Annotated in this window: 55 protein-coding genes (2 of these 55 running past the window's edge); 30 read left to right on the top strand and 25 right to left on the bottom strand. The window is 69.6% G+C overall.

Annotated elements, in window-relative coordinates; all coding sequences use genetic code 11:
* Both SD37_RS16410 and SD37_RS16405 read right to left on the bottom strand, forming a co-directional pair.
* Positions 1–1,371: the 5' portion of a KGGVGR-motif variant AAA ATPase gene (locus SD37_RS16410; RefSeq protein WP_044850675.1), read on the bottom strand. 258 nt of this gene lie to the left of the window's left edge; only the first 1,371 of its 1,629 coding nucleotides appear in the window; it begins with the start codon at positions 1,369–1,371; its stop codon lies off the left edge, out of view.
* 3 nt (positions 1,372–1,374) lie between these two features.
* On the bottom strand, positions 1,375–1,959 hold the full coding sequence (locus tag SD37_RS16405) for a TIR domain-containing protein (protein WP_044850676.1): 585 nt from the start codon (positions 1,957–1,959) through the stop codon (positions 1,375–1,377).
* 246 nt (positions 1,960–2,205) lie between these two features.
* On the opposite strand from SD37_RS16405, the gene SD37_RS16400 reads away from it, so the two are divergent.
* Positions 2,206–3,141: an SEFIR domain-containing protein gene (locus SD37_RS16400; protein ID WP_065912847.1), complete on the top strand. Its 936-nt coding sequence runs from the start codon at positions 2,206–2,208 to the stop codon at positions 3,139–3,141.
* A 74-nt stretch (positions 3,142–3,215) separates the two neighbouring features.
* On the opposite strand, the gene shbA is transcribed toward SD37_RS16400, so the two are convergent.
* The 3 genes from shbA to SD37_RS43120 are packed head-to-tail and all read right to left on the bottom strand — an operon-like array spanning position 3,216 to position 4,531.
* Positions 3,216–3,866, bottom strand: coding sequence for an RNA polymerase sigma factor ShbA (shbA, locus tag SD37_RS16395; protein ID WP_044850677.1), 651 nt, complete (start codon positions 3,864–3,866; stop codon positions 3,216–3,218).
* Positions 3,867–3,870: 4 nt separating this feature from the next.
* Positions 3,871–4,305, bottom strand: a complete 435-nt coding sequence (locus SD37_RS43125) for a hypothetical protein (RefSeq protein WP_044850678.1) — start codon at positions 4,303–4,305, stop codon at positions 3,871–3,873.
* 16 nt (positions 4,306–4,321) lie between these two features.
* Positions 4,322–4,531, bottom strand: a complete 210-nt coding sequence (locus tag SD37_RS43120; protein WP_167369643.1) for a hypothetical protein — start codon at positions 4,529–4,531, stop codon at positions 4,322–4,324.
* A gap of 29 nt (positions 4,532–4,560) precedes the next feature.
* Here SD37_RS43120 and SD37_RS42655 point away from each other — a divergent pair, with 29 nt between their 5' ends.
* Both SD37_RS42655 and SD37_RS16380 read left to right on the top strand, forming a co-directional pair.
* On the top strand, positions 4,561–7,377 hold the full coding sequence (locus SD37_RS42655; protein ID WP_052674851.1) for a tetratricopeptide repeat protein: 2,817 nt from the start codon (positions 4,561–4,563) through the stop codon (positions 7,375–7,377).
* A gap of 3 nt (positions 7,378–7,380) precedes the next feature.
* Positions 7,381–8,973 carry a protein kinase domain-containing protein gene (locus tag SD37_RS16380; protein ID WP_044850679.1) on the top strand — a complete coding sequence of 531 codons (1,593 nt, stop codon included), beginning with the start codon at positions 7,381–7,383 and terminating at the stop codon, positions 8,971–8,973.
* A gap of 22 nt (positions 8,974–8,995) precedes the next feature.
* Here the strand turns inward: SD37_RS16380 and SD37_RS16375 are convergent, their stop codons facing one another.
* Positions 8,996–9,985 (bottom strand): hypothetical protein, encoded by a 990-nt coding sequence (locus tag SD37_RS16375; RefSeq protein WP_145926637.1) that lies wholly within the window; start codon positions 9,983–9,985, stop codon positions 8,996–8,998.
* A 263-nt stretch (positions 9,986–10,248) separates the two neighbouring features.
* On the opposite strand from SD37_RS16375, the gene SD37_RS43115 reads away from it, so the two are divergent.
* The 4 genes from SD37_RS43115 to SD37_RS16360 all read left to right on the top strand — a co-directional run bounded on the left by SD37_RS43115 (position 10,249) and on the right by SD37_RS16360 (position 14,796).
* Entirely contained in the window at positions 10,249–10,407 is a 159-nt protein-coding gene (locus SD37_RS43115) for a hypothetical protein (protein WP_167369642.1), read from the top strand.
* 202 nt (positions 10,408–10,609) lie between these two features.
* Positions 10,610–12,790 (top strand): helix-turn-helix domain-containing protein, encoded by a 2,181-nt coding sequence (locus SD37_RS16370; protein WP_044850768.1) that lies wholly within the window; start codon positions 10,610–10,612, stop codon positions 12,788–12,790.
* 261 nt (positions 12,791–13,051) lie between these two features.
* Positions 13,052–13,453, top strand: coding sequence for an STAS domain-containing protein (locus tag SD37_RS16365; protein WP_052674852.1), 402 nt, complete (start codon positions 13,052–13,054; stop codon positions 13,451–13,453).
* 98 nt (positions 13,454–13,551) lie between these two features.
* Positions 13,552–14,796 (top strand): PucR family transcriptional regulator, encoded by a 1,245-nt coding sequence (locus SD37_RS16360; protein WP_044850769.1) that lies wholly within the window; start codon positions 13,552–13,554, stop codon positions 14,794–14,796.
* A gap of 1 nt (position 14,797) precedes the next feature.
* On the opposite strand, the gene SD37_RS16355 is transcribed toward SD37_RS16360, so the two are convergent.
* Positions 14,798–15,073, bottom strand: coding sequence for an STAS domain-containing protein (locus SD37_RS16355; protein WP_236725384.1), 276 nt, complete (start codon positions 15,071–15,073; stop codon positions 14,798–14,800).
* Positions 15,074–15,273: 200 nt separating this feature from the next.
* On the opposite strand from SD37_RS16355, the gene SD37_RS16350 reads away from it, so the two are divergent.
* Positions 15,274–16,200: a universal stress protein gene (locus tag SD37_RS16350; RefSeq protein WP_044850682.1), complete on the top strand. Its 927-nt coding sequence runs from the start codon at positions 15,274–15,276 to the stop codon at positions 16,198–16,200.
* Positions 16,201–16,384: 184 nt separating this feature from the next.
* Here the strand turns inward: SD37_RS16350 and SD37_RS16345 are convergent, their stop codons facing one another.
* A complete protein-coding gene (locus SD37_RS16345; RefSeq protein WP_044850683.1) occupies positions 16,385–16,744 on the bottom strand; it encodes a hypothetical protein in 360 nt (119 codons plus the stop codon).
* A 71-nt stretch (positions 16,745–16,815) separates the two neighbouring features.
* Here SD37_RS16345 and SD37_RS16340 point away from each other — a divergent pair, with 71 nt between their 5' ends.
* The gene (locus tag SD37_RS16340; RefSeq protein ID WP_044850684.1) at positions 16,816–17,898 is read left to right on the top strand and encodes a carboxylate-amine ligase; all 1,083 of its coding nucleotides are present in this window, start codon (positions 16,816–16,818) and stop codon (positions 17,896–17,898) included.
* 10 nt (positions 17,899–17,908) lie between these two features.
* Here SD37_RS16340 and SD37_RS16335 read toward each other — a convergent pair whose 3' ends face one another.
* The 4 genes from SD37_RS16335 to SD37_RS16320 all read right to left on the bottom strand — a co-directional run bounded on the left by SD37_RS16335 (position 17,909) and on the right by SD37_RS16320 (position 22,733).
* Positions 17,909–18,355, bottom strand: coding sequence for a DUF6098 family protein (locus SD37_RS16335; protein ID WP_044850685.1), 447 nt, complete (start codon positions 18,353–18,355; stop codon positions 17,909–17,911).
* A 156-nt stretch (positions 18,356–18,511) separates the two neighbouring features.
* Positions 18,512–19,420, bottom strand: coding sequence for an alpha/beta hydrolase fold domain-containing protein (locus SD37_RS16330; protein WP_044850686.1), 909 nt, complete (start codon positions 19,418–19,420; stop codon positions 18,512–18,514).
* On the bottom strand, positions 19,407–21,431 hold the full coding sequence (locus tag SD37_RS16325; RefSeq protein WP_044850687.1) for a CocE/NonD family hydrolase: 2,025 nt from the start codon (positions 21,429–21,431) through the stop codon (positions 19,407–19,409). The genes SD37_RS16330 and SD37_RS16325 overlap by 14 nt, the downstream gene beginning before the upstream one ends.
* Positions 21,432–21,434: 3 nt before the next feature.
* On the bottom strand, positions 21,435–22,733 hold the full coding sequence (locus SD37_RS16320; protein ID WP_044850688.1) for an ATP-grasp domain-containing protein: 1,299 nt from the start codon (positions 22,731–22,733) through the stop codon (positions 21,435–21,437).
* Positions 22,734–22,816: 83 nt separating this feature from the next.
* Between SD37_RS16320 and SD37_RS16315 the strand changes: the two genes are divergently transcribed.
* From SD37_RS16315 to SD37_RS16305, 3 genes are read left to right on the top strand one after another with little or no spacing between them, the layout of a single operon-like run.
* Entirely contained in the window at positions 22,817–24,331 is a 1,515-nt protein-coding gene (locus SD37_RS16315) for an FAD-dependent oxidoreductase (RefSeq protein WP_044850770.1), read from the top strand.
* Positions 24,331–25,428: a carboxylate-amine ligase gene (locus SD37_RS16310; protein ID WP_044850689.1), complete on the top strand. Its 1,098-nt coding sequence runs from the start codon at positions 24,331–24,333 to the stop codon at positions 25,426–25,428. Before SD37_RS16315 ends, SD37_RS16310 begins: the two co-directional genes overlap by 1 nt.
* 18 nt (positions 25,429–25,446) lie before the next feature.
* Positions 25,447–26,457 carry an iron-containing redox enzyme family protein gene (locus tag SD37_RS16305; protein ID WP_044850690.1) on the top strand — a complete coding sequence of 337 codons (1,011 nt, stop codon included), beginning with the start codon at positions 25,447–25,449 and terminating at the stop codon, positions 26,455–26,457.
* On the opposite strand, the gene SD37_RS16300 is transcribed toward SD37_RS16305, so the two are convergent.
* Together SD37_RS16300 and SD37_RS16295 are read right to left on the bottom strand one after the other, a co-directional pair.
* Positions 26,425–26,640 (bottom strand): CDGSH iron-sulfur domain-containing protein, encoded by a 216-nt coding sequence (locus tag SD37_RS16300; RefSeq protein ID WP_044850691.1) that lies wholly within the window; start codon positions 26,638–26,640, stop codon positions 26,425–26,427. The genes SD37_RS16305 and SD37_RS16300 overlap by 33 nt on opposite strands.
* Entirely contained in the window at positions 26,624–27,313 is a 690-nt protein-coding gene (locus tag SD37_RS16295) for a HemK2/MTQ2 family protein methyltransferase (protein ID WP_044850692.1), read from the bottom strand. Before SD37_RS16295 ends, SD37_RS16300 begins: the two co-directional genes overlap by 17 nt.
* Before the next feature lie 154 nt (positions 27,314–27,467).
* On the opposite strand from SD37_RS16295, the gene SD37_RS43110 reads away from it, so the two are divergent.
* The 4 genes from SD37_RS43110 (at position 27,468) to SD37_RS16280 (ending at position 30,388) form a co-directional block, all read left to right on the top strand.
* The gene (locus SD37_RS43110) at positions 27,468–27,608 is read left to right on the top strand and encodes a hypothetical protein (RefSeq protein WP_167369641.1); all 141 of its coding nucleotides are present in this window, start codon (positions 27,468–27,470) and stop codon (positions 27,606–27,608) included.
* A 104-nt stretch (positions 27,609–27,712) separates the two neighbouring features.
* Positions 27,713–28,132, top strand: a complete 420-nt coding sequence (locus tag SD37_RS16290; RefSeq protein WP_044850693.1) for a DUF4383 domain-containing protein — start codon at positions 27,713–27,715, stop codon at positions 28,130–28,132.
* A gap of 40 nt (positions 28,133–28,172) precedes the next feature.
* Positions 28,173–29,138, top strand: coding sequence for a glycosyltransferase (locus tag SD37_RS16285; protein WP_044850694.1), 966 nt, complete (start codon positions 28,173–28,175; stop codon positions 29,136–29,138).
* Between the two features lie 29 nt (positions 29,139–29,167).
* Positions 29,168–30,388, top strand: a complete 1,221-nt coding sequence (locus SD37_RS16280; protein ID WP_044850695.1) for a glycosyltransferase — start codon at positions 29,168–29,170, stop codon at positions 30,386–30,388.
* 266 nt (positions 30,389–30,654) lie between these two features.
* On the opposite strand, the gene SD37_RS16275 is transcribed toward SD37_RS16280, so the two are convergent.
* Genes SD37_RS16275 through SD37_RS16265 form a run of 3 tightly spaced genes read right to left on the bottom strand, consistent with a single transcriptional unit; the run spans position 30,655 to position 33,307 of the window.
* Positions 30,655–31,524, bottom strand: a complete 870-nt coding sequence (locus SD37_RS16275) for a glycosyltransferase family 2 protein (RefSeq protein ID WP_044850771.1) — start codon at positions 31,522–31,524, stop codon at positions 30,655–30,657.
* A 26-nt stretch (positions 31,525–31,550) separates the two neighbouring features.
* Complete coding sequence (locus SD37_RS16270; RefSeq protein WP_044850696.1) at positions 31,551–32,423, bottom strand: glycosyltransferase family 2 protein; 873 nt, start codon at positions 32,421–32,423, stop codon at positions 31,551–31,553.
* Positions 32,420–33,307, bottom strand: coding sequence for a polysaccharide pyruvyl transferase family protein (locus tag SD37_RS16265; RefSeq protein WP_044850697.1), 888 nt, complete (start codon positions 33,305–33,307; stop codon positions 32,420–32,422). The genes SD37_RS16270 and SD37_RS16265 overlap by 4 nt, the downstream gene beginning before the upstream one ends.
* A gap of 71 nt (positions 33,308–33,378) precedes the next feature.
* Between SD37_RS16265 and SD37_RS16260 the strand changes: the two genes are divergently transcribed.
* The 11 genes from SD37_RS16260 (at position 33,379) to SD37_RS16210 (ending at position 43,379) form a co-directional block, all read left to right on the top strand.
* Positions 33,379–34,341 (top strand): NAD-dependent epimerase/dehydratase family protein, encoded by a 963-nt coding sequence (locus SD37_RS16260; RefSeq protein ID WP_044850698.1) that lies wholly within the window; start codon positions 33,379–33,381, stop codon positions 34,339–34,341.
* 112 nt (positions 34,342–34,453) lie between these two features.
* A complete protein-coding gene (locus SD37_RS16255; protein ID WP_044850699.1) occupies positions 34,454–36,076 on the top strand; it encodes a carbamoyltransferase family protein in 1,623 nt (540 codons plus the stop codon).
* A 28-nt stretch (positions 36,077–36,104) separates the two neighbouring features.
* Entirely contained in the window at positions 36,105–36,668 is a 564-nt protein-coding gene (locus SD37_RS16250; protein ID WP_044850700.1) for a D-sedoheptulose-7-phosphate isomerase, read from the top strand.
* Positions 36,665–38,023, top strand: coding sequence for a PfkB family carbohydrate kinase (locus SD37_RS16245; protein WP_044850701.1), 1,359 nt, complete (start codon positions 36,665–36,667; stop codon positions 38,021–38,023). Before SD37_RS16250 ends, SD37_RS16245 begins: the two co-directional genes overlap by 4 nt.
* Positions 38,023–38,709, top strand: a complete 687-nt coding sequence (locus SD37_RS16240; RefSeq protein ID WP_044850702.1) for an SDR family oxidoreductase — start codon at positions 38,023–38,025, stop codon at positions 38,707–38,709. Before SD37_RS16245 ends, SD37_RS16240 begins: the two co-directional genes overlap by 1 nt.
* Complete coding sequence (locus SD37_RS16235; protein ID WP_044850703.1) at positions 38,700–39,647, top strand: glycosyltransferase family 9 protein; 948 nt, start codon at positions 38,700–38,702, stop codon at positions 39,645–39,647. The genes SD37_RS16240 and SD37_RS16235 overlap by 10 nt, the downstream gene beginning before the upstream one ends.
* Positions 39,640–40,950, top strand: a complete 1,311-nt coding sequence (locus SD37_RS16230; protein ID WP_044850704.1) for a UDP-glucose dehydrogenase family protein — start codon at positions 39,640–39,642, stop codon at positions 40,948–40,950. Before SD37_RS16235 ends, SD37_RS16230 begins: the two co-directional genes overlap by 8 nt.
* Positions 40,947–41,558, top strand: coding sequence for a flavodoxin family protein (locus SD37_RS16225; RefSeq protein WP_044850705.1), 612 nt, complete (start codon positions 40,947–40,949; stop codon positions 41,556–41,558). The genes SD37_RS16230 and SD37_RS16225 overlap by 4 nt, the downstream gene beginning before the upstream one ends.
* A gap of 46 nt (positions 41,559–41,604) precedes the next feature.
* Positions 41,605–41,985 (top strand): hypothetical protein, encoded by a 381-nt coding sequence (locus tag SD37_RS16220; protein ID WP_052674853.1) that lies wholly within the window; start codon positions 41,605–41,607, stop codon positions 41,983–41,985.
* A gap of 95 nt (positions 41,986–42,080) precedes the next feature.
* Positions 42,081–42,758 (top strand): DUF6766 family protein, encoded by a 678-nt coding sequence (locus SD37_RS16215; protein WP_145926636.1) that lies wholly within the window; start codon positions 42,081–42,083, stop codon positions 42,756–42,758.
* 60 nt (positions 42,759–42,818) lie between these two features.
* Positions 42,819–43,379: a hemerythrin domain-containing protein gene (locus SD37_RS16210; protein WP_065912846.1), complete on the top strand. Its 561-nt coding sequence runs from the start codon at positions 42,819–42,821 to the stop codon at positions 43,377–43,379.
* A 66-nt stretch (positions 43,380–43,445) separates the two neighbouring features.
* Here SD37_RS16210 and SD37_RS16205 read toward each other — a convergent pair whose 3' ends face one another.
* From SD37_RS16205 to SD37_RS16180, 6 genes are read right to left on the bottom strand one after another with little or no spacing between them, the layout of a single operon-like run.
* Positions 43,446–44,126: a phosphate signaling complex PhoU family protein gene (locus tag SD37_RS16205; RefSeq protein WP_044850707.1), complete on the bottom strand. Its 681-nt coding sequence runs from the start codon at positions 44,124–44,126 to the stop codon at positions 43,446–43,448.
* Positions 44,123–44,860: a metallophosphoesterase family protein gene (locus tag SD37_RS16200; protein WP_174567838.1), complete on the bottom strand. Its 738-nt coding sequence runs from the start codon at positions 44,858–44,860 to the stop codon at positions 44,123–44,125. Before SD37_RS16200 ends, SD37_RS16205 begins: the two co-directional genes overlap by 4 nt.
* Positions 44,857–45,666, bottom strand: a complete 810-nt coding sequence (locus tag SD37_RS16195) for a nucleotidyltransferase family protein (protein ID WP_044850708.1) — start codon at positions 45,664–45,666, stop codon at positions 44,857–44,859. The genes SD37_RS16200 and SD37_RS16195 overlap by 4 nt, the downstream gene beginning before the upstream one ends.
* Positions 45,663–46,718: an NAD-dependent epimerase/dehydratase family protein gene (locus tag SD37_RS16190; protein WP_044850709.1), complete on the bottom strand. Its 1,056-nt coding sequence runs from the start codon at positions 46,716–46,718 to the stop codon at positions 45,663–45,665. The genes SD37_RS16195 and SD37_RS16190 overlap by 4 nt, the downstream gene beginning before the upstream one ends.
* A 28-nt stretch (positions 46,719–46,746) precedes the next feature.
* Positions 46,747–47,802: an FUSC family protein gene (locus SD37_RS16185; protein ID WP_044850710.1), complete on the bottom strand. Its 1,056-nt coding sequence runs from the start codon at positions 47,800–47,802 to the stop codon at positions 46,747–46,749.
* Positions 47,802–49,166: an aldehyde dehydrogenase family protein gene (locus tag SD37_RS16180; RefSeq protein ID WP_044850711.1), complete on the bottom strand. Its 1,365-nt coding sequence runs from the start codon at positions 49,164–49,166 to the stop codon at positions 47,802–47,804. The genes SD37_RS16185 and SD37_RS16180 overlap by 1 nt, the downstream gene beginning before the upstream one ends.
* A 129-nt stretch (positions 49,167–49,295) precedes the next feature.
* On the opposite strand from SD37_RS16180, the gene SD37_RS16175 reads away from it, so the two are divergent.
* From SD37_RS16175 to SD37_RS16165, 3 genes are all read left to right on the top strand, one after another.
* The gene (locus SD37_RS16175) at positions 49,296–51,401 is read left to right on the top strand and encodes a catalase (RefSeq protein WP_044850712.1); all 2,106 of its coding nucleotides are present in this window, start codon (positions 49,296–49,298) and stop codon (positions 51,399–51,401) included.
* 905 nt (positions 51,402–52,306) lie between these two features.
* Entirely contained in the window at positions 52,307–53,794 is a 1,488-nt protein-coding gene (locus tag SD37_RS16170; protein WP_044850713.1) for an HAD-IIIA family hydrolase, read from the top strand.
* Complete coding sequence (locus tag SD37_RS16165; RefSeq protein WP_044850714.1) at positions 53,791–54,834, top strand: glycosyltransferase family 9 protein; 1,044 nt, start codon at positions 53,791–53,793, stop codon at positions 54,832–54,834. Before SD37_RS16170 ends, SD37_RS16165 begins: the two co-directional genes overlap by 4 nt.
* Here SD37_RS16165 and SD37_RS16160 read toward each other — a convergent pair.
* Positions 54,797–55,651: an SDR family oxidoreductase gene (locus SD37_RS16160; RefSeq protein WP_044850715.1), complete on the bottom strand. Its 855-nt coding sequence runs from the start codon at positions 55,649–55,651 to the stop codon at positions 54,797–54,799. The genes SD37_RS16165 and SD37_RS16160 overlap by 38 nt on opposite strands.
* A 256-nt stretch (positions 55,652–55,907) precedes the next feature.
* On the bottom strand, positions 55,908–56,812 hold the 3' portion of the coding sequence (locus SD37_RS16155; RefSeq protein WP_044850716.1) for a TauD/TfdA family dioxygenase. The gene runs 109 nt beyond the window's last position; the window shows 905 of its 1,014 coding nt (coding positions 110–1,014); the start codon falls outside the window, past its right edge; it ends in the stop codon at positions 55,908–55,910.

Here is a 56,812-nt window from a genome sequence, read left to right as displayed (position 1 = left end):
TGCCCGCGCGGCCTGCCGGAGCACGCCCGCGACATCGAGATCGCCCGGTTCGATCAGCGCCGTGGTCCCGCCTAGCTGGTCCATGAGGTTCCGGGCGATCTCCACCGGGCCGCGGGAGGGGCCGAGCCGGAGGTGTCTCAGGTTGCCGACGTAGCCCGGCAGGGTGTTCGGATCGGTGTCCTCGGTGAGCACGGGAATCACCCTGCGGTTCTGGCCCAGGGTCCGGTGGAGGAACAGCTCGACCTCGGCCGATTGCCACCGGCTGACTTCGCCGTCGACGAGCAGGCACAGATGCCTCGCGTCGTCCGCCTTCCCGAGCAGGGACCGCTCCCCGGACAACGACAACACCGGCGATGCACCGAGTTCTCCCAGGTACTTCATGAGGTCGTCGGCGAGGTTCTTCGCGGGCCGCGGCGTGCTGATCCGGACGTCATAGGCGAACGTGCTCTTCTCCGCGCGGATCGCGGCGACGTAGGCGTCCCGGTTCTCGGCGAGCAGGTCCGTGCGGTCGAAGTCGTGCGCGACCACCGCCGCGACCGTTTCCAGCGCGAAACTGATCTGATCCGCGGTCGGGTTGAGTTCCTTGACCACCGGGAGCTGCTCGCCGAAGGTCCAGTAGGAGACGTAAGGCAACGTCAGATGACGGGACATCACATCGGGCGAGACATCGCGGTCGAGCCAGTTGCGGAACAGGCCCTTGGTCTCTTCGAGGCAGATGCGCCGCCACTCCTCGGAGCGCGCGTACTCCTCGCGGGCGTCGAATCTCGACAGCACCGGCAGGACGGGCAGCTGTGGCCGGTCATAGGGCATGCGGTCACGAGCGACGTTGGCGCGTTCGGCGATGTCGACCGCGCCCTTCATGCTCTGCACGTTCGCCGTGAACAGGACGACGAGCCGGTCCGGGAGGTGGGCGGTGCAGATGCCCCCGATGTCGGAGATCCCCGTCCGGCTGTCGATGAGGATGTAGTCGTACTCGGCCGTCCACTGTTCACGGCACCGTTCGAGATAGTCTCCGAAGCCCTGCTCGTAGAGCGACTCCCAATCGAGCTTCTGCACTCGCCCGGCATAGGCGGCGTCGGCACGGCCCGCGGTGATGACGTCGAGCTTTTCGGCGCCGCGAAGCCGGGTCGTGTGCGCGCCGGGGCGCAGCCTGCCGACGAGGAAGTCGTCGATCAGATCCACGACGCCACCCGACGGGGCCGCGCTCATCATCGGCCGGAAGTAGGCGTCCAGACCGGGCGCCTCGAGATCCCAGTCCAAACACAACACCCGATGCCCCCACCGGGCAAGGAGGACGGCGATGTTGGCCAGCGTGAAACTCCGCCCGACGCCGCCCTTGTAGGAGTAGAAGGTGACCACGGTTCCCGGCATGGGTCAGAACCTCGGCAGCTTCGGCGGCTTGGGCTGGTCGGGCGGCGGTGTCTCGACCGGCCAATCAGGACGCCACTTCGGCGCCTGGTCGATGATCTCCACCAGCTCCTGGACCATCCGCTCCATCTCACGGTTGAAGTCGAGGTACTCATCGGTGTTCTGGTACTGAGGATGCGGCTGATTCCAGCTCCGGAAACTGCGCATCCGCCGTTCGTGGGCATAGTTCGGAAAGTTTTCGGAGTCGCTGAAGATCACTGGGTAGATCAGCCTGCCCGCCTTCACCGAGCCGTCCCGCACGACGAGTTCCTCCCGTTTCGCCATCGTGTGCCATTCGGCGAGACACCACTCGTCGCGGAAGTACTTCGGCGAACAAACGGGGATCAGTATCCGAGTGCGCTGCAACGCGTCTCGAACCTCCTGTGGCCATTTGCCGCCGATGGGAACACTGTCGTCCAGAAATATCTTGACGTCATAGTCGACATTGTCGTCCAGAAGTCTCTGCAGCCGTGGGTGGAAGTGATTCCGCACCCAGTCCGGGGCGTCACCTCCGCCACGGCGGTAACTGATGAACAGGTGGTACTCGTACACGAGCGCCCTTGCTCCTTCACACCCCGACCTGCTGGACAGCCCTGATCGTAGGGGTCGACGACGCCGTCGAAAAAGGTACAAAAACACGACAAAAACTGGACACGGCCGCGCCGCGAAGACCGTCCTGGACACCCGCGTACCCGGAAAAGACAGAAAGGTGACAAGCGAACGACAAAGGGTGCGCCCGCGCGCGCGATCGTCAACAATGCGACCCACCCGCGTTCCCTTCTCAAGCCAGGAGTGCCGATGGCCGACAACGAGGCGCCGCACGTGTTCGTCACTTACGCACACGATTCACCGGAACACAAGGAGCGGGTCCGCCTCTTCGCGGATTTCCTGCACAGCAGGATCGGCCTGGAAGTACACCTCGACCAATGGGACGACGGTGAACGTCGGGACTGGTCTTTGTGGGCGTTGGAGCACCTCGACACGGCGAATTTCGTAGTGGTCGTCGCTTCTCCGGAATACAAACGCCGTGCCGAGGGAACGGCGGCGCCCGACGAAGGGCGGGGGTCCCAGTTCGAGGCCGCGCGGATCCGTGACCGGCTGACCCGGGACCTCGGCCGCGAGATCAAGCGGGTGCTCCCGGTCGTGTTCCCCCAGCAGTCCATCGAGGACATCCCGAACTTCCTCAACCCCTACTCCACCACGAGATACCCCATCGAGGCGTTCACCGAGGAGGGCGTGGAGGACCTGCTGGCCGCGATCACCGGCAGGGCCCGGCATCAACGGCCCGAGCGCGGGCCATGGCGCGGCGGCTCGGTGAGCGCGGCCGGCCCCCGCCGGTGTTCGCTCGCGACCGGCGTGCCCTGGCGGGCCTGCAGCCCGCAGGTCAGGACGGAGGGGGCGCGGATCAACGATGTGCACTACACGGACAGCATCGTCTTGCGGGCGGCGGAGCGACTCGCCTTCGTCGAGGTCGACCTCGGAATGGCCTACCGAAGGCTGACCGCGGTGGCCGGCGTCCTCGACGACGCCGTCGAACCCTTCCAGGTAGGACACTTCCGCGTTCTCCTCGACGGAAGACCTTCGCCCGAGATCAAGGTGGCACTGGGGAAACCGGCGACGATCGACGTCGACGTCACCGGCGTGCTGACACTGCGGCTGGAGTTCCACCGCCAGGGCACCACCGACGCCAAGTGGCTGCCGGAACTGGCCTGGGGCGATCCCACCTTGGAATAGCCCACAGCTGGTCGTGAGTGGTAAGTGTCGTTAGAACGACACTTACCACTCACGACCAGCTGTACCGACCAGCCTCAGAAGTCCTCCTCCCGCTGTGCCAGTTCGCGGAGCTTCACCAGCGCCCGGTGCTGCTTGACCCGCACGTTCCCCGGGCTGAGCCCGAGGGCGGCCGCGGTCTCGGTGGCCGTCATGCCGACGACGATCCGCAGGGTGAGCACTTCCTGCTGCAGTCGCGGAAGCGTGGCGACCAGCTTGCCGAGCCGGACGCCGAGGTCGACGCCGAGCAGGTGGCTCTCCGGTTCGTTGCTGACCGGGCCTGCCTCCGGCAGTTCCGGTACGGGATCGGACCGGTCACGGGACACGGCGCGGAAGGCGTCGGCGACCTTGTTCGCCGCGATCGCCCGGACGAGGTAGATGAACGAGCCGCCCCGGTCTTCGTACGACGGCAGCATCTTGAACACCGCGAGGCAGACTTCCTGCGCGACGTCGTCGGCCGACAGATACGAAAGATCGCGGCCGCCCATGCGCGCGCGGCAGTAGCGCACCAGCGCCGGCTTCACGACGGCCAGCAACGCGTGGACCGCAGCCGGATCCCCGGTCTTCGCCGCGACGACGAGCGGATCGAGGACCTCCTTGGTCATCCGGCCCGACGGGCGCGGCGCGGTCCGCAAGGTGGTGTAGCCCTTGACGTCGTCGGCGACCGGGCGGGTGTCGATGGTCGTCATCGGGTCAGCCCATCACTTTCGCACTGGAATCGAGCCGCCGGACCTGCGCGATGAAGGCGTTCATCCGCCATCGCAGGGTGTATGCCTTCGCAGTGCCACCGAAAGCCTTCTTCTCGTGGAGGATCGCGGCCACTTCACCGATCGTGCGCCCATTCGCCTCGGAAATCCGCAGGGAGATCTGCTGCCGGATTCCGGCGGGCATGGCGGACTCGGCGATCATCGGATTTCCGTCGTCCGCGATCGACCAGCCGTTCCTCGCGACCTTTTTCTTGAAGACGTGCCGCAGCTGCTGCCCGCTCAACGTCGTTTCCACGCGCCGCGGCCGGAAACCGTGTCTCTTGAAGGCGGAGTAGCCGAGGTACACGACGATGATCACGGCGACGATCAGGGCGCTGGTCGCGCTGTTCCCCTCACTCGCGGCTCCAGTGGCGATTCCCATGCTCTCTCCCGGGCGTTCACGGTTCGAATACCCGGTAATCGAGCGACCCGGCCATCATGTTGCGGATCGCGATTCCTTGTCCTCGTTTTGTCCGTTGCCGAAATTCCCGCCATGCCGACTTCTCGGCGGAATCCACCGAAAGACCGGCCAAAACAAGGACAGTTCTTCGTATCGGCGCGATCGCCGGTAGCGAAATCGCGTCCGCGGTCGATCCTTGCGCAGGCATACCGACACGATCACTGGGAGAGAGAGCAGATGACGGATCCCGACCCTGGCCTGTCCGATGCCCGAAGCTCGGATCGTTTCGACGTCTTCCTGTGTTTCACCAGAGCCGATCCCGACGGCGCGGCGCGGGTCGTCGAGCTCGAAGCGGCGCTTCGTGACGCGGGGCTCCGTGTCTTCCGGGACACCGTCATCGACGAGTTCGCACCGATCACCCGCGAACTCGCCGACGCGATCGCCGGCTCGCGCGTCCTGCTGGTGTACTACTCCCGGATCCTTCCGACCCGCTATGCCTGTCAATGGGAACTGACCGCGGCCTTCGTCGCCGCCAGGCGCCACGGCGCTCCGGCGGACCGCGTGCTCGCCATCAATCCGGATCCCGACAGCGCTCACCTCGCGCCCGTCGAACTCGCCGACGCCAAGTTCTTCACCGGCCCGGTCACCCGGGAGACCCTGCCCGCCCTGGTCGAGCGGGTCGTGCGCAAGGTGGCCGAGGCCGGCCATCCCCTCGGTGCCCGGAACCGGGCGCCCGGACGGCGGCCCCCGGCCAGGACGGTCGGGAGATACCGGGAACTCTGGGCCGTGCACAGTGGCCTCCACGCCGCCGAATACCCGGGCATGACACCGTATTCCCGGCCGGTGGTGATGGTGCGCGGCCTGCCTGGTGTGGGCAAGACCGCGCTGGCGGAGCAATACGCCTACCTCTTCCACGACGCCTTCGACGGCGGCGTGATCCGGCTGGGCCCGTTCGGGCATCACGCTCCCGAAGAGGTGCTTTCGCAGTTCCACCTCGCTCTGGCCCGGGTCGCCGGTGACCGGCTGGGCACCGACGTGTCCGGTATGGACCTCGACCGGCTGCGCGATCACGTCGCCGAACGGATCGGCAAGGACGGCAAGCGGGTCCTCGTCCTCATCGACGATGTTCCGTCCGGGCTCCCGCCGAACGTCCTCGACCGGTTGCTGCTCCCCACGTCCGAAGTGGCCACGCTGCTCACCAGCCGGGTGCGGCATTCCCCTTGGGACGTCGCGGCGGTCGACCTCACCGGGTTGTCACCGGAGGAAGGACTCCGGCTGTTCAGCGAATACCGTGTGCCCGCAGATGACGCCGAACGGGAAGCGGTGCTACGTCTCGTCGAGCGTTGCGGCGGACATCCGATCACGGTGCGCGCCGACGCGTTGAGCGTCCGGCACCTCCCGGGGCCGCTCGACGACGCCTCCCTCGCCTCTCACCCGGACACCGCCCCGCCCGCGATCCGTGCCCTGCTCGCCGGATTCGGCAGGCTCACCTCCGGCATCGTCCGGCTGGGCGCCTTGCTGGCCCCGGTCCCCTTTCCCCTCGGCTTCGCCCGTGACGTTCTCCGATTCGCCGACGAACGCACTTTCGCGGAGGCCGTCGACGAGCTGGTGACGCGCTGCGCCGCCTCCCGGGTGGAGGGCGGACTGCAACTGCAACCACTCGTGGCGGAGGTGGCCAGGACCGGCCTCGACCCGGGCGATCTGCCGGAGGCCGCGGCGGAAGCCTTGCTACGGCTGCTTTCCGACGAGCGTGCCGAGTATCGGGACTTCCTCCTCCAGCATGCCCGCGCCCTCGCCGAACGCACTTCGGCGGCACTCCGTGTCCGGCTGCTGCGCCCGATCGCGGCCGCTCACGAAAAGCAGGGGGATCCGCTGGCGGCGGGGGAAATCCACGCCATGATCCTGACCACCGAGGATGCGACGAGCACGGATTTCACGACAGCGGCGCGAGTGGAGATCGCCTGCGGGCTCTACCCGGAGGCCACCCGGCACGCCCGGCGCGCGCTGCTGCTGGCGGGCACCGAGGACGAGCGGTACGCGGCCAGGCTGATCGCCGCACAGGCACTCGACTGCCAGGGCGACTACGCCGCCGCCGAACGGACGTTCTGGCAGCAGTACGCCGGACGATTCCCGAGCCGCCGCGAAGACCGGTTGCCCGCGGTCGTGGCGAGCGCCCAGGCGTGGCGCCTGCGTGGCCGCCCCCGGGAGGCCGTCACCGCACTCGAAGCGATCTTGCCGGAGCTCCACGACGCCCCGCCCGGGCCGCTGCGCGACGACCTCCTGCCTTCGGCCTTGCTCGAATACGCCCGCGCTCTGCTGCTCGACGGCCATCCCCGGCGGGCGCGCCAGGTCGCGGCGGAGGTGATCGCTTCCTTTCACCACGCCGGCCGGGAACGGCACTTCCGGTGTACCGAAGCCGAATTGCTGCAGGCGGAGGCGATGGTCACCCTCGATCTGCGCGACCTCCACCCGGAACGCACCGATTGGGAGCGCTCCGCCACCGAGCTGCGTGAACTCGAAAGCACGTACGGAAAACGCTACGGCGCCGAGAATCCGCTGACCCTGACCGTCGCGGTCTTGGCCGATCGCGCGCTTCTGGCGCTGGGGCGGCCGAAACAGGCCTTACGCGTGCTGAGCGCGACCGAGCAGACCGTGGTGCGCGTCCTCGGCGGCGAACACCAGCTGCGGTACCGGATCAGGCACGGCATGGCGCTGGCACACGGGCAGCTGCGCGAGTTCGGGCGCCAGGCCGACCTCCTCGAAGACATCCTCCAACCCCAGATCCGGCTGCTGGGCCTGACCCACCCGGAAACCCTGGAAAGCAGACTCGACCTCGGTATCGCACTGGCCTTCAGCGGCCGCGGCCAGTACCGGCGCGCCACGGAACTGGTCGACGGCGCGGCGGACGACATCGTCGCCGCGCTCGGCATCGCGACCGAACTGTCGACGAAGGCCATCGCGGCGAAACGGGTGATCCGGCTCCCCGGACCCCTCGTCTCCGCGCTGTTCACGGCCGAACGGCTGTTCGGTACGGGTAAGAAGAAGGGCGAATGACTCATGGAAGGTGAACTGGCCGGGCGCTACCGGCTGGGCGAATCGCTGGGCGGCGGCCCGGCGGGAGAGGTCTTCGCCGCCACCGGGCCGGACGGCGAGGACTACGCGATCAAGCTGCTGCCCGTCGGCCCCGCACCGGATTCTTCGCTGCTCGCGGGCTTCCTCCGTGCCCAGTCCCAGCTCGTCGGTCTGCGGCATCCCAACCTGGTGGTCCTGCACGACGTCCTCGTCGAGGACGGGGTCATCGCGCTGGTCCAGGATCGCGTGCCCGGTGGATCGCTGCGGCAGTGGCTCGACACCGCGGGCACCCTGCTCCCGGCGGAGCTGGCCAGGATCGGCGCGGGTATCGCGTCGGCCCTGCACGAGTTGCACTCGCTCGGGATCGTCCACGGGGCCGTCGAACCCGCCAACATCCTCATGGACGACACCGGTTCGGTGCGGATACCCCGCCTGTCGGACACGGCCACGTCGCTGCTCGAACCCCGGGCGCCGGGGAGCACTTCCCTGCTCGCGGCTTCGGCGTACGCGGCACCCGAGGCAGGCGAAAGCGGCACCGCCGCCGACCTCTACGCGCTCGGCGTGCTGCTCTACGAGCTGTACTGCGGGGTCACGCCGTTCGTGCCCGGATTCGTCCGGGCCGCCGACGAAGGACCGGGACGGCCGGGTCAGCTGCCGGAGCCACTGTGGGACCTGATCCGGCTGCTCCTGGCCTTCGATCCGTCATTCCGGCCGACGGCGGACCGAACGGCCGCCGTGCTCCGCGCGATGGCGCCCGACCTCCTCGGCGTGCCGGTCGGGCAGCGGCTCGACCGGCCGCCACGGCCCGAATCGGCGAAAGACCGGCAAGACAGCCTTCCACCCTCGTTCCTGATCGGAGACCAGATGTACGGCGAGCAGTTGTACAGTCCCCCGCCCCGGCGAAGGAGACGGTGGGTGCCGATCGCTCTCGCCACCACCGTGGTCGCCGCCGGGGCCATCACCACCGTGGCCCTGACCGGCACTTCGCCGTCGCCCGGTCCGCAGGCGGCCGCACCGGTGCCCACGACGACGGTGCAGGTCACGGCTCCGCCGTCGTCGGCACCGGGCAGTACCGCCCAGGCGGCGGTGAGCACGTCGACGTCCGCTCCGCCGGGTTCGCCTTCCCTGCCGGCCGAGCGCTACCTGACCGAACTGGCCCCGGTGCGGGGTTCGTTCGACTCCGGCCAGCAGACCGGCGCGATCGCGGGCAAGACCTACCTGCACACCCTGGCCACCCGGGTCTACGAGTGCGACGGCGCCGACTTCGCCGAATACAACCTTTCCAAGGGTTTCCGGCGGCTCGTCGCTTCGGCGGGCCTCGACGACAACTCGCCGGACTCGACGCTCAAAGTGCAACTGGAGATCTTCGGGGACAACCGCAAACTGCTCTCGACCACGCTCGAGCTGAACAAGATGGTGCCGATCGACCTCGACCTCACCGGCGTGCTCCGGCTCAAGATCGGCTGGCAACCGGTGAAATCCGGGGAGTGCGGAGCGTCGGGCAACCATCTCGACCTCGGTGAGGCCAAAGTGCTCGGACTGCCCGAGGAGATGCCGCCGCCCACCACCACGGGCTGACCCGCCCTGGCCTGCCCGGCCGTCAGTTCGCCGAGCCGGGCAAGCCGGGTCCCGGGGATTTCCAGCGCACACCGTAGGCGAATCCCGGCGTGAGGTTCCGGAACTGCACGTGGATCTCTCCGGAAGCGTCCGGCGTCAAGAGGGTCCCCCGCGCCGCGTCGTCACTCGCGTCGTCCTGGAAAACCCGCTCCAGTCGCACGATTTCCCCCGGGATCGGCAGGTCGAACCGGACGTGCAGATCGAACCGGTCGACCGGATGCCGCGGAACGCAGACGAAATGCGGATGCGTGAAGGCCGCTCTGAACCGCATCGCGGTTTCATGCTTGTCGTGCCGCTGAAGCGGTGTGGGTAATTGTAACGACATGCCGACCCGGTCGGTGGACTCCATCACGCGACCGGCGAGACGTCCACCGTGGAACACGTCGACCCGGAGAGCGTCGGCGCCGATCGCTTCACCCTGATAGACCGAGTCGGTCAGGGTGAGCGCGAGATCCAGCTCGGCGATGTCGTCCGCGTCCGCGACGATCCGGCGGAATTCGAAAACCTCGGGCACGGGCTGATCGAGCGCCAGTGTCACCCGCAACTCCTCGGTGTGCCACCGCTTGCTCGGCTGGGCCGATTCGGTCTCGTCGGATTCTCTTGTGGACGCCGCGGCGACCTCCGCGAGCCGTTCCAGGCCTTCGTCGATGCGACGGCGCGCGGTCCGGTCGTCGCGCTCGAGGTATCTGGCCAGCCAGCGCACGCGGTCCTGATAGAAGGGCTTCGTCGCCTCCGGGTGCAGCCCGAACGCGGCCAGCACCGCGGTGCGCAGATCCTCGGGCAGCGAACGCGTCCACTCGGAGAGGCATTCGGTCGTTCTTCTCCTGATCTCCGCGTTTTCGTCGTCATCGGCCATACCGCAGGCCGCGCGCAACGCGGGTCCGGCACGGTCGGCGAGCTGAGGTGCCGAAATTCCCCTGCCCCGCCGGAGCAGCTTCAATTCACCGGCCAGGTCCGCGGCGCTGATGTTCACCAGTCCTCCCCTAGTGGTTCAAGCACGGTGGTCAATAGTCGTCAGCACGGACGCCCGTGTCCAGCCGGTCACGGCGGTATATCGCCGATCGTTATTCAGGGTTTTCCTTTCCCGCTCATACGGGAAACAGGAAACTCCTTGTCGCGCCCAGGTGGGCATCGCATTCTTGGTGAGCCGCCACGATTTCGCGGCGAATAACACCCGAACCAGCGGTTTTCCCGCGTTGTCGAGTGCTGCCCTGGCACGCCCCAGAAGGAGTCGGAATGAAGGTCGAGTGCTCGTTTTCGCTGCTCGTACGGCTGGCTTTCTGGCTGTGGGTGGTGGCGCTCCTCATCGGAGTGGTGCTCGGCGGCGCGTCGGGAACCGCGTCCGCGAACCCGGTCGAACCCGTGGTCGCCATGCACGGAAAGGAGGTGGACTGACCATGCAGACCCACGCCATCGGCCTGATCCTGGCCCTGCTCGGCCTCGTTTTCGGCTGAGGACGACGATGATCCACGACCACGGGCTGTGCGCGCAGCCGCCGGCCGGGTCCGCGGACCCGGCCGGCGCCCCGGTGGAAAAAGGACGGTGCCGGGGCACTGTCCACACGGCCATACTGATCCTCCGACGAGGATGGGTGCTGATGAACGAGAGAGCCACGTTCGGAGCGGAGCTGAGACGCCGCCGCAGAGCGGCGGGCATCTCCCTGACCGAACTCGCCGCTCGCACCCACTACAGCAAGGGCTATCTCAGCAAGGTCGAAACCGGGCTCTCCGCACCGAAACCCGCACTCGCCTCGTTGTGCGAAGCCGAACTCGGCGTGGACGGGGTGCTGACCCCACTGCTGCCCGCCGAACCGCCACGGCGCAGGACACGCCCCGACGTGCGGCCGTCCGGGTTACCACCGGCGACGTCCTCCTTCACCGGCCGGACAACGGAACTGCGGGCGATCCGGGCGGCGCTGGAAACCGACGGCGGCGTCTGCGTCGTGTCCGGCATGGGCGGTGTCGGCAAGACGGCACTCGCGGTCCGGTGCGCGCACCGGCTGGAATCCGGATTCGCCGACGGCTGCCTGTTCATCGACCTGCGCGGCCACGAGTCCGGCGAACCCACCACCGTGCACGACAGACTGTTGCGCCTGCTCGGCGTTCCGGCGGACCGCATCCCCGCCGATCCGGACGACCGCGCGGCGCTGTACCGCTCCCGGCTTCGCGGTCGCAGTCTTCTCCTGGTGCTGGACAACGCGATCAACGCGGCGCAAGTGCGCCCGCTGCTGCCCGCCGAACCGAAGTGCCGTGTGCTGATCACCAGCAGATCCAGGCTGAGCGCGCTCGACGACGCCGAGCACGTCTCGCTGGACATGCTCCCGCTCGCCGCGGCTGTCGACCTTTTCACCACCGTCACCGGGGTTCCCGGCAGCGCCGCCGTCACCCGGGTGGTCCAACGATGCGGCAGGCTCCCGCTCGCGATCCGCATCGCCGCGGCGAGGTTCCGCGCGCATCCGGCCTGGGACGTCGCGGAACTAGAACGGCGCCTGGACGACGAAAGCGCCCGCCTCGGCGAACTGGACGACGGTGAACGCACACTCGCCGCGGCCTTCCAACTGTCGGTACGGCAACTCAGCGCCGCCGAAGCGAGACTCTTCGGTTTGCTCACCGTCCACCCCGGAACCGACGTCGACATCCAGACCGCGAGCGCGCTGAGCGCCCTTTCGCTCCGGGAGACCGATCGTTTACTGGATCGTCTTCACGAAGCCCATCTCATCACCCAGCCCGAACCCGATCGATACGGATTCCACGACTTGCTGCACGCTTTCGCGGCTGAATTCGTACTCACCGACGCGGAGGACGAAATGAAAGCGTTCAGCAGGCTCACCGCTTTCGCGGTACGGAGCGCCGCTCACGCCGACAAGGAACTCACCCCGCACCGCTTCGTCCCGGAGATCACCTTCGACCCGGGACTCCCGGAACCGGCCCGGCTGGACGACAGCGAAATGGCGATGTCCTGGTTCCGCACCGAATGGCCGGGGCTGGTCGCCCTGTGCCGGAAGGCGGGCGAGCGCGGTGAGCACGAGCGGTGCTGGCAGCTGGCCTTCTTCCTGCGCGACTTCTTCTTCGTCGCCAAGCTCTGGGACCCGTGGCTGGAGACCCATCGCTGGGCACGCGCGTCCGCCGAGGCGATCGGGGACACGTGGGCACTGGCCACCACCACGGCCAACCTGGGCGTCGCGTTCGTCGATCGCGGCGACCTCGACGAAGCGTCGGAGTGCTACGGCGAGGCACTCGCCCTCTTCCGGCGTATCGGCGACGGCCACGGGGAGAGCACGGCGCTGGCGCACAGCGGCTGGGCCGACCACTACCGGGGCAAGCACCACGACGCGCTCCGGGATCTCCGGCAGGCGCGGGCGTTCTACCTCCGTGACGGCAACCGCCGCAACGCCGCGATCACCGGCCGTGGGATCGCGCTGGCGCTGACCGCGCTCGGGCGGTCCGCCGAGGCCGCCGAGATGGCCATCGAAACGCTGTCCGTCTTCGACGAGCTCCGGCTGGACCTCGACGCCGCGATGGCCCTCAACTGCGCGGGCTGGGCCTGGTACCACGCGGGGCGCCACGACCTCGCCGCCTCGGCCTATCGCGCCGCCGCGGACCGGGCGGAGGCCTGCGGAAGCTCCTACGAAACCGCGCGCGCCTACCTGGGTCTCGGCAACGTGGCCGCGGCCGAAGGTTCCGCCGCGCTGGCGGCCGACCTGTGGGGCCGGGCCGACGAGATCCACCCCGACCTCGACCGGGTCATGGTCGGCGAGGCCCGGGCACGGCTGCCGTGACCGCCGGTCCTGAGGGAGCCGAAGGGGACTTTCCCCGCATGCGACGCGAGGAAAGCTCCCTTCGCCGCGTGAGATGAGGGGAAGGGGCCCTTCGGCTCCCGCCGACGGGAGCAGCGGGCTGCTCGCTCATCCGGCGGTTCGGGTCGCGGGGCTGCTACGGTTGACTCGTCGCGGTTCAGACACCAGCCGCCGGGTCCCTTCTTTCGGGTCCGGCATGCCCTCTGGGCGTCAGCCGGTCCCCCATACCGGCAAGGAGTCAACTTGACCGACTATCGCGCGCCCGCCGCTTACCCGCCCCGTACAACCCGGAGATTCGTGTCCCCTCTCGACATCTCGGTCACCGCGTCCGACACCGACACGGTTGTCACCGTTTCCGGTGAAATCGATCTCGCCGTCTCCGACAGCCTGCGGCGGAGCCTGGAGGAGGAACTCCGGTTCACCCCGGCGGCGTTGATCGCGGACCTGTCCAAGGTCACCTTCTGTGATTCATCCGGTTTCACCGCTTTTGTCCAGATCAGGGCGAAGGCTGAAGAGGCAGGGGTCCCGTTCATCCTGGTCACCCAGGAAAGGGCCTTGCTGCGCCCGATGTCGCTCCTCGGGCTCGACGCCGTCTTCAACGTGCACCCGACCCTCGATTCGGCCAGGGACTCGCTCACGCACTGACTCCGGATCCCCGAGCCCCCGCTTTCCTGCCAGGTGAGCGGCCTCGGGGAGGCGCGCACCACGCGCTACGACGCCGTCCGGCTGTCATGATGGCCGCTGTGACGGCTGACAAGGATCCCGGATTCCGTATCGGCGGACGGCCATTGGCGGAACGGCTGACCGAGGTCCTGCCGTCGCTCGCGAAGACGGTTCTCGCCGAGATCGTCTCCCGGATCCCGGAATACGGCCACCTGCCCGCCGAGGAACTCAGCGGCGACATCACGCACGTGATCGAGCAGAACCTGCGGTCGTTCATCGACACTCTGCGCACCGGGGCGACGCCCACCCAGCGGGAACTCGACTTCCTCCGCGAATCCGCCGCCCGGCGCGCGGAAGAGGGTATCCCCATCGACATCGTCCTCACCGCGTATCACATCGGCATCCAGGCGGTCTGGGCGTCGCTGACGCCGGACGCGCGCCCCGAGGAGGTCGCCGACGTCCTGGCCGTCAACGCGCTCACGTTGCGCTACCTCGAAGTCGTCACGCCCGCGGTCGGAGCGGGATACCTCGACGAACGCCAGACGATGTTCGACGACGAGCGTTCGGCTCGGCATACGGTGCTTTCCGCCCTGCTCGACGGCGAACCGGCCGACGTCGCCGCGGGACAGGCGGGTCTGCGCCTGCCACCGTGCTACATCGTCCTCGCGGCGTCGATCGGGGCGCATCCCGACGAGGAGGCCAACGGCGTCGATCCGCTGGTCGCGGGGCGCCGGAAACTCCGGCGGCTGCGGGTCGAACTGGAACGGCAGATCCGGGGCACGGTCCTGACCTCGCTCACCCCGGAGGGCGGGATCGCCTTGCTGCCGCACGAAACCGCGGCCGAGGAACTGTCCACGGGCGACTGGTCGCGATTGGAGCGAATACTCGCCGACGTCGCCCGCACGGCGGGCGCGGAAGTCACCGCCGCGGCGGCGGCCGCCGGGCCGTCCCACGTGCCCGCTGCGGCGAAACTGGCGCAGGACGTGCTCGCGGTCGCGACCGGCGCGGGCAGGCCGCCGGGACTCTACCGGCTCGACGACGTCCTGCTCGAATACCAGCTGTCGCGTCCCGGCCCGGCCCTCGACCGGCTGGCCACCCGGCTGGAACCCTTGAACGGCAACGAGGAACTCCTGCAGACGCTGGAGACGTTCCTGCGCCACGGCGGACGCAGGCAGACCGCGGCCGCCGTCGGCGTCCATCCCAACACCGTCGACTACCGGCTGCGCCGGATCGCCGAGCTGACCGGGCTGGACCCCACCCGGCTCGAGCACATCGCCCTGCTGAGCGCGGCGCTCGCCGCCCGTTCGGCCGCCGCCCGGGACTGACTCACGACTTCTCCAGGGTCCGGAGGGTGACGTCGTCACAGAGATCCAGCAGGCGGCGCACCGAACAGCACGCGCCGGGAAAGACATAGAAGCGGGTTCCCGTCTCGTCCCCGAGCAAATGCGCCCGCTGCAGGACCCGGACGCCGGCCGCGCCGAAGAAGCCGACCTCGGACAGATCGACGATCAGTTTCGCGCCGTTGCCGTGCGGCCGTTCGCTGAGCAGTTCCCACAACCGTGGGGCGGTGCCGAGATCGACTTCGCCGCCGACCTCGACCACGGCGGTTCCCCGTGTCGGCCTGCGTACCCGCAGCCGTAGCCGCCCCGGCGCTCCTTCCGCCGTGTGGGTCGTGCACAGGGAGGTCATACCTCGAAATACCCAGGCCCCGCAGGGGATGAACCAGGCGCACGACCGTCGCGGCACCGCTGCTTGGGAACCGCGCGGAACGGGTACCCGGAAGCCATCGGGAGGTGGTGGCGATGTCCGCTGCGCAGACCGGGGCGGGCCCGGTGGTGGTCGGCTTCGACGGTTCGCCCGAGGCGCGCCGGGCCGTCCGGTGGGCGCTCGCCGAGGCGAAGAACCGGCGATGTGGCCTGGTGCTGGGGTATTGCGCGAGGGATCGTCTGCCGCCGCCCGGCGCCGATCCGGTGGCCACGCCGCTCGCGGAAGCCGTTCCGGAAGCCGCCGACGAGGCGGCCGCGGTGGAACCGGCGCGACGGCAGCTCGACGCGATGGCCGAAACGATCCAGCGCACCGACCCGGACGTCGACGTCCGGACGATCGTCCGCGGCGGGACGCCGGAGGCGGTGCTGACCTCGATCGCCGACGAGACGGACGCCGCGATGATCGTCCTGGGCGAGTCCCACGCCGGTGTCTTCACCCGCGCGGTCGTGGGATCGACCGAAGCCGAGGTGACCAAAGCGGCCGGGCGGCCGGTCATCGTCGTCCGCGGGGACGAACCCCTCCCGGGCGGGCCGGTGGTGCTCGGCACCGACGGTTCGGAACAGAGTTCCCCCGCCGCGGGTTTCGCCTTCGACTTCGCGGCCCGTCACGGGCTGGCCGTGCACGCGGTCCATGTGGCGCGGCTTCCGGTCTGGGGCCCGACGAGCGAGCCACTGCTCGGCGGCCCGATCCTCGATCCGGCGCCCGGGGTGCCGCAGGAGGTCTCCGACGAGCTGATCGCCCGCCAGCTGACCCCTTGGCGGGAGCGCTATCCGCAGGTTTCCGTGGAGGTCGTGCACGACATCGGGCCTGCCGGCCAGGCCCTGACCGGGCAATCCACCGACGCTGCCCTGCTGGTGCTCGGCCGGAGCGACCACGGCGCGCTGCGACGGCTGCTGCTCGGCTCGGTCAGCGACGACGCCCTCCACCACGCGCGCTGCCCGGTCGCGGTGGTGCGCGCGTAGAGCACTCCCGCGTTTAGTCCTCTGGATGCGGCCACCCTCGCCCCAGATGGTCACTCGCTGTGGCTGGCGGCGCGTGAATATTACCGCTAGTGAGGGCTGAAGGTAAGCGAGCGTGGATCTGCCCCATCCCGCCGACGCGGAGCTGAAGTCGGTCCGGGTGGTCGCCCGGAAGTGACGCGCGTGTTCACCGGGCGGTGAGTTCGCCGAGCATCCTCTGCGAGGTCCGCAGTTCCTCGGCCATGAGGAGGCCGCCCGCCCGCGCCTGTACCAGCGCACGGCCGACATCGGCCACCTTGTCCCACGCCTCGCCCGCCGCCTCGGCCGAGCCGAGTTCGCCGGACAGCAGCTGTTCCTCCAGCTGGTCCTGCAGGCCCGGGAGCACATGCGCGAGGTCGTCGGTCAGCTGCCTCAGCGCGCCGAGAGTGCGGAAGAGGTCGGCGGGTGAGTCGGCCCCGCCCTCCCGTACGCGCCGGTACAGCCGGCGCACGACGGTTCCGGCCTGCGCGGCCAGCAGATACGGCGGCTCCGCCGACATGGGTTCCATGCCGTCGCATACCCGGTCGCGCGCCGCGGAAAACACGTTTGCCCAGGGCATACCCCGGGTATTTGCGGCGAGTGAAAGACGACGTACTGACGTTCGGTATCGAGGAAGAGTTCTTCGTGGTGGGCCGGGACGGCCACCTGTCCCAGACGGGCGACGTCGTCGTCGACGCGGCGGACGAGGACGAAGGCGAGCTTCAGCACGAACTCACCCGCTCGCAGGCCGAATCGGCCACCGGCATCTGCACCACGCACGAGGAGGCCGTGCGGCAGCTGCGGAACCTGCGCGCGGATCTGGCGAAGGCCGCCGCCCGGCGCGGCTGCCGGCTGCTGCCGTGCGGCAGCAGCCCGCTGGCGGAAAGCGAACTCCCGGCGATCACGCCGAATCCGCGCTACGAACGGATGGCCGAGCATTTCGGTGCCACCGCGCGGACCTCGCACACCTGCGGCTGCCACGTCCATATCGCCATCCCCGACCGCGAGACCGGCATCCGGGTGATCGCCCGCGTCCGCCCGTGGTTGCCCGCCCTCCTGACGGTCACCGCGAACTCCGCCATCTGCGACGGTTACGACACCAGCTACAGCAGCTGGCGGTACCAGCAGTGGAGCCGGTGGCCTTCGGCCGGGCCGCCGCCGGCGTTCACGTCGCTGGACCACTACGAAAGCATCGTGGACGGCTGGCTGCGCGCGGGCGCGATCCTCGATCGCCAGATGATCTATTGGGACGTGAGGCTTTCCGAGAAACAGCCGACGCTGGAGTTCCGGTTCGCCGACGTCGCCGCCACTCCCGAGGAGGCGGGACTGCTCGGAGCGTTGATCCGCGGCGTGGTCGCCACGATCCTCGGCTCGGACGAACGGCCGGCCGACCTGTCCAACGAGGTCCTGCGAGCACACCTTTGGCGTGCTTCACGGGAGGGACTTTCCGGCCGCTGCCCCCATCCCCGGACCGGCGACCTCGCTCCCGCCACGGAGGTGCTCGACGACGTCGTGGCCTTCGCGGCCGGCGCGCTCAAGGAGAACGGCGACCACGACTTCCTCCGGGACGGCTGTGCCCGGCTCGTCGAAGGGGGCTGCGGCGCCGACCGGCAGCGCGCCCGGTTCGCCGAACGGAAACGTGCCGAGGACGTCGTCGATCTGCTGGCCGTCCGGGCGGGGTGACCGGCGGCGTTCAGATCCGGTCGAGTTCCGGCGGGCGGCGCAGCGGACCCCATTCGGCTTCGTCCTTCGCGTGAGCGCGCAGCAGGTTCCGCGCTTCGGTCAACACCGCCGTGGAGATACGGGCGACGGGCTCCGGATCGGTGAGCAACGGCTCGTTGTCCGGTCCGGAGCCGACGACCCTGCCCGCCAGGACCCACGGTTTCGTCCCGCGACGCCGTTCGTGCCGCAAGTGGCAGTAGTCGTAGAGCCTCCTGGCCAGCCACAGTTCCAGCGGCTGATCGCGCCACCACGGTTCAGGATCGAGGGGATTCACCGACAGTCCGGGCAGTTCCGCGCCGGTGAGCTCGTCACGGCTGGTGCCCGGCCGGTGTTCCGGCGACGGCGCCCAGCGCACGTAAAGGTCTTCCCGCCGTCGTACCAGGTCGGCGAGTTCCCCCAAGGAGGTCACTTCCCGCATCGAGCACTCCACAAATGGAAACGGTGACCGGCGCGCCGGCGTCCCTGCTCCGCCGGGGCTGCCCACGCCGGTCCACCTCGCGGCCGGTGGACGCACAACCTCGCTACGCCGGCCGCTCTTCTCCGGATACCCGTTCAGACCGCCGATACACCGGATTCAGCGGCGATCGACGAGATGGGCGATCTCTTCGACGGCGAGTGCCGCCTCCGGGATCGCGGCGATCATCCACGCGTGGATCATCCCTTCGAATTCGCGGTAGCCGAGCCGCACGCCCTGTTCTGTGCAGAGCGTCCGCAGTCGCCGCGCGTCGGTGAGCAGGACGTCGCGGGTCCCGACGTAGGCCGTCAGGTTCCCCAGCCCGGTGAGATCGCCGGAAAGCGGGCTGAGGCGGGGATCCGTCCGTGGCAACGGCCCGCTGTAGAGCCGCGCGGCCTCGTTCAGCCCGGTGAGCGCGAGGTACGGATCGCGCCGGTCCAGCGCGGGCTGCGCCGGATGGCTCATCGTGAGATCCAGCCACGGTGAAAGGAGCACGGTCTCCTTCGGCACGGGACGCCCGCTGTCGCGCAGCGACTTCACGAGTTCGAGCGCGATGCCGGCGCCCGCTGAGTCGCCCATCACGACCTGCTCCTCCGGCTGGAGCCCGGCGGCGAACTTGTCGTAGGCCCGCCTCACGAACTCGACGGTCTCCGGACAGTGGTGGGCCGGCGCCAGCGGGTAGATCGGCACGGTCACCGTACAGCCGGTGCGGGAGATCAGCCGCCCGAAGAACTTCCAGTGATCGTGCTGGATCTGGTGCACGTACGCGCCGCCGTGGAAGTACAGCACCTGCTTGCCGATCCCGGCGTCGTGCGGCCGGACCGTGTAGCACGGCCTTCCATCCACCTCGGACTCACGGACGTCGAACCGGCGGCGGATCGACCGGCTGGGCCCGGTGTGCCCCTCGCGCTGGCTGCGTTCGATGCTCTTCCGGAAGCGGTCGATGTCGGCGTAGGTGCGCTTCCGGTTGGTCAGCCGCAACCAGGCGTACAACGCCTTGGCGCGCAGGCTTGTCTCAGACGTGGTCACGGGGAACCGTCCGATGCCAGTTGCGGGAGAACACCCTTCGTTCGCCCTCGTACCCGTCGAGCTGGGCGTCGATGACGAATTCGGTGGGGGTACAGGAAACCCGGGTGCTGGTCTCGGACCTCGCTTCCCAGTCGCCGCGGGCGAAGGTGATCGACCACGAGGTTTCCGCGACAGGGGAACAGAAGTCGTCCGCCACCCACGAGTAGCGTTCCAGCACGTTCCTCGTGACTTCGAGATCGATGTCGTCGAAGCGGACCTTGCCCTCGTTCTTCACGATGTCGAGCGCGGACCGGTAGTCGATCAGGTCACGGGAGACGGTCCAGCGTTGCTCGCCGGGTTCGAGTTGCGTGGCGGGCAACGGTTCCGTGCCTTCGGGCTCGTCGAACGGACGGGCGGGCACCTCGTCGGCTTCGGCCATCGGCCGGACCGGGAGGGTGAGCGTGCTCTGTCCGGTGTGGACGGTCACCATCGTCGGTTCCGGCGACGGCCAGGCCAGCGGCCAGTACGACGAAGAGAGTGACAGCCGGATCCGGTGCCCGGCGGGGAAGGCCTGCGCGACCGCGTTGAGTTCGATCCGCACCCGGTAGCGTTTCCCGGGCTCCACCGGTTCCGGATCGTCGTGCCCGTCGCGATGGGTCAGGTTCAGCAGGCCGTAGGTCACCCGCGTCGCCCGGCCGTCCGGCGCGACGTCGGACAGGCGGGCGGCGACCATCGCCACCGGCTTGTCCGCGGAGACTTCCAGCTCCACGACCGGTGAACCGAGGATTTCGCACGGTTCGGTGAGTTCGTCGGTGTCGAAGACGAGCGAACCGCCGTCCTCTTCCCGCTGGTCGTACGGCAGGTCGGGCGGCGCGCTGTAGGAAGCCCACTTCCCCGCGAACTGGCCGACCGACAGCGGCGAGGAAACGGACAGCCGCTCCTCCGGCACCTCTTCGCCCGGCCGGGCGATCCGGTGCCGCGCGAGCCGGTGCTCCGACGGGTGGACATGCGGCGACGGCCACGAAGGCTCCCCCACCCAGCGGCCGGGCCGGTCCTCGTAGGACGTGGACGGCGGCACGCTGTCCTGCATCCAGGTCTGGAGCATCGGCCCGTCCATGACGCCGTTCTCGACGTCCTTGAGCCAGTGGTCCCACCAGCGGACCAGTTCCTGCAGGTACCCGATGGCCGGCCCGGGCTGCCCCAGGTGCGGGTACTTGTGCGACCACGGCCCGATCAGCCCGCGGCGCGGGACGTCGAGGTTGGCCAGCAGGCGGGAGACGGCGTTCGAATAGCCGTCGGCCCAGCCGCTGGAGGCGAGCACCGGCACCTGGATGTCGCTGTAGTTCTCGCAGACCGACGCGTGCCGCCAGTAGTCGTCCCGACGCTGGTGGCCCAGCCATTCGCCGATCCACAGGCTGCAGTTCTCCAGCCGTTCGAACCACAGGTCACGCCACCGCTCCCCCGCCAGCGCGGGGTCGGGCGGCAACGTGCTGTAGGCGAACATGGTCGAAGCCTCGGCGACGTTGTCCGAGAGCAGGCAGCCGCCCATGTAGTGAATGTCGTCGGCGTACCGGTCGTCGGTGAAGGACGAGATCGCGATCGCGGCGAGGCCGGGTGGTTTGCGCGCGGCGGTCTGCAGCGCGGCGAACCCGCCCCAGGAGATGCCCATCATCCCCGTCCTGCCGGTGCACCACGGCTGCGCCGCGATCCACTCGAGGACCTCTTCCGCGTCGAGCTGCTCCCGTTCGAGGTACTCGTCGGCGAGCACGCCTTCCGACTCCCCCGAACCACGGATGTCCACGCGGACACAGGCGTACCCGTGGCCCGCCAGATACGGATGGTGGACCGAGTCCCGCACCGACGTCAGATCGCGGTGGCGGTACGGGATGTACTCCAGGATCGCGGGCACCGGCTCGGTGTCCGAGGCGACCGGGCGCCAGATCCTGGCCGACAGCCTGATCCCATCGGACATCGGGATCCAGACATGGTCGTCCTCCGTGATCTCGTACGGCAGCGAAGCCACCGTCCGCATGGGCTATCCCTCCTCGAATTCGAACCGCAGCGCTTCGGTGCACCGGCGGTACTTGTGCTCCATCTCCCGCTCGGTCTGCGCCGCGACGAAGAGATGAGCGAGTTCGTAGCTGTAGCTGTCCTGTGCCGGGAGATCCGAAAGCCGCATGCCCTTCTCCGGCACGATCTCGATCTTCACGCCGGGGATCTCGGCCTCCAGGTCGGCGATTTCGGCGCGGGTGGGGACCCGCGTGACCATCCCGTCCTCGAAGCGGCGGTAGTACCACTTGCCCGCGATCTGGTAGTCCCCTCGATGCCGCCGCTCGCCGGGATCCTCGCCGAGCCCGAGTTTCACCATGATCTGGTGGTTCGCCAAGCCGTCGACGTATTCGAACAGCTCGGCGTGGGACTGCGAATGCCGCGGGTTGATCTCCAGCAGGCAGGCTTGCCCAGATTCGGGATGACAGAAGAACTCGATGCTGAACGTGGCGTTGTCGAAACCGATCTGCTTCATCACCAGTTCCGAGATCTCCTTCATCCGCCGGACGGAGTCGTCGGGCAGCTGCGACGGGTACTGGTGTCTCTGAAAGCACGGCGTGTCGGGATAGTTGATCGAATCGAGCGCGCCGTACACGGTCACCTGTCCGTTGTGGACATACCCTTCGGTCGCGGCCTGGACGCCGCTGAGCGCGCCTTCCGCCAGGCAGGCCGCTCCGCCGGCGTCGGCCACCGCGGCGGGCAGCTCGACCTTGCCGAGGATGTGGTCGAACGGTTTCCCGACGCGGTCGACCCCGGCGCGGATCTCGGCGACGGCCTTGGCGAACTCGGCGTCGTCCGCGACATGGAACGCCAGTTCGGAGGAAAACGACTTCACCGGCTTGAGCCACATGGGGTAATCCACGCCCTCCGGTGGCGCCGGATCCTCGTCGTCCAGATCGACGATGCCGAAGTCGGGCAGCTCGTCGATCACCTTCGCCTGTTCGAGCCTGCTCCAGTACTTGTGTTCGCATTTGAGCACGGCTTCGAGCGGGACACCGGGCAGCCCGTACTTCTCGCACAGCATCGCCACCATCGTCGACGCCGGGAAGTCCCAGTAGCTGACGATGGCGTCGATCGTGCCGTCGAAGGCGTCCAGCTGCCGTTGTGCCTTCTCCATGAGTTCGAGGATCGGGATCTCCCCGTACTGGAGTTCCTCGACCGACAGCAACTGGTGGAAGCGGTACCGGTCCGCGCCCGGAACGCGCCGCAGCACCTCCTCGTTGCTCTCGTCCAGACCGATCACGAAGATGTTCTTTTCCTCGGGGGACCTAGGACCTGTGTTCATGGACGGCGGCTACCCGGATCCCGGAGCCCGAAAACCCCGCGGTCGCTGGTTTGCCCATGTTGTCGCGCGGGAATCCGGGCGCCATGACGGAGTTGCCCGGAACGCGTTCACTGTGGCTCGACACCGCACCCGCCCCCGATCGGACCGGGACCCCGCTGCCCGCCGAAGTCGACGTCGCCGTCCTCGGCGGTGGTATCGCCGGACTGACCACCGCCTACCGGCTGGCCAGGGCGGGACGTTCGGTGCTCGTCCTGGAGGCGGCCCGCCTCGCGGCCGGTGTGTCCGGCCACACCACGGCGAAGATCAGCACCCAGCACGGGCTCAAATACGCCACGCTGGGCAAGACCAAGGGCACCGAAGCCGCCGCGACCTACGCGTACACGCAGGCCGCGGCGCTGGACTGGATCGCCGCGGCTTCGGCCGAACTCGGGATCGACTGCGGGTTCACCCGGGCGGACAGCTTCGTCTACACGACCCGGCCCGAAACCGTGGAGAGCCTCGAACGGGAGGCCGAGGCCGCCGCCGAAGCGGGTCTTCCCGCCTCCTTCGTCACCGACATCGACCTCGACGTGCCGTCCCTCGGCGCGGTGAAGTTCACCGGGCAGGCCCACTTCCATCCTCGCCGCTGGCTGCTCGGGCTGGCGGACCGGATCGAACGCGCGGGCGGCACGATCGTGGAGGGCGTCCGCGCGGAAGGCGTCGACGAACTCGGCGGTACCCGCGTCCGGACCACGGCGGGCGAGGTGCGCGCGGGGGAAGTCGTGGTGGCGACCCACTATCCGGTGTTCGACCGCGGGTTGTTCTTCGCCAGGCTCGACCCGGTGCGCGATCTGGTCGTCGCGGGCCCGGTCGCCGGGAACCGGCGGCCGGAAGGGATGTACCTCGACGCGGACACGCACCATTCCGTCCGCGGTTATCTCAACGACGGCGTCCCGTACGCGGTCGCCGGGGGTGAGCACTATCGCGTCGGGGACTCCGTCGACGTCGAAAGCCGCTACGAACGGCTGGCGAGCTGGGCCGGCGAGCACGCGGGCGTACGTCGCGTGACCCACCGCTGGTCCGCGCACGATCTGTCCACTGTGGACTCGGTACCGTATGTCGGTCGCTATCACCCGGCGAGCCGCCATCTCTGGGTCGCCACCGGCTTCGGCCAGTGGGGGATGACCGGGGGCACCGCGGCGGGGCTGCTGCTCGCGGATCTGATCACCGGCCGGGACAACCCCTCGGCGAGCCTGTACGACCCGAACCGTTTCGACCTCCGCTCCGCGATCACCGCGGTCGAGAACAACGCCACGGTGGCGAAGTTCCTGGTGGGCGACCACTTCAGCGCCTTGCGGAAGCCCGCGGCGCTGGACGAACTGGCCCCGGGCGAGGCCAAGGTCACCCGTGAGGGGGGCGAACTCGTCGCCGCCTACCGCGATCCCGGCGGCGAACTGCACGCCGTCGGCGCGCATTGCACCCACCTCGGTTGCCTGGTCGCGTTCAACAATGCGGAGAAGACCTGGGACTGCCCCTGCCACGGCTCGCGCTTCGCCCTCGACGGCTCGGTGATCCAGGGACCCGCCGTGCACGCGCTGCCGAAGAAGCGGGAGCCGTGATGACCGGCATCGGTGTCGAGGAGGAGTTCCTGCTGGTGGACCCCAGAACCGGGGTGAGCTGCCCGCGTGCGGAGGCGGTGCACGCGCGGCAGCGGGCCTGCTGTCCCCTGCCCGACGGCGCCGCCGTGCACCTGGAACTACGGCCGACGCAGATCGAGGCCGCCACCGGCGTCTGCGAGACCTCCGAGGAGCTGTACCGGCATCTCGTCGCGGGACGGCGCTCCCTCGCCGAAGCGGCCGCCGCCGAGGACTGCGCCATCATCGCCTCGGGCACTCCCCTGTGCGGCTCACCCGATCGCGACCTTCCGGCCGACGGCCGGTTCGGCGAAGTGGACGGCCTGTACGCCGGAGTGGTGAAGTCCTACGAAGCCTGCGGCTGTCACGTCCACATCGGCGTGCCCGACCGCGACCTCGCGGTCGCCGTGGTGAACCATCTGGCCGAATGGCTGCCCACCCTGCTCGCCCTGTCCGGGAACTCCCCGTTCGACGGCGGTCGCGACAGCGGGTACGACAGCTGGCGGATGATCGAGCAGAGCCGGTTCCCCGGCTCCGGGATCGCACCGCACTTCGCCGACATCGAGGACTACGAGATCCAGGTCGACAGGCTGGTGGACTGCGGCGTGCTCGTCGACGCCAAGCAGACGTTCTGGCTCGCCAGGCCCTCGCCGCGCTGGCCGACGGTCGAGGTCAGGGCCGCCGATACGGCGTCCACTGTGGACGAAGCCGTCCTGCAGGCGCTGCTGACCAGGGCGCTGGTGCGCACCGCGCTGGCGGCGCTGGCCAGGGGCGTCGAAGCCGAGCCGCTGGACCCGCAGATCGCGGCGGCCGCCGTCTGGTCGGCCGCGCGGTACGGCCTGTCCGGGACGGCCATCGATCCGGTGGCCGGAAAGCCGGTCCCGGCCACCGGACGGGTCGGCTCGCTGCTGGCGCACACCGGGCACTCGCTGGCGGAGACCGGCGATCTGGAGCTGGTGCGCACCCTGCTCGAAAAGCTGGAGCACGAGGGAACCGGCGCCGAACGGCAGCGCCGGGCCGCCGCCGACGGCGAGATCGCGGTGCTGCGGATGCTGACCGAGGAGACGGTTCCGCACGCGTAGATCGGGTACTCCCCCGGCATGACGACGACGGAACCGCAGGTGGCCGCGAGGTTGCCCGAAATCCGCGGCCCGCTGTCCGCCGCCGTGGTCGACACGCTGGCGGGTGGCCGCACGAACGACTTCGACCTCGACGAGGTACAAAGCGCCGATCCATTCGGTGAGGATCTGCAGTTGGCCTTGCACGTCTGCTACGAACTGCACTACCAGGGGTTCGCCGGGGTCGACTCCGGCTGGGAGTGGGACCCGGGCCTGCTCCGGTTCCGTGCCGCCCTGGAACGCGTCTTCCTCGACGGCATCCGGGCCGCCGTCCCCGGCGGGGACGATGTCGACGGCCTCCTCGACGAACTGCTGGTCGAACCGGCCGACGGGACCGGTGTCTCGCATTTCCTGCGCGACGAAGGCGCCTGGTGGCAGATGGCGGAGTACTTCGCGCAGCGGTCGATCTACCACCTCAAGGAGGCCGATCCGCACGCGTGGGTGATCCCGCGGCTGCGGGGCAAGGCGAAGGCGGCGCTGGTCGCGGTCGAATTCGACGAATTCGGCGGCGGACGGGCGGATCAGGCGCATTCCCGGCTGTTCGCGGACCTGCTGACCGCGGCCGGGCTGTCGGCGGGCTATCTCGCCTACCTGGACCACGTGCCGGGCTGCACGCTGGCGACGGTGAACATGATGTCGCTGTTCGGCCTGCACCGGAGCCTTCGCGGCGCCCTGGTCGGGCATTTCGCGTGCGCCGAGATCACCACGGCCCCGGCGGCGCGGCGGATGGACGAAGCACTGCGGCGGCTCGGCGGCGCGGCGGAGTGCCGGTACTTCTACACCGAGCACATCGAGGCGGACGCCGTGCACGAACAGGTGCTGCGCCACGACGTCATCGGCGATCTGCTGGCGCGGGAACCGGAACTCGCGGCGGACGTCGCGCTGGGCATCCAGGCCACCGAGCTGCTGGAGAGCCGCCTGGCCGACCACCTCCTGAAGGCGTGGTCGGCAGGCGAATCGTCACTCCTGCGGCCGCTGCGTCCCTTGCGGTGAGCGGCGGCGGTGACTGGTGTCGCAGAAGGGGTAGCGCTTGCTGCGACGGCAGGCGCAGAGGGCGACCACGAACCGGTCCGAGGTCACCGTCTCCCCCTCGGGGGTGACGACCTCGACCGGGCCCTCCACCAGCAGGGGGCCGCCGGGTTCGAGGCGCACGCGGGTCCTACGGCCGGTCGGCACGGATCACCACCAGTTCTTCGTGCCGCTGCCCGGCGGTGATCAGGCCGGCGGCCGCGAGGAACTCCGCCCGCTCCCGCATCACCGGGCCGAACGGGATGAACCTGCTGGCCACCACGGCGGCGGTCATCCCGGCGGCCCGGAGCTGGTCCAGCGACTCGCCGACCCCGGACACGGCGGACTGGACCAGCAGGAGATAGCCGCCGGGCGCGACCAGCGACGGTGCTTCCGAGCAGACCGGGCTCAGCACGATCCGCCCGTCCGGCCCGGCGTCCCAGGCTCGTGCCGCGCCGGTCGCCGGGACCGGGCACGGCACGTAGGGCGGATTGGCCAGTACGACGTCGAACGGTCCCCCGCGGGCCGCCTCGGCCAGGCCACCGCGCACCGGCCGGACCGGCAGCCGTCGCAGGCGCGCGTTCGCCCACACCGCGGCCAGGGCGCGACGGGAGATGTCCACGGCGGTCACCGAGCCGGCACCGGCCGCCGCGGCCGTCAGCGCGAGCGCGCCGGTACCCGTGCACAGGTCGAGTACGCGAGCGCCGCCGGGCATGCCCGACGCACGCAACGCCGAGGCCAGCAGCCAGGTGTCGTCCTGCGGGCGGTAGACCCCGGGCGGCCGGAGCAGCCACGGCCGCGCCGGGGTGAGTGGTCTCGCGGAACTGGTGATCGCGGTCATGGGGCCCCTCCGGTTCGCCGATTCGGTGCCTCCGGCTACCCCGGTCGTGCGGTGCCAAACGTCCACAGTGGTCACGCATCCGTGCCGCCGAAAGCGGTTAACCCGGCTCGGATGCGGGTAGCCGTGCGGTAACCCTAAAGATCCGAGGTGCCCGATGAACGGCGATGACCAGAACAAGACCGCGGCCTCCCGGCAGGCGCGGGAGGACAGCGACGAAGAGCGTCAGGAGACACGGGGCGAGCAAGGCACGTCCTCCGGCGACCCGCACGACGACACGGACCCCCAGTCCGGCTGAGCCGTCGGCGCTCTTCACGCGGCAGGGCCAGGTGGAGCCTCGTGGCGTTTCGTGACGGCGCCACGGGGTATCCGTCCGGCCGGTGGTGAACGGAGGCTTTTCCGATGAACGAACGTTCGGCCGAAGCGCCCCTGCGGCCGGTGGTGCTGGTCATCGCACTCGTCCACTTGGTATTGGGCCTGCTCGGTTTCTTCTTTCTTCCCGAAGCCAACGACGCCGGGCGGAACACGCTCTGGATTTTCAGCGCGACGGGGATGCTCAACGTGATCCGTACGGTCATCGGCGTGCTCGGGGTGGCCGCCGTGCTGAAACCTTCCGCGATCCTCGCCTATTGCTGGATCGTTTTCGTCGCCTTCGCCGGTTTGACCGCTTTCGGTGTGCTTTCCGCGGCGACGGATTCCGCGGGCGACGCGGTCAATTTCGGCTGGGCCGACAATGTGCTGCACGCGCTCACTTCGCTGGCCGCATTGACCGTCGCCCTTCTCGTCACGCGGCGGACGCGGCGAACGCGGGTCCGGGCGTGAACGCACGTTTAACCCGGCTTCCAGAGGTAATCAGTCGTGCATGACGAAAATGGCGCCGCTGCGAGTCCTGTTGTGGCACGTTCACGGGTCCTGGACCGAGGCCTTCGTGCGGGGTGAGCACCGGTACTTCCTCCCCACGCTGGCCGAAGGCGGGCCATGGGGACGCGGACTCAGCGGACGCGATTGGCCGGCCGCGGAAGAGGTTCCGGTCGACCGGCTGAAGGATCTCGACTTCGACGTCGTCGTCCTGCAGCGTCCCGACGAGATCGCCTTGGCGGCCCGATGGCTGCACCGGCGTCCCGGCAAGGACATCCCCGCGGTCTTCGTCGAGCACAACGCGCCCCGGCCGCACGCGGCGACGACCCGTCATCCGCTGGCCGACCGCGACGACATCCCGCTCGTCCACGTCACGCATTTCAACGCGCTCATGTGGGACTCGGGCCTCGCCCCCACGGTCGTGATACCGCACGGGATCCCCGATCCCGGCGAGCGGTACACCGGTGAGATCCCCCACGGCGTGGCGATGATCAACGAACCCGTCCGCCGGGGGCGGATCACCGGGACCGATCTGCTCCCCGCGTTCGCGGAGATCGCCCCCGTGGACGTGTTCGGCATGGGTACCGACGAACTCGAGGGCAGGCACCCCGCGCTGCGTCCGGGTGGCGATCTCCCGGCCGGCGAGTTGCACACCGAGGCCGCGAAACGCCGGGTCTACCTGCACACCCCCCGCTGGACGTCACTCGGGCTCTCCTTGCTCGAGGCGATGCACCTGGGTATGCCGATCGTCGCGCTCGCCACCACCGAGGCGACGCTGGCCGTGCCACCCGACGCCGGGGCTGTCTCGACGGATGTCCAGGCACTGGCGAAGGCCTACCGGGAGCTGGTCCACGAACCTGATTTCGCCGCACTGGCAGGGAAGTCGGCGCGAGAACACGTGCTGGCCCACTACGGCCTGGACGCGTTCCTGTCGCGCTGGGACACCCTGCTGACCGAGGTGACCGCTTGAATCCGCCGGGGGCGGACGGAAGGAGACTGATGAGGATCGCGATGGTTTCCGAGCACGCCAGCCCGCTCGCGGCGCTGGGCGGAGCCGACGCGGGCGGCCAGAACGTCCACGTCGCCGAGCTCTCCGCCGCGTTGACCCGGCAGGGGCATGACGTCACCGTCTACACGCGCCGCGAGAACCGCCGCTCTCCCGCCACGGTCGAGACGCCGGACGGCTATCGCGTCGTCCACCTGCCCGCCGGGCCGCCGAAGAAGCTGCCGAAGGACGAACTCCTTCCGTATATGGGAGAGTTCGGCCGGGTGCTCCGCTCCAAGTGGGCCAAGGAGCGTCCCGACGTGGTCCACGCGCACTTCTGGATGTCCGGGCTCGCCTCGGTCCTCGCGGCCAAAGACCTCGAAATCCCGGTGACGCAGACATTCCATGCGCTCGGCGTGGTGAAACGGCGCTACCAGGGCAAGAACGACACCAGCCCGGCGGACCGCGTCCGCCTCGAACGGCTGATCGCCAAGAAGGCCGACCGGGTGATCGCGACCTGTTCGGACGAGGTGTTCGAACTCGTGCGCATGGGCTTGACCCGGTCCCGGGTGTCCGTCATCCCCTGCGGCGTCGACCTGACGACGTTCACCGCGGACGGCGACATCGCCCCGCGTACCGCTCCACATCGGATCGTGAGCGTGGGAAGACTGGTGCCGCGCAAAGGTTTCGACATCGCCATCGCCGCGCTCGGGATGGTGCCCGACACCGAACTGGTGATCGCGGGCGGCCCCGAATCGGGCAAACTCGGGAACGACCCTGAGGCACGGCGGCTGCGCGGGATCGCCGAGCGGGCCGGGGTGAGCGACCGGGTGCACATGCCGGGGCAGGTGTCGCGGGCGGACATGCCCGCCCTCCTGCGGTCCGCCGACGCCGTCGTCTGCACGCCTTGGTACGAACCGTTCGGCATCGTGCCGCTCGAAGCGATGGCGTGCGGGGTCCCCGTGGTCGTCACCGCCGTCGGCGGCCTGATCGACACGGTGGTCCACGGCGTCACCGGGCTGCACGTGCCGCCATGCGATCCCCGGGAACTCGCGGGAGCGCTGCGGCGGCTCATGGCGGACGCGTCCATGCGTGAGGCGTTCGGTGTGGCGGGAGGCGACCGGGTGCGCGCGCGGTACTCCTGGGACCGGGTGGCGGCGGATTCCGTACGGGCTTACCGGCGGGTCCTGACCAACGGGACCGAGTCGGTCGAAGAAGCCGCCTCTCTTTCCTGAGTGGGTCCCTGGGCTCGTGAGTGGTAAGTGACGTTCTAACGACACTTGCCACTCACGAGGTCCTGTACCGGCTGCGTGGGCTGAAGGGCCCTTTCCTCGCGTCAGATGCGGCGAAGGGCGCTTTCGTCGCATGAGATGCGGGGAAAGCGCCCTTCACCTCCTCCATGGCGCGCGCGGTGGCCGCTGGGTCGCGTGGGTCGTGAGTGGCAAGTGACGTTCTAACGACACTTGCCACTCACGAGCCTTTGGAGGGTGCCAGTCCCACCTCAACCGACGTATCGGCGCGCGACCGACTTCCGCTGTGAGTCCTCCAGCAGCACCAGCCCCCGCTCGACCTCCGCCGGAACCACCTCGCGGTTCCGCAGTACCCATGGGAGTCCCCGTACCGCCTCGACGACGGCCGAAGCGGTCGCGCGGTCGAGTGGCGCCGAGCGCAGCACGGTCACCATGCGCCGCAGGACACTCCGGAACGGTCGCCGCAACCACAGGGTCCACAGGGTGTTCCGGATCCCGAGCTGCCGACGGCGCCGCGGATCCCGGACGGTCGAGGGAGCGTGGTGGATCACCATCGTCTCGTCCCAGCACATCCACCAGCCCCGGGCGGCCAGGTCGAGGGCGAACAACTCCTCTTCCCCGCCGAGCCACAGCCGCTCGGAGAATCCGCCGACGTCGGTGAACGCGCGGACCCGGACCGCCGACAGGCCCGCCATCACGCCCAGCAACGCGGGGCCGGGCAGCCAGTCCGGCCCGGGGACGGGCGAATGCCGCAGTTCCGGGGTGATGGGGTCCTCCGCCAGACCGGGTTCCACCAGGCACCGGCCGGTCACCACGCCGAGATCGGGATACCGGTCGAGCTGCTCCGCGGCGCGCGTCAAGGCACCGGGTTGCCAGCAGGTGTCGTCATCGCAGAAGGCGACGTAAGGCGTCTTCACCTCGCGGACGGCGACGTTCCTGGCCACCGCGCCCAGATTCCGGCGCGACCGGAGTACCCGCACCTCCGGAAACCGTCGCTCGACGGCGTCCGCGGTCCCGTCGGTGGAAGCGTTGTCCACCAAGACGATCGGCGCCGCGTCGGGCAGGCTGGTCATCCGTTCGAGCATTTCCAGCAGCTGCTCACGCCGGTTGTGCGTGATCATCACGACCGTGATCCGGTCCGCCACCGCTAACCTCCTTGCACGTGTTCGAGAACGCGGATCTGCCGCTCCACGCGGGCGGGCAGCGGCCGTCGTCCGGCCAGTGCCGACGGCAGCCGGCGGAGCGTCCCGGCGAGCGCGCCCAGTACTCGCGGCTCACGCGGGACGCGGCTGAGCACGCGGAGCCCGTCGGCGACGCATCGCCGCACCGGCCGCCGCATGACCGTGATCAGCAACCGGTTCCGCAGTTCGGTCCGCTCGCGCCGGCCCCGCGACGGCCGCGCCGACGACGGATGATGGTGGGCCCGGACCCGGTCCACGTAACACAACCGCCAGCCATGGGCGGCGAGATCATAGGAGAACAACCGTTCCTCGGCACCGAAATGCAGTACTGGGCTGAAGCCCGCCACCTGCAGATACGCCTCCCGCCGGACGACGGCCGAACAGGCGAGGAAGCCGAGCACCGCGGGGCCGGGAAGACCGTCTGGCGTGCCCAACGGACTCCCGGCCATCAGCTGGACGACCGGGTCCTCACGTTCTTCTTCCCCCACAAGGGTTTTGGCCGCGACCAGGCCGACATCGGAATGGGCGTCCAGGATCCGCTCGGCTTCGGGGAGGGCGTCCTCGGCCCACCAGGAGTCGTCGTCGCTGAACGCGACATACGGGGTCCGCGCCAGCGCGACGCCGACGTTCCGGGCCGTTGCCCCGAGGTTGCGCGGCAGCCGGACCACGCGGACACCGGGGAATCCCGAAACCCGATCCACCGTATCGTCACTGGACGCGTTGTCCACCACGACGATCGGCGGCGGGGGCCGCAAAGCCGTCAGCTCGGTCAAGGTCCGGGTGAGTTCCGTGGCGCGGTTCCGGGTGGCGATCACCACCGTCGTCCGGGCGGCGGTCACCGCATGGGCCCCGTCTTGAGCGCCTTGACCAGGTCTTGGACCAGCCTGTTGTCCGTCGGCAACGCGCGGAGGGCGGCCACCGCCCGGCCCTGGACCGAGGAACACCACCGCCACCACGAGTCGAGGATCTCCGGCCGGACGACCTCCTCGGCCGGGATGAGCGCCGGCCATCCGAGCGCGTCGGCCTGCGCGGTCACCTTTCCGCCACCGGCGACCGGATCGACGGCCAGCACCGGCACACCCGCCCGGAGTCCCAGCACCAGACCGTGCAGCCGCGTCGTGACCACGATGTCCAGATGCGACAGGATGGAAGTGAACTGATCCGGCGTCTCGCACCGTTCCCAGTCCTTCGACGCCAGCCGGGTGTCGAGGGGCACCCTCCCGCAGTCGATCCCGGCTATCCACTCCGTCACCGCGCTGTGGACATCGGCGTGGCGGCCCGCGTCGCCGTACTCGCGCTGTTCCGGAGCGAGGATGATGCCGGTGACGAGCACCTCGTCGGTCGCGGCCTCGGTGGAGAGATCCGGGACGGCGATCCCGCCGTGATCACGGGGCAGCACGTGGTCGAACCCGGTGACCGTGTCGTCGTCCGGATCGATCACCGTGACCCCCACGGCGATCCGCCAGCAGTGCGCGAACCGCCGGTGCACCTCACGTATCTGCCATCCGTGCGCGGGCCCGCAGACGAACACGACATGGCTGTAGCGGGCCGGATCCACCTCCTCGTAGCTCAGCGCGTCCGGGCGGTAGACAGGGCTCCACGCGAGGTCGTGCGGCATCCCGACGGCGGAGAGCGCCTCGTCGATCCGGCGCATACTGAGTACGTCTCCCGCGGTCGCCTCACCGTGACGGAAACTCGCCCAGCCGATCACCAATGTGCGCATATCCGACGCTTACCCTGCTGAGCCCGGTTCACACGGGTTTTTCGCAAGACCATCACGGGTAGCCCGTCGCCATGACCGCAGCCTTCAAACGTGCCCTGGTGACCGGGGGCGCCGGTTTCGTCGGCTCGCACCTGTGCGAGCGGTTGCTGGCGGCGGGGACGGAGGTCGTCGCGGCCGACAACTTCGCCACCGCCCACACCGCCAACGTCGAGCATCTCCTGGATCTGCCCGGTTTCCGGCTGGTGCCCCGGGACGTCACCGCGCCGCTGACCGAACCGGGCCGGTTCGACGTCGTCTTCCATCTGGCGTCCGCCGCCTCGCCGCGTGACTACTTCCGGCTCCCGCTGGAAACGCTGCGCGCGGGGTCGTACGGCACCGAACACGCACTCGACATCGCCGAACGCGACGATGCCCGCTTCGTCCTCGCCTCCACGAGCGAGGTCTACGGCGACCCGAAGGAGCATCCGCAGCGCGAGGACTACTGGGGTCACGTGAACCCGATCGGCCCGCGCAGTGTCTACGACGAGGCCAAGCGGTACGCCGAGGCCCTCACCTCGGCCATGCGCCGGGAGCGCGGCGTGAACACCGCCATCGCCCGGATCTTCAACACCTACGGCCCGCGGATGCGCCCCGACGACGGCCGGATGATCCCGACCTTCATCTGTCAGGCACTGAGCGGGAAGCCCCTCACGGTCGCCGGGACGGGACGGCAGACCCGGTCGCTCTGCTACGTCGACGACACCGTCCGCGGTCTGCTCGCGCTGGCGGCGTCCGAGCTGCCGGGTCCGGTGAACCTGGGGAATCCGCACGAACTCACCGTCCTGCGGATCGCCGAGGAGATCCTCGCGGTCACCGGGAGTTCGTCCAGGATCGACTACATCGACGCTGCCGTCGACGATCCGGTGCGCCGCTGCCCGGACATCTCGCTGGCGCGCCGTGAACTCGGCTGGGCGCCGAAGATCGAGATGGCGGAAGGACTTCCGCGCACCGTCGCCTGGTACACCCGGAACCATCCCCTCGAGCCGCTTCGCTGAGTAGCGACGTCCTGGGCTTTCGCGCCACCTCGTTTATCCACAACTGCACCGGGTAGCGCTAGAGGAGCAAAGGCGGGTCACGGCCCGCATCCCGGAACAGAGAGGTGGCGCGGTGCGTATTCTCGGTGTCAACGCCGTCTTCCACGACCCGGCCGCCGCGCTGGTCGTCGACGGGGAGATCGTGGCCGCGGCGGAGGAAGAACGCTTCAGCCGCCGCAAACACGGCAAACGCCCCGTCCCGTTCTCCGCTTGGGAACAACCCGCCGAAGCGGCCGCGTGGTGCCTCGCCGAAGCGGGCATCTCCCCCCAGGATCTCGATGCCGTGGGCTATTCCTACGATCCCGCGCTGGTCGAGCCCGGTCTCGACGGTCACGACGGGAAGAACGAATGCCTGCGCACCGATTTCGCCCGCCGCGCACCCGCCTTCCTCAAGGCGGCGCTGCCCGGTCTCGACCCCTCGATCGTCCGGTTCGTCCGGCACCATGTCGCGCACGCCGCGTCGGCCGCGCTGGCGGCGCCGTTCGGCGACTGCGCGGTCCTGGTCGCCGACGGCCGGGGCGAGAGCACGTCCTATCTGGCCGGTGAATACCGCGACGGCAAGTTCGGGGAACTCGCGGAACAACGGCTCCCCCATTCCCTCGGGCTGATGTACGAGGACCTCACCGAACACCTCGGGTTCGCCCGCTCCAGCGACGAATACAAGGTGATGGCGCTGGCCTCGTACGGGAAACCGCGGTTTCTCGACCGGATCCGCGAGCACGTCCACACCAACGGCATGGGTTTCCGGACCGACGAGACCGACTGGGCGTCGTTGGCGCCCGCCGTCGAGCCGGGACAAGAGCCGGGACGGGTGCACGCGGACCTGACCGCGAGTGTCCAGCGCTGCCTGGAAGACGTCCTCCTCGAACTGGCGCGGGGGCTCCATGACCACACCGGGCACACCGATCTCGCGCTGGCCGGCGGGATCGCGCTCAACTGCGTCGCGAACACCCGGCTCCACGCGGAAGGCCCCTTCGACCGGATCTGGGTGCAGCCCGCCGCGGGCGACGCGGGCACCGCGCTCGGTGCGGCTCTGCAACTGGCGGCGGATTTCGGTGAGCGGGGTCAGCCGATGTCCGGCGCCGATCTGGGCCGAGGCTGGACGGACGACCAGCTGGAAAGCGCGCTCGTCACCGCGAAGCTGCGGTACGAGCGGCCGGACGACGTCGCCGAAACGGTGGCGGAGGCGCTCGCGGACGACCGGATCGTGGCCTGGTTCCAGGGCCGGTCCGAGTTCGGCCCGCGCGCGCTGGGCCACCGTTCCCTGCTGGCCCATCCCGGGTACAAGGCGAACCTCGAACGGCTCAACGACGTCAAAGGGCGTGAACAGTTCCGGCCGGTCGCGCCGATGGTGCTGGCCGAACGCGCCGGCGAGCTGTTCTCCCGCGGTCCGCTCCCCAGTCCGTACATGCTTTTCGTCCATGATGTCGCTCCACAATGGAGGGACCGGATCCCGGCAGTCACCCACGTCGACGGCACCGCCCGCGTGCAGACCGTCGACGCCGCGCGGGAGCCACTGGTGGCCAGGATGCTGAGCGCCTTCGAGCGGCGCTCCGGGCTGCCCACCGTCGTCAACACCAGCCTCAACACCGCGGGCAGGCCGATGGTCGACTCACCGAGGGACGCCTTGGAGTGTTTCGGCTCGGCGCCCATCGACCTGCTCGCTCTCGGCCCATTCGTGGTCCGCCGCCCATGAATTCCCTGAACGCCTTTGGAGGTGTGTCGTGATCGAAGAACACTTCGCCGCTTTGAGCGAGGCGGCCGGGAGATCTCGTTCCTGGGCACCGAAGCTTCGCGACTGGGGTGAGCATCTGGCCCTCGTCCTGTCTTCCGGTGGACGGCTGCTCGCGTGCGGAAACGGCGGCAGCGCCGCCGAAGCGCAGCATCTCACCGGTGAGCTGGTCGGCCGGTTCCGCAACGACCGGCGGCCGTTCTCGGCGATCGCGCTGCACGCGGACACCTCCGCCGGTACGGCCATCGTCAACGACTACGGCGAACACGAGCTGTTCGCCCGCCAGGTCCGCGCGCACGGCCGTCCCGGCGACATCCTCGTCTGCCTGTCCACCAGCGGGACCAGCCAGAACGTGGTCGCGGCGGCGAAGGCCGCCCACGAACTCGGCATCACGACCTGGGCGTTGACCGGCCCGTCCCCCAATCCGCTCGCCGCGCTGTGCCACGAGGCGATCCCGGTGGAAGCGCCGTCCACGGCGACCGTGCAGGAAGTCCACCTGGCGCTGGTCCACGCCTTGTGCACCGCGCTGGACGACGCGCTCGGGGTGCCCACGTGAGGCCGCTGGTCGTGGTCGGCGACGCCCTGTTGGACGTCGACCTGGACGGCACCTCCGATCGCCTCTGCCCGGACGCGCCGGTCCCCGTGGTCGATCTCGACCGGCACTGGCGGCGGCCGGGTGGCGCCGGGCTCGCGGCGCTGCTCGCGGCGCGGTCCACCGCCCACGTCGTACTGGTCGCTCCCCTGGGCGGCGACCAGGCCGGGCGCGCATTGGCCGGGCTGCTGGAACGCGAGGTCACCCTCGTCCCGATGCCGTTGCGGAGCACCACCGTCACCAAGACGAGGGTGCGGGCCGCCGGCCAGTCGCTCGTCCGTCTCGACAGCGGCGACGGCACGGCGGGGACCGCGCCTTTGTCCCGGGAGGTACGGAACGCGCTGCGCTCGGCGGGAACGATCCTCGTCGCCGACTACGGCAGGGGCGTGACAGCCCACCCGGGCGTCCGCGACCTGCTCGCCGAACTGGCCGGGGAGATCCCGATCGTCTGGGATCCGCATCCCCGCGGCGCCGAACCGGTGGCGGGAGTCCGGCTGGCCACGCCGAACCTCGCCGAGGCCGGGCATTTCACCGAATCCCGGTCCGGCCCCGCGGAGCTGGCCGAGCGGATCCACGCGCTGTGGCCCGTGGACGCGGTCAGCGTCACCACCGGGCAGGACGGCGCCGTGCTGACCGACGGCGAGCGGTGCACGACGTTCCGGCCGCCCACCGGCATCAACGCCAAGGACACCTGCGGCGCCGGTGACCGCTTCGCCTCCGCCGCGGCCGCCGCGCTGCTCGACGGGGCGTCCACCGCCGACGCGGTGGCCACCGCGGTCGCGACCGCGGCCCGCTTCGTCGCCACCGGGGGCGCCGCGACTCTGTCCACTATGGACACCCAACCCGAGCCGGACACCCTGAACCACGGCGCTTCGGCCTTCGACGTGGCCGCGCGGGTGCGCGCGCGGGGCGGCAGGCTGGTCGCCACCGGCGGCTGCTTCGATCTGCTCCACCCCGGGCACGCCAGCCTGCTGCGCCAGGCGCGCGCCCTCGGTGACGCGCTGGTGGTGTGCCTGAACTCGGACGAGTCGGTACGCCGGCTGAAAGGACCGGGACGACCGATCGTGGCCGCCCGTGACCGCGCGCGGCTGCTCACCGAACTCAGTTCCGTCGACGCCGTCGCGATCTTCGACGAACCCGATCCCGCCGCACTGCTGGACCGCCTGCGCCCCGACGTCTGGGTCAAAGGCGGCGACTACGCGGACCGGGAACTCCCCGAAAGCGCCGTGGTGCACCGGCACGGCGGCGAGATCGTCCTGATCCCGACCATCCGCGGCTACTCCACCTCCAGGCTGGTGGCCGCGGCGGAAGGAGCATGATGCGCTCACTCGGCAACATCCTGATCACCGGCGGCGCTTCCGGCCTCGGTGCCGCGACGGTCGAAGCCGTGCGCGAGGCGGGCGGCACCCCGTTGGTCATCGACCGCGCCGAACCCGCCGGCGGCGTCGACTTCGTCCGGGCGGATCTGGCGGACACCGCCGAGGCCGAGAATTCCGTGCGGGTACTCGCCGAACGCGCGGGCGGCCTCGACGGCGTGTTCACCGCGGCGGGAACCGACGCCTGCGGGGCGCTCGACGACGTGCCCACGGCGGACTGGGAACGCGTGATCCGGGTCAACCTGCTCGGCACGGCCGCGGTGGTCCGCGCGGCGCTGCCCTTTCTGCGCCGGAGCCACGGCACGGTCGTCACCTGCGCCTCGACACTCGGGGTCCGGGTCGCGGGCGACGCGAGTGCCTACTGCGCCTCGAAATTCGGCGTCGTCGGCTTCACCAGGGCACTCGCCATGGAACTCGCCGGCCGCGTCGGGGTGACCCTGCTCGTCCCCGGCGGGATGCAGACGGCGTTCTTCGACGACCGGGCCGAGCAGTACAAGCCGCCGCCGGACGCGAAGCTCAACCAGCCCGAGCACGTCGCCGCGAGTGTGGTGTTCGCGCTGTCGCAGCCACCCGGCTGCGAAGTCCGCGAACTCGTGGTCTGCGCGTCGGAAGAAGGGTCGTGGCCGTGAGCGGCGGCATCCTCGTGCTGCGCGCGCTCGGGCTGGGCGATCTGCTCACCGGGATCCCCGCCTTGCGCGCGCTGCGCCGGGCGTTCGACGGCGAACGGCTGGTCCTCGCCGCCCCCGAAGGCCTCCGCGACATCGTCGAACTCATCGACGCGGTCGACGAACTGCTGCCGACGGCAGGCCTCGGCGAACTGTCGTGGCCAGGGGAACCGCCGAGGCTCGCGGTCAACCTGCACGGCCGCGGACCGGAGAGCATCCACGACCTCCTCGCGCAGGATCCGGTCGAGCTGATCACCCATCGCCATCCGGACTTCCCCGGCGTCGACGGCCCGGACTGGCAGGAGGACGTCTACGAGGTCGACCGCTGGTGCCGTCTGCTCGAAGCGGCCCGCATCCCGGCGGAGCGCGATGCCCTCGGGCTTCCCCCGCCGCCGGGGCCGAGTCCGGCACCCGGCGCCGTGGTCATCCATCCCGGTGCCGCGTTCGCGGCCCGCCGCTGGCCTCCGGAGCGGTACGCGCGGGTGGCGCGAGAACTCGCCGGGCGGCACCGGGTGGTCGTCACCGGCAGCGCCGCCGAGGCAGGACTCGCCAGGGAGGTCGCCGAAGGGGCCGGGCTGGCGGAGGACGCCGTTCTGGCCGGGGACGGCGGTCTCGCCGAATTCGCCGCGACGGTCGCCGAAGCGAAACTGGTCATCTGTGGCGACACCGGCGCCGGGCATCTCGCCACCGCTTACGGAACGCCTTCGGTGCTGCTGTTCGGGCCGACCCCGCCGTGCCGCTGGGGCCCGCCGCCCGGGGCGCGGCAGCACGTCGTGCTCTGGGTGGGCGACGTCGGCGACCCGCACGCCGACCGGCCGGATCCGGGTCTGCTGCTGGTGCGCGAGGACCGCGTCCTCGCCGCGGCCGAAGGACTGCTGGAGGAAAGGGCGTCGCATGGCTGAGCGGGTAGGGGTGATCGGCGCCGGGTACGTCGGGCTGACGAGCGCCGCGTGCTTCACGCATCTGGACCACCAGGTGATCTGTGTGGACAATGACCAGTCCAAAGTGGACGCGCTGGACCGCGGCGAGATCACCATCGCCGAACCCGGGCTGGCCGAACTGGTCCACGACGGGCTGAGCTGCCGTCGGCTCCGGTTCTCCACGGCCCCCGAGACACTGTCCGATGTGGACTTCGTCCTGCTGTGCCTGCCCACCCCGAAAGGTGACGGCGGGAACGCCGACGTCCGTATCCTCGAAGAGGTCGTCGCCACCCTGCCCGGCCTGCTGAAGACGGGATGCGTCGTGGTCACGAAGTCCACCGTGCCGGTGGGCACCGGGGCGCGGTTGCCGGAACTGCTGGGCACGCCGGACCTTCCGGTGGTGAGCAACCCCGAATTCCTCCGCGAGGGCCACGCCGTCGAGGACTTCCTGAACCCCGACCGGATCGTGCTGGGCTCGACGGAGGAGAACCGGCGCGCCGCCGAACGGGTGGCCGCGTTGTACGGTGAGACCGACGCTCCGGTGTGGTTCACCGACCCGGCGAGCGCCGAGCTGGCGAAGTACGCCAGCAACGCGTTCCTGGCACTGAAGGTGTCCTATGTGAACATCCTCGCCGAACTCTGCGAGCACTACGATGCCGACATCCGCGAGGTCGGGCGGCTCATGGGACTCGATCCGCGGATCGGCCCCGCATTCCTCTCCCCCGGCCCCGGCTGGGGCGGCTCGTGCCTGCCCAAGGACACCGCCGCGCTGCTGCGGACCGCCGAGCACGCGGGCGTCGACTTCGGCATCCTGCGTGACGCCATGAAGGCCAACGCGCGCCAGCAGGCCGCCGTGACGCGAAAGATCCGGCGAGCGGTCACCGGCACCTCGGACGGCTCGCTCAAGGGCGTCCGCATCGGGCTGCTGGGGCTGGCCTTCAAGGCGGGGACCGGCGACCTGCGCGACTCCCCCGCGCTGGCGATCGCCAGGGAACTCGCCAGGGGCGGCGCGATCCTGACCGCCTATGACCCCGGCGTCGACTCGGCCGGAACCGACCTCGTCCAGGTCGTCGACGATCCGTATCTGGTGGCGAAGGACGCCACCGCGCTGGTGGTACTCACCGAATGGCCCGAGTTCCGTGAACTCGACTGGGACCGGCTCGCCGCCGCCGCCGAACGCGCCATCGTCGTCGACGCCCGGAATCTGCTGGACCCGGCGGCCGTCGCCAGGGCCGGGTTCGCCCACACCGGACTCGGCACCACCCCGAACAGGAGGACACGATGACCCAGCCGCTGAAGGCACTCGCCCTGGTGTGCACGCTCAAACCATCGCCGTCCCCGACGAGCAGCGGGCTGATCGCCCAGCAGGTGCTGGACAAGCTGGCCGAACGCGGCGCGACCGGCGAACTGGTGCGCGTGGTCGATCACGACGTCAAACCCGGCGTCGAGGCCGATATGGGGGAAGGCGACGCCTGGCCCGAGATCCGCCGCAAGATCGCCGCCGCCGACATCCTGCTGATCTCGACACCGACCTGGGTCGGTCACCTGTCCAGTGTGGCCCAACGGGTGCTGGAGCGGCTCGACGCCGAACTGTCCGAAACGGACGACGAGGGCAGGCCGTCGATGTTCGGCAAGGTCGCGGTCACCGCCGTCGTCGGCAACGAGGACGGGGCGCACAAGATCACCGCGGACCTGTTCCAGGCGCTCAACGACATCGGGTTCACCGTGCCGGCGCAGGGCGGGACGTACTGGAACGGCGAGGCCATGAGGGGCGGGGACTACAACGACCTCGACGAAACCCCGGAAGCGGTCGAATCGACCAATTCCACCTTGGCTCGCAACGCCGTCCATCTGGCGAATCTGCTGCGTACGAGCCAATACCCGGCGTCATGACAAAACGCGGTGTGTAATCGCGTACTCCAGGGGGTACCCCTGATCCGTGATCGTCAAGGTGCTGGCGTTCGGAGCGTGCTTGCTCCTCGCCGGTTGCACGGGAGCGAGCGGGCAGGAGCCGGTGAAAGAGGCCACCGGGCGATTCCTCGGCGCGCTCGCCTCGGGTGACCATCGCTCGGCGTGCGCTTTGCTCGCACCCCGGGTCCGGGAATCCTGGGGGCCGGGCGGTTGCGAACACAGTCTCCCCGGGGCGGCTGTCCCGGGCGGCACACCCGGGACGGCGTCGGTCTGGAGCGAAGAAGCCCAGGTCAAGACCGGCGACGACACCCTCTTCCTGCACGAGTTCTCCACCGGGTGGCTGATCACCGGCGCGGGCTGCCACCTCCGCAACGAACAGGTGTACGACTGCGCGGTGGGTGGGCCATGAAGGCACGAGCGGTGTTCAGCGTTTACCTGGTCTTCGTCGTGGCAGGGCTCGGTTACTGCATCCTGCTCGGACTGCTGCACCGGTGACGGAGGCGGATGATGCGGCGCTTCCTTCGTGACAACGGGCTTTCACTGGGCTTCGGATTACTGTTCCTCGCCAGTCTCGCGGGGCAGGCGTTCGCCGGCCTCGCCGACTTCAACGACGGGCGATTACGGCACGCCGTCGAACCCGTCGGCCTGCTCGATTACCTGACCTCCGCCGATTTCGCCGTCGACGTCGCCGAAAACTGGCAATCCGAGTATCTGCAATTCTTCCTGTACGTTTTCGCCACCGTCTGGCTGTTGCAACGCGGTTCGCCCGAATCCAAACCGGCCGATCGGGTCGGCGTGGAGAGCGACGAAGCCCAGCAGATCGGGGCGCACGCCACCAAGGAGTCACCCCGCTGGGTGCGGGCGGGCGGCTGGCGCACCGGCGTCTTCTCGATATCGCTCGGCCTTGTGATGCTGGGCCTGTTCCTGCTTTCCTGGCTGGCCCAGTCGGTGGCCGGGATGAGTGCCTACAACGCCGAGCAGATCGCCGACTTCGGCGACCCCGTGAGCTGGTTCGGCTATCTGGCCTCGCCCGATTTCTGGAACCGGTCCCTGCAGAACTGGCAGTCGGAATTCCTCGCCATCGGCTCGATGGCGGTGTTCAGCGTGTATCTGCGCCAGCGCGGTTCCCCGGAATCGAAACCGGTCGGCGCACCACATCACGCCACCGACGAATCCGGGTGATTCCCGCGCGTATCGGGGTAACCGTGTCGTGTCGGACTGATGCAACGGACAGGAGTGTCCATGACCACCACCAAACACGACCTCGTTTCGGTGATCACCGAGGATCACCGCGCTTTCGAACGGATCTTCAAGGAACTGGAGTCCGGTAAGGGCGGCGACGCGCACCGCAAGGACCTCGCCGATCACCTGATCGCCGAACTGGTGCGGCATTCGGTCGCCGAAGAACAGCACATGTACCCCGCCGCCCGGCGGCATCTGCCCGACGGGGACGAGGTCGCCGACCACGAGATCGAGGAACACTCCCAGGCCGAGCAGATCATGAAGGATCTCGAAGGCCTTGAGCCGAAGGACAATCGCTTCGACGAATTAATGGGGAAGCTGATCGAGGACGTCCGCCACCACATCGAAGAGGAGGAGGGCGAACTGCTGCCGAAACTGCAGGGCGCCTGCTCTGCGGAGGAGTTACGGGACCTGGGCGAGAAGATCCTGCGGGCCAAGAAGATCGCGCCCACCCGGCCGCACCCCGCCGCCCCGGCCCGCCCGCCGGCGAACCGGATCCTCGCCCCGGGTACGGCGTTCATCGACAAGATCCGGGACGCCCTCGAAGACCGCAACACCTGACCTCACCCGGCCTCGTGAGTGGTAATGACGGTTAGAACCGTCATTACCACTCACGAGCCCCCGCAGTTAGTCGACTAACTGCGGCGGGAGGGGGTCTCGGAGTGAGGAAGCGGGCAGCTCCCCGGTAAGTGCGAAATCAACCCGGCGCGCCACGGAGACGACCTGGTCGGCGTACCGTTCGTAGAAGCGGGCCAGCAGCGTGACCGAGATGGCGGGCGCGACGCCTTCGGTCCATTCGGGACCGGTGACCAGCTCCATCAGCTCCTCGTAAAGAGCGTCGACGCGCTGATCGGACCGTGCCAGCGACTGGAACACCTCGGCCGTCGGCCCGTCGATCGCCGCGCCGAGGTCTTCCGCCATCGAGCAGGCCAGTCCGGCCATCTCACCGAACCGGCCGGTGAGCGCGTCGGGGACGGCGAACTCCGGCGCCCGCATGACCTGCTCGGCGATGTGCTGGGCGAGGTCGCCCATCCGCTCCAGCCGGTCGGCGCAGTACACCGCCGCGAGGACCGTCCGCAGATCCCTCGCGACCGGCGCCTGCAGGGCGAGCAGCTTCTGCGCGGTCTCCTCGCATTCGGTCCGCGCCATGTTCAACCGCGCTTCGACCGTCGCGAGCTCGGCGGCTGCCTCGACGTCGTGGTCGAGGAAGACGCGGTTCGCCAGGCGCAGCTCTTCGCACGCCATCCCGCACATGTCCGACAGCCGCTCGCCGAGAACGGTGAGCTGACCATGGAATCGTTCTCTCATGCCAATGCCTTCGCCGGTTCGAGGACGTACGTCGCGTAAGCCGACCGGATCACCGGCTGGGCGACGTTCCGCACCGGCACCCCGCCCGGGCTGACGCCCTGTTCGCTGCCGTAGTGCGCGTGCCCGTGCACCGCGAGAGCGGCCCCGACCTCGTCGATCGGCTCACACAACAGATACGACCCCAGGAACGGGTGGATCTCCGGTGGTTCGCCGTGCAGCGTACCGGGGATCGGCGCGTAATGCGTCAGCGCGACGATCACGTCCGGCTCCTCGTGTTCGAGTCCTTCCAGCGCGGTGCGCAGCCGTTGCGCCGCCGCCATGGTGTGCTCGACGAAATCCTTCATCTCACGTTCGCCGAACCGGCTGGCGCATTTGCCCGCGAAGCCGCCGCCGAACCCCTTCACCCCGGCGACGCCGAGCGTCCCGCCGTCGAGTTGCAGCGTGGTCGCGGAGCCCTCCAGGACGGTGATGCCGCTTTCCTCCAGCAGGCCACTGATCGCTTCCGCCTGGTCGGAGTGGTAGTCGTGGTTGCCGAGCACCGACACCACCGGGACGTCGAGTCCGGCGAACTCGTCGGCCACCACCCTGGCCTCCTCGACGGTGCCGTGTCGCGTGAGGTCCCCCGCGAGCAGCAGTACGTCGGCGTGTTCGCCGACGTGGTCCAGTGCCGGCCGCAGCAGGCCCCGGTTGTCCTCACCGAGGTGGACGTCCCCGACCGCGGCGACCCGGATCACCGGATCTCCTCGGCGCGCGCGGGTTCGCGCACGTCGGCCAGCCGGACGTCGTTGTGCACGAGTTCGGCCGCGATGTGTTCGCAGATGACGGCTTCGAGGTCGGCCTTGCGGTTCTCGCAGGCGACCTCGCCGCTGAGCCGGACCTGGTCGCCGCGCACGGTGACGTGCACGCCGAGTTCGGCCGTCCTCGGATCCTCCGCCAGCGCCTTGGTCAGCCTGGCGACCAGGTACTGGGGTGCTTCCGCGGGCATCGGGAGCTCCTTCCCGTCGATGATGGACAGTGCCGCGAGCAGGGTCAGGAAAGACCACGCGTAGGGCGAAGCGGAGGTCTCCTCGGCCACCCGGTGCCAGTCGACCTGCTCGCGGAGGTCGCGGGCGATCCGCAGCAGCGGCCCGAAATCGCACCGGTGCGGGCTGAGCACGAGGACCTTGTCGACCAGCAGATCCGTCCCGCTGAGCACGGGCGCGGCGGTCGCCCCGATCCGCATCAGCGACGCGCGGTCGAGCATCTCGTCGGTCACCGGCCGGTGGTTGGGCCGGAAGATCAGGTCGACCAGGCAGTCGCCGTCGTAGACCTTGGTGAGCCAGTCTTCCGGCGGGTGCACACGTCTCAGTCCCGCGGCTACCAGGGCCTCCGCCGCTTCCTCGATGTCCTCGTGCTTGAGGAAGAGGTCGACGTCGTGGTCGGACGCCGGACCGCCTCTGGCGTAGACGGCGAGACCGCCGGCGACGGCGAACCGCACCGGCGTACCGTCCAAAGTGGTCACCACCTTGGTCAGGGTGTGCAGGAGTTCCTTCTCTTTCACGGCCGCTCCCCCACTCCGGTCGCCAGTTCGTGAGCCCGGCCGACGTCCGGTTTCAGCGGCTCGGTCGGCAGGCCCTCTCCTTCCCGCAGTCCTTTGAGGAAGGCCTCGATCGCGTCCTCCGACGAGTACCGCGGTGTCCAGCCCAGTTCCTCCCTGGCCCGCGTGCAGTCCATCACGGGCAGGTGCAGGACGGCGTCGAACAGTCCGGGCGTGGCCGGGATCAGGTGCAGGGCCCAAGCCGCGGCGAGCGCGCGCCGGACGAAGACCGCCGGGACCTTCACCGGTTTGGCGCCGAAGATCCGGGCCAGCGACCGGGTGTCCAGCACCGGATCGGCGGCGATGTTGAACGCTCCCTTGACCTCTTGGAGCGCACAGCGGCGGTAGGCGTCGGCCACGTCCTCGGTGTGCGCGGTCTGGATCCTCAGTTGCGGGATGTCCGGCAGCACGGGGATCAGGGACGGGCGCACGAGCCGCTCCGGCACCAGCGGCCCGCCGAAAAGCCGGCGCTGTTCGGGCGCCGCCGCCTTCTGGAACAGGAAGCCCGGGCGCACCCGCACCACCCGCATCCGCGGATGACTCCGGTCGAACGCTTCGAGAACCCTTTCGACGTAAGCCTTTTCACGGGTGTACGCGGCCTTCGGCGAACCGTGGGTCGGCCACTCTTCGGTCACCGGGTGGTCGTCGTCCCGTGGCGAGTACGCCCCGATCGACGACGAGTACACCAGCGCGGGGACCCGCATCGCCTGTGCGGCTTCGAAGACCCGGATCGAGCCGAGCACATTGGACCGCCAGGTCACCTCGGGCCGATGGGTGGGCTGGAACAGCCACGCCAGGTGGATCACCACGTCGGCACCGTCGAAGACGGCACGAAGGTCGTCCCGGGTGACGTCGGCGGTGACGAACTCGGTTTTCGGGCTCTCCCACCGGCTGGGGCGCCTGGCCAACCCGACGATCGACCCGACCTCGGGGTCCGAACCGAGCGCGCGCACCACGGCCGTCCCGACATTGCCCGTGGCACCGGTGACCACGATCCGCTTTCCGCTTCCGGTCATGGGTACGGTTACCCACCGTGGACACGGCTTAATCCGCCTCCAGCCGCTGGACCAGGCGGCGGGCGGGCAGGGCCATCGCGCCGAGCCCGATCGACGTCGTGACCTCGTCCGTGGGCGTGACGAGCAGGTGATCGATCTCCTCGACCAGCGCGCGGCACCGGTCCTGCTTCGCCGGATCGCCCGAACGGGCCACCTCGGCGAGTGTTTCGAGCAGCTCGCCGACCACCCCGCGCGCGTACTCGCCGGGATGCCGGAACGGTTGTTCGCTCTGGGCCGCCTCGCTCACCGCGTCGATCAGCTGGGCGAGCGGCGACCACAGCGAGATGAGGTTCGCCAGCGGCTCGTCCCGCGCCTCCCGCCCTCGGCGGAGGTTCAGGTACCGGCTCTCCCTGGTCCAGCCGATCGCGTCCTCCGCGTCCGAGACCAGGCTGCGGACGTCACGCATCCCCTCGTGCAGGCGGTCGGCCGCTTCGACCGGCTCGCCGCCCCGGACCAGTGCCGCCGTCTCCTCCAGCAGGTCCCCGATCGCCGAAGCGAGCCGGGACGTCGCCTCCCGCAGCCGCTGCCCGTGCAGCGGTGGCAGGACAACGGCGTTCACCACCGCGCCGATCGCCGCGCCCAGCGCGGTCTCCAGCAATCTGTCGGCGAGCAGGACAGGCTCGGTCGCGTTGCCGTAGGAGATCAGCAGCATGCCGGTGACCCCGACCCAGACCCCCGAGTCGCCGAACCCCCGCCAGGAGCCGATCAGCAACCCGGCGAAGACGACCAGCCCGAGTGCCACCGTCATCGAAGGGATCAGCTGGCCGGCGCCCGCCGCGAGCAGCACACCCACGCTGACCGCGCCGACCTGCTGCGCCCAGCCGCGCAGCGACCGGTAGACGGTGGCCTGCACCAGGAACACGGCCGCGTACGGGGCCAGGAAGGGTTGCGGCAGCTTGAGTACCGACGTCGCCACGAGCCAGGCGATCACGGCCGCCGCGGCGGCCTTCGTGATCTGGACGAGGCTTCGCCGCTCCTCCCCCGGAACCCGGACCACCCGGCCTAGCCAGGTGAACGGGGCCGTCCACCGGATCCGCCCGGCCATCACGCCCCCGGCGGAGCCAGGTGGACGACCTTCGTCTGCGTCATCTCGTCGAGCAGTTCGGGCCCGTAGCCGTAGCCGCTCCCGCTGGCCCGCCTCGGATGCGCGGCCCCGCCGGGTGCGCCGCCGAAGACGTTGTTGATCTTCACCGTGCCGACCGGGAGTTCACGCCAGGCCCGCTGCGCGTGCGTCATCGACGACGTCAGCACGGTGGCGGCGAGCCCGTATTCGTCGCTCGCCGCCTGTTTGAGCGCCTGGTCGAAGTCCGGCACCACCCGCACGGGGGCGACCGGGCCGAAGGTCTCCTCGGTGAACACCCGCATCCCCGGGGTACAGCCGGTGAGGACGGTCGCCGGGTAGAAGGCGCCGGGGCCGTTCGGCAGGACACCGCCGACCAGCGGATCGGCGCCCTGGGCGAGCGCTTCCGCCACCTGGGTGTGCACGCGATCGCGGTGACGCCGGTCGACGAGCGGGGCCAGCTCCCGGCCACCGGCCTCGGCGACCAGCGCGCTGAGGAAGGCGTCCGCGAGGTCCTGATGGACGTAGATCCGCTCGACGGAGACGCAGATCTGCCCGGAGTTGGCGAACGCCCCCGTCGCGGCCTGTGCGGCCGCCCAGTGGGGATCCACGTCAGCGTCGACGATGAGGGGGTCGTTGCCGCCGTTCTCCAGCAGCGCCTTGGCCCCGGTCCTGGCGGCGCTCGCGGCGATCGAGCGGCCCGCGTCGGTGCTGCCGACATGCGCGATGACGTCGACGTCCGGATGGGCCGCGAGTTCCGCCCCGACGCTTCCGTCGCCCTGCACGGTCTGGAGCACTCCTTCCGGCAGGGCCTGGGACAGCACGCCGCCGAGCCAGGCGCCGGTGTACGGGCAGCGTTCGCTCGGCTTGTGCACCACCGTGTTCCCGGTGACCAGCGCCGCGCCGAGCAGCCCGCAGGCCACCGCGACGGGGTCGTTCCACGGGGTCAGCGCCACGACGACGCCGCGTGGTTCGGGCACCATCAGATCGGTCGCACCCGGGTCGCCGAGCAGTGACCTCCCGCGGTGCACCGGCCCGAGTTCGGCGTACTGCTCCAGCGTCCCGACGCCGGCCAGCACGCCTTCCTCCGCTTCGGTCCGGGGCTTCCCGGTCTCGCGCTCGATGAGGACGGCGAGTTCGCCCGCCCGCTCACGCAGCAACCGGGCGGTGTCCTTCACCGCCGCTCCGCGTTCGGCCGCCGGAGTGGCCGCCCACGCGCGCCCGCCTCGCTGTGCCGTGGTGATCACGGCCTGGATGGCGTCGGAGGACGCGCATTTGACGCTTCCGACGAGACTGTCGTCGGACGGGTTGCGGATCTCCAGCACGGCAGTCCGCTCCATTGCCGGCATTCGCACCTCCTTCGCAGTGTTTGCGGGTCGGTTACCCCGAAGGAGCGATTCGACACTTCGCGCACGCCGTTTACCGGATCGGCGTACGGGTAGCCGTGCGGAAAGACCATCACCGAGAAGGGCGGCCCCGTGGCACAGCATCGAGAGGACGCGAAGGACGAGCAGTTGCGCGGAAGCCGCGTGGATCCCCGGGATTCCGCGCTGACCACGCAGCAGGGCGTCCGGGTCGGGCATACGGACGACTCGCTGACGGCCGGGGCCCGTGGCCCGACGCTGCTGGAGGATTTCCACGCTCGCGAGAAGATCACGCATTTCGACCACGAGAGAATTCCCGAACGCGTCGTCCACGCACGCGGAGCGGGCGCCTACGGGTACTTCGAGGCCTACGACGATTCCCTGCTCGACTACACGGTCGCGGAGTTCCTCACCAGCGGTGAGAAGATCCCCGTCTTCGTGCGCTTCTCCACGGTCGCCGGTTCCCGCGGCTCGGCCGACACCGTCCGCGACGTCCGCGGGTTCGCGACCAAGTTCTACACCCGCCAGGGGAACTACGATCTGGTGGGCAACAACATGCCGGTCTTCTTCATCCAGGACGGCATCAAGTTCCCCGACTTCGTGCACGCGGTCAAACCCGAGCCGCACAACGAGATACCGCAGGCGCAGTCGGCGCACGACACGTTCTGGGATTTCGTCTCGCTGCAGCCGGAGAGCCTGCACATGGTGCTCTGGCTGATGTCCGATCGCGCGCTGCCGCGCAGCTACCGGATGATGCAGGGCTTCGGCGTGCACACCTTCCGGCTGGTCAACGCCGACGGCAAGGGCACCTTCGTGAAGTTCCACTGGAAGCCCGTGCTCGGCACGCATTCGCTGGTCTGGGACGAATGCCAGAAGATCGCCGGGAAGGATCCCGACTTCAACCGGCGCGATCTGTGGGACGCCATCGAGGCCGGGCAGTACCCGGAATGGGAACTGGGCGTGCAGCTCGTCGACGAGGACGCCGAGCACGACTTCGACTTCGACCTGCTGGACGCCACGAAGCTCATCCCCGAGGAGCAGGTGCCCGTGCAGCCGGTCGGGCGGATGGTCCTCGACCGCAACCCCGACGACTTCTTCGCCGAGACCGAGCAGATCGCCTTCCACACCGCGAACATCGTGCCCGGGATCGACTTCACCAACGACCCGCTGCTGCAGGCGCGGAACTTCTCGTATCTCGACACGCAGCTGATCCGGCTCGGCGGTCCCAACTTCTCCCAGCTGCCGGTGAACCGGCCGATCGCGCAGGTGCACACGAACCAGCGCGACGGCCACGGGCAGCAGAACGTCCACAAGGGACGGACGAGCTATTTCCCCAACTCGCTCGGCGGCGGCTGCCCGGCGATCGCCGACTCCGGCGTGTTCAAGCACTACACCGAAGCCGTCGCCGGGCACAAGATCCGGGAGCGCAGCGAGAGCTTCAAGGACTTCTACAGCCAGGCGACGTTGTTCTGGAACAGCATGACCGCCGTCGAACGCGAGCACATCGTCGCGGCGTTCCGGTTCGAACTCGGCAAGGTGGAGGACCGTGAGGTCCGGGCGAGGACGGTCACCGACCTCAACAACGTCGACCACGACCTGGCCGCCAGGGTGGCCGAGGGCATCGGCGTCAGCGTGCCCGCCGCTCCGGCCGCGCCGCACCATGACCGCACGTCTCCCGCGCTCTCGCAGCTGAACCAGCCGGTCGCGGACCCCACCGGCCGCAAGGTCGCCGTGCTCGCCGCCGATGGCGTCGACACCGTCGGGGTCGGCCGTCTCGTCGAAGCCCTGACCGGACAGGGCGCGATCGTCGAGGTGCTGGCGCCCACCGAAGCCGAACTCCGGCCGGGCGGTGAAGGGGATCCCCTGCGGCCCGACAGGCAGCTCAACACCATGGCGTCAGTGCTCTACGACGCCGTCGTCGTCCCGTGCGGTCCTGGTGCGATCAACATCCTGGAACGCGACGGCTACGCGGTGCACTTCGTCGCCGAGGCGTACAAGCACGGGAAGCCGGTGGCCGGTTTCGGTTCGGGTCTTGACCTGCTGCGCCGTGCCGGAGTGACGGCGAAACTGGCCGATGGCGCGGAAACCCTGATCGACCAAGGCGTCGTCACCACCACCGCGGCCGAACTGACCATCCCCGACGGTTTCTTCTCCTCGTTCCTCGCGCAGCTGGGCGAACACCGCTCCTGGCTGCGGAAGACCGACTCGATTCCGGCTTAGCGGAGCCCCGGGCGTCCATGAAGGAATTGGGACACGCAACGTCCCAATTCCTTCATGGACACGCTCGACAGCCCTCCTGATCATCGCTCACGGACTACTCGCCGTTCCCCAGCGGGCGACGCTCACAGCAATGAAGGATGCCTTCACCCCCAGACGGCAGGCGAGGGGTTCCCCGATGAGGCAGGGCACGCCCCACGACTGTCCACAAAGGACATTTTTCCGGCCATAGATGTCCGACTTGAGCGGTTTGCACGATCTCGCAAGGTGGTCGTGAGTGGCAAATAGGGTTCTATTGAGGGGTAAGGCAAATATGGCGTGCCCCGCCGCGGTACCGGATTGGCTGGCGGAAGCCAGTTTCGACCCCAGGTGTCCGCAAGAGACTCCTGTCCGGCCCCAGGTGTCCAATTTGAGTAGTTCGCGCGGTTTTGGGATGGGGTCGTGAGGGATAAGTAGCGTTCTAACGCTCTTTATCACTCACGACCCCATCCTGAACCGTACTTCTAGGCATCGATCGGACACCGGGTCGCTGGTGACTATCCCTTGTGGACAGACATGGGACGCTCCCTGCCCCACTTGGGGCCTTCACAGCTGCGAGCCGATCGCGCCATGTTTGGCTTATCTCTCAATAACCCTCATTGCCGCTCACGACCCCCTTCGCGACCGTACACACAGACATCAATCGGACATCGATTCACTGGAGACTGTCCCTTATGGACAGTCACGAGGTGCGCCCGGCCTCCTCGGGAAGCCCACCCCAGCCCGCCCTTCACCCGCTGCCTCGAGTCAGGAAAGTCCGCGTCTCGATCCCGGGGCGACAAGGTCCGTCCCGCCATGGTCTGCACCTCCCCTTACGTAAGGGCGCCTCCGGCGCGTTTGCGCCCGGCGTACCCGGGTATCGGAAGAGAGTGACCCAGCTGGACTACACCATCGTCATCCCGACCACCGGCCGGGAGAATCTCCATCTTCTCCTGGCCGGTATCGAAGCCGCCGGGGAACCGCGACCCGCGCGGATCATCGTGGCCGACGACCGGCCCGGCGGTGCGGACCTGAAGCTGCCGCCGTGCACGCCGGAGGTCGAGGTGATCCGCACCGGCGGCCGCGGTCCCGCCGCCGCCCGCAACGCCGGGTGGCGGCGCGCGACGTCCGAGTGGATCGCCTTCCTCGACGACGACGTGCTGGTCGGCTCGGACTGGCCGAGGAAACTCGCCGAGGACCTTCTTCCGCTCGGGCCGGACACCGCGGCGTCGCAAGCCCGGCTCGTCGTGCCGCTGCCGCCGGACCGCCGTCCGACCGACGACGAACGCGGGACCGCCGGGCTGGAGACGGCCAGGTGGATCACCGCCGACATGGCGTACCGCCGGACGGTGCTGGCCGAGGTCGGCGGCTTCGACGAACGCTTTCCCCGCGCCTACCGTGAAGACTCCGACCTGGGGTTGAACGTCACCAAGGCGGGCTACCTGATCGCGAAGGGCGAACGGGTCACCACTCATCCGCCCAAGCGATCGGGTCCGCTGGCCAGCCTGCGTGCCCAGCGCGGCAACGCCGACGACGCGCTCATGCGGCGCAAGCACGGTGTCCTCTGGCGCCAGCAGACCGCCGCGGGCCACGGACGGCTCGAACGGCACGCGCTGGCCACGGCGAGCGCGGTGGGTGCCGCCGCGCTGTTCGCGCTGGGACGCCGCAAGGCCGCGACCGCGGCGGCGGGACTGTGGGCGGGACTGACCGCCGAGTTCGCCGCGCGCCGGATCGCGCCGGGGCCGCTCACTCCCGGCGAGATCTCGCGCATGCTCGTCACCAGCGTCCTCATCCCGCCCGCGGCGTGCTACCACCGGCTCCGCGGCGAGGTGCGCCATCGGCTCTCCCGGCGACCGCACGCGGTGCTGTTCGACCGGGACGACACCCTCATCGTCGACGTGCCCTACCTCGACGATCCCGACGGCGTCCGCCCCGTTCCCGGCGCCAAGGAACTCCTGCACGGCGTGCGGGCGGCGGGGATCCGGATCGGCGTGGTCAGCAACCAGTCCGGGGTGGCGAAAGGTCTCATCACGCCGGACCGGCTGGCCGCGGTGAACGCCCGCGTCGAAGAGGTCCTCGGGCCCTTCGGCACCTGGCAGGTCTGCGTGCACGACGACAGAGACGGTTGTACCTGCCGGAAACCCGCGCCAGGGCTGGTGCGTCAGGCCGCCGACGCGCTCGGCGTGGACGTCCGCCGGTGCGTGGTCATCGGCGACACCGGGGCCGACGTCGACGCCGCGCTCGCCGCCGGGGCCCGCGCGATCCTGATCCCGACCCCGCGGACCCGGCCCGAGGAGGTCGCCCGCGCCCGCCGCCGGGCGACCGTCGCCCGTGACCTCGCCGAAGCCGTCCACCTCGCCGTCGCGGATCGCCGATGAGAGGGACCGTGCTGGTCGCGAGGATGGACAACCTCGGCGACGTCCTGCTCGCCGGTCCTTGCGTCCGCGCGGTGGCGGCCGGGGCGGAACGAGTCATCCTGCTGACCGGACCTCGGGGCCGTGCCGCGGGTGATCTGCTGCCCGGTGTCGACGAGGTGCTCACCTGGTGCGCACCGTGGATCGACCCCGAACCCCCGCCGGTGACCCAAGAGGACGTCGACGGCCTCGTCCGGCGCTTGCGCGGGCTGTCCCTCGACGCGGCGCTCGTGCTCACGTCGTTCCACCAGTCGCCGCTCCCGCTGGCCCTGGTGCTGCGGATGGCCGGCGTGCCCTGGATCGGCGCGATCAGCGAGGACTATCCGGGGTCGCTGCTGGATCTGCGGCATCACGTGCCCGGTGATCCCCCGGAAGCGGTCCGCATGCTGTCTCTCGCCAGGAAAGCCGGGTTCTCGTTGCCCTCAGGGGACAACGGTGGCCTCGCGATCCGGCGGCCGCTCCCGCCGGTCGACGGCTTGCCCGGGCCCGGACCGCTCGACGAGGGATACGTCGTCGTCCATCCCGCCGCTTCGGTGCCGGCCCGGCAACCCTCCGCCGCGCGGTCCGCCGCGATCGTCAAGGCCCTGCAGGCCGCCGGGTATCGCGTCGTCGTGACCGGGTCGCCGTCGGAAACGGAGCTGACCAGGGAGGTCGCCGGGGACGCGCTAGACCTGGGCGGGCGCACGGGGCTGTCCGAACTGGCGGCCGTACTCGCCGGGGCGAAGGTGGTCGTCGCGCCCAACACCGGGACCGCGCATCTCGCGGCCGCCGTCGGGACGCCGGTGGTCTCCCTGTTCGCCCCTGTCGTCCCCGCGTCGCGCTGGGCGCCGTACGGCGTGCCCGCCGCGCTGCTGGGCGATCAGCACGCCGCGTGCCGGGACAGCCGGGCCCGGATCTGCCCGGTGCCCGGCCATCCCTGCCTGGACCTCGTCCCGCCCGAGGACGTCGTCGAGGCGGTGGGGCACCTCAGCCGGGGGTCGTCTCGCCGCCGAGGGCCGCGATGACCTCACCGCTGTAGTAGGACGAAAGCCGGTCGGACGCGAGGAAGACGTACGACGGCGCGAGATCGTCGGGATGGGCCGCTCGCTCGAACGGCACTTGGAGGCCGAACTTCTCGACCTTCTCGGGCGGGAACGTCGACGGGATCAGCGGTGTCCACACCGGACCCGGCGCGACGCAGTTGATCCGGACACCGCGGTCGGCCAGCGCCTGCGCCATCGCGTAGGTCCAGGCGTGCACGGCACCCTTGGTCGCGGAATAGTCGATGAGGGACTTGTTGCCCCGCAACCCGTTCACCGAACCCGTGTTGATGATCGCCGCGCCCTTCTTCAGATGCGGCAGCGCGGCGTTCGTCACCCGGAAGAAGCTGTGGATGTTCACATCGAAGGTGTGGGTCCACTGTTCGTCGGTGAGCTCTTCCGGCGAATCGACCGGCCATTGGGTGGCGATGTTGTTGACCAGGATGTCGAGTCCGCCGAGTTCGTTCACGGTCCGCTCGACGATCTCGCGGCACTGTGCCGCCTCGGCCAGGTCACCCGGCAGGAGGAGGCATTCGCGGCCCTCGGCCCGGACGCGCTCCTCGGTGTACTTCGCGTCCTCGTGCTCGTTGAGGTAGGCGATCGCGACGTCGGCGCCTTCCTTGGCGAAAGCGATGGCGACCGCCCTGCCGATCCCCGAGTCTCCACCGGTGATGAGCGCGCGCTTGCCGTCCAGGAGGCCACGGCCCTCGTAATCCTCCATGGAATCGCGGGGCGGCGGGTCCATCTTCGACGTCACGCCCGGCGGGTCCTGCTGCTGCGGCGGTCGTAACTTGTCGGCCATCGGGGCTCCTCCGGTCGGTTGTGGATCTTCCCCGAGCGGTTACCCGTGCCGGCGCGGTTCTGAACATGGGCGCGCCTGGTCGCCAGCGAGCCGCATGTGGCCGTCCCAAAGTCCGTGAAGGCCTCCTTGAGGGACCCTGGGTCCCTCAAGGAGGCCTTCACGGCCAGCCGCCAACGAACCTACGCCCGGCAGGTACCTGAGACACCCTTGGTTCTAACCGTCATCACCACTCACGAGACAGGGCACTCACCGGCGCTCAGTGCACCCGCCGGTCCCCGTCCTTGCCCCGGTACCGGATCGTCCACAGGCTGCGCCGGATGTAGGTGCGCTGCAGCCACCGGTCCCGCCCGTTGTGCCGCGCGAAGAACTGCGACCGCGCGTGCAGGCCCTTCCGGTTGTTGATCAGCAGCGCCGTCCCCGGCTCCAGCTTGACCTGGTGCGCGACCTCGCGGCAGACCCGCTGCAGCTCCTCCAGCGCCTGCTCCGCCTCGACGGTCTCCCCCACCACACCGTTGGCCGAGACCGCCACCTCCGGCGAGTCCGGCGGCCCGGAGATGATCGGCACCAGGTCCGACAGCACGTCGGCGCCCTTGGCCACGTCGCGCACGTAGCTGCCGGGCGCGTTGAGCCGGAACAGCGGACGGCGCAGGATGTCGAGTACCGCGGGGTCGAGGGCGGCCGAGATGTCCCGGCCGTCGGCGTAGTAGGTGACGGCCTCCTTGTTCCCGTCCTGCCGCACGCAGTTCAGCACCAGGAAGTCCGGATTGGACACGTCGTACCGGCCGAGGTCGTCGTGCACGATGTCGTTGTGGAAGTTCAGGAACACGTGCGAACTCTGATTGGTCTGGCTCCGCGCCCCCGCCGAAACCGGGACGACGTCGTGCACGAGCCGCCCGCTCTTCTCCGTGGTGAACCCGACGGGCTCGCCGAGCAGCTGGCTCAGTCCCAAAAGGACGGTCTCGGCGACGAAGGTCTTCTTGTCCTTGCTGGGTTCCCCGTCGATCGGTGTCTCCGGGAGTTCCGGGTCCACCGGCAGGTTGCGCACGAGCGCGACGCCGGGAGTGTCGACGTGCCTGCCGAAGTCCAGGATCGTCTGCAGCTGGTCGATGGGCAGCCGCGAGAACACGACCCGGAGCATCGCCAGCGCACGGTCGATGTCGC

The organism is Amycolatopsis orientalis (assembly GCF_000943515.2).
GTDB classification, from domain to species: domain Bacteria; phylum Actinomycetota; class Actinomycetes; order Mycobacteriales; family Pseudonocardiaceae; genus Amycolatopsis; species Amycolatopsis orientalis.
The sequence above is the reverse complement of the archived record's forward strand: the minus strand, read 5'-3'. Positions and strand labels throughout refer to the sequence as shown.

Coding starts and splice junctions, on each gene's coding strand:
- SD37_RS16165 (WP_044850714.1), top strand. CDS start 53,791: ATGAGAGGGACCGTGCTGGTCGCGAGGATGGACAACCTCGGCGACGTC.
- SD37_RS42655 (WP_052674851.1), top strand. CDS start 4,561: ATGACGGATCCCGACCCTGGCCTGTCCGATGCCCGAAGCTCGGATCGT.
- SD37_RS16370 (WP_044850768.1), top strand. CDS start 10,610: ATGAACGAGAGAGCCACGTTCGGAGCGGAGCTGAGACGCCGCCGCAGA.
- SD37_RS16290 (WP_044850693.1), top strand. CDS start 27,713: ATGAACGAACGTTCGGCCGAAGCGCCCCTGCGGCCGGTGGTGCTGGTC.
- SD37_RS16160 (WP_044850715.1), bottom strand. CDS start 55,651: ATGGCCGACAAGTTACGACCGCCGCAGCAGCAGGACCCGCCGGGCGTG.
- SD37_RS16180 (WP_044850711.1), bottom strand. CDS start 49,166: ATGCCGGCAATGGAGCGGACTGCCGTGCTGGAGATCCGCAACCCGTCC.
- SD37_RS16205 (WP_044850707.1), bottom strand. CDS start 44,126: ATGAGAGAACGATTCCATGGTCAGCTCACCGTTCTCGGCGAGCGGCTG.
- SD37_RS16320 (WP_044850688.1), bottom strand. CDS start 22,733: ATGAACACAGGTCCTAGGTCCCCCGAGGAAAAGAACATCTTCGTGATC.
- SD37_RS16310 (WP_044850689.1), top strand. CDS start 24,331: ATGACCGGCATCGGTGTCGAGGAGGAGTTCCTGCTGGTGGACCCCAGA.
- SD37_RS16280 (WP_044850695.1), top strand. CDS start 29,168: ATGAGGATCGCGATGGTTTCCGAGCACGCCAGCCCGCTCGCGGCGCTG.
- SD37_RS16350 (WP_044850682.1), top strand. CDS start 15,274: ATGTCCGCTGCGCAGACCGGGGCGGGCCCGGTGGTGGTCGGCTTCGAC.
- SD37_RS43110 (WP_167369641.1), top strand. CDS start 27,468: ATGAACGGCGATGACCAGAACAAGACCGCGGCCTCCCGGCAGGCGCGG.
- shbA (WP_044850677.1), bottom strand. CDS start 3,866: ATGACGACCATCGACACCCGCCCGGTCGCCGACGACGTCAAGGGCTAC.
- SD37_RS16225 (WP_044850705.1), top strand. CDS start 40,947: ATGACCCAGCCGCTGAAGGCACTCGCCCTGGTGTGCACGCTCAAACCA.
- SD37_RS43125 (WP_044850678.1), bottom strand. CDS start 4,305: ATGGGAATCGCCACTGGAGCCGCGAGTGAGGGGAACAGCGCGACCAGC.
- SD37_RS16285 (WP_044850694.1), top strand. CDS start 28,173: ATGACGAAAATGGCGCCGCTGCGAGTCCTGTTGTGGCACGTTCACGGG.
- SD37_RS16215 (WP_145926636.1), top strand. CDS start 42,081: ATGATGCGGCGCTTCCTTCGTGACAACGGGCTTTCACTGGGCTTCGGA.
- SD37_RS43120 (WP_167369643.1), bottom strand. CDS start 4,531: ATGCCTGCGCAAGGATCGACCGCGGACGCGATTTCGCTACCGGCGATC.
- SD37_RS16260 (WP_044850698.1), top strand. CDS start 33,379: ATGACCGCAGCCTTCAAACGTGCCCTGGTGACCGGGGGCGCCGGTTTC.
- SD37_RS16335 (WP_044850685.1), bottom strand. CDS start 18,355: ATGCGGGAAGTGACCTCCTTGGGGGAACTCGCCGACCTGGTACGACGG.
- SD37_RS16240 (WP_044850702.1), top strand. CDS start 38,023: ATGCGCTCACTCGGCAACATCCTGATCACCGGCGGCGCTTCCGGCCTC.
- SD37_RS16400 (WP_065912847.1), top strand. CDS start 2,206: ATGGCCGACAACGAGGCGCCGCACGTGTTCGTCACTTACGCACACGAT.
- SD37_RS16305 (WP_044850690.1), top strand. CDS start 25,447: ATGACGACGACGGAACCGCAGGTGGCCGCGAGGTTGCCCGAAATCCGC.
- SD37_RS16190 (WP_044850709.1), bottom strand. CDS start 46,718: ATGACCGGAAGCGGAAAGCGGATCGTGGTCACCGGTGCCACGGGCAAT.
- SD37_RS16210 (WP_065912846.1), top strand. CDS start 42,819: ATGACCACCACCAAACACGACCTCGTTTCGGTGATCACCGAGGATCAC.
- SD37_RS43115 (WP_167369642.1), top strand. CDS start 10,249: ATGAAGGTCGAGTGCTCGTTTTCGCTGCTCGTACGGCTGGCTTTCTGG.
- SD37_RS16295 (WP_044850692.1), bottom strand. CDS start 27,313: ATGACCGCGATCACCAGTTCCGCGAGACCACTCACCCCGGCGCGGCCG.
- SD37_RS16230 (WP_044850704.1), top strand. CDS start 39,640: ATGGCTGAGCGGGTAGGGGTGATCGGCGCCGGGTACGTCGGGCTGACG.
- SD37_RS16275 (WP_044850771.1), bottom strand. CDS start 31,524: ATGATCACGCACAACCGGCGTGAGCAGCTGCTGGAAATGCTCGAACGG.
- SD37_RS16265 (WP_044850697.1), bottom strand. CDS start 33,307: ATGCGCACATTGGTGATCGGCTGGGCGAGTTTCCGTCACGGTGAGGCG.
- SD37_RS16315 (WP_044850770.1), top strand. CDS start 22,817: ATGACGGAGTTGCCCGGAACGCGTTCACTGTGGCTCGACACCGCACCC.
- SD37_RS16325 (WP_044850687.1), bottom strand. CDS start 21,431: ATGCGGACGGTGGCTTCGCTGCCGTACGAGATCACGGAGGACGACCAT.
- SD37_RS16380 (WP_044850679.1), top strand. CDS start 7,381: ATGGAAGGTGAACTGGCCGGGCGCTACCGGCTGGGCGAATCGCTGGGC.
- SD37_RS16345 (WP_044850683.1), bottom strand. CDS start 16,744: ATGGAACCCATGTCGGCGGAGCCGCCGTATCTGCTGGCCGCGCAGGCC.
- SD37_RS16185 (WP_044850710.1), bottom strand. CDS start 47,802: ATGGCCGGGCGGATCCGGTGGACGGCCCCGTTCACCTGGCTAGGCCGG.